Source organism: Roseateles flavus, assembly GCF_039872765.1.
GTDB lineage: Bacteria > Pseudomonadota > Gammaproteobacteria > Burkholderiales > Burkholderiaceae_C > Roseateles_B > Roseateles_B flavus.
In genome coordinates, this window is the sequence record NZ_JBDPZC010000007.1 from 1 (window position 1) to 56,227 (window position 56,227).

Annotated in this window: 51 protein-coding genes (1 of these 51 cut by a window edge); 28 read left to right on the plus strand and 23 right to left on the minus strand. The window is 61.4% G+C overall.

The window, feature by feature from the left end:
• Positions 1 to 16 precede the first annotated feature (16 nt).
• On the plus strand, positions 17 to 640 hold the full coding sequence (locus ABDJ40_RS15080; protein ID WP_347611501.1) for an acyl-homoserine-lactone synthase: 624 nt from the start codon (positions 17 to 19) through the stop codon (positions 638 to 640).
• A 194-nt stretch (positions 641 to 834) separates the two neighbouring features.
• Positions 835 to 1,359, plus strand: a complete 525-nt coding sequence (locus tag ABDJ40_RS15085) for a sigma-70 family RNA polymerase sigma factor (protein WP_347611099.1) — start codon at positions 835 to 837, stop codon at positions 1,357 to 1,359.
• 305 nt (positions 1,360 to 1,664) lie between these two features.
• Here the strand turns inward: ABDJ40_RS15085 and ABDJ40_RS24765 are convergent, their stop codons facing one another.
• Positions 1,665 to 1,862 carry a PepSY domain-containing protein gene (locus ABDJ40_RS24765; RefSeq protein WP_430765646.1) on the minus strand — a complete coding sequence of 66 codons (198 nt, stop codon included), beginning with the start codon at positions 1,860 to 1,862 and terminating at the stop codon, positions 1,665 to 1,667.
• A gap of 216 nt (positions 1,863 to 2,078) precedes the next feature.
• Between ABDJ40_RS24765 and ABDJ40_RS15090 the strand changes: the two genes are divergently transcribed.
• Together ABDJ40_RS15090 and ABDJ40_RS15095 are read left to right on the plus strand one after the other, a co-directional pair.
• Positions 2,079 to 2,450, plus strand: coding sequence for a hypothetical protein (locus ABDJ40_RS15090; RefSeq protein WP_347611101.1), 372 nt, complete (start codon positions 2,079 to 2,081; stop codon positions 2,448 to 2,450).
• Positions 2,451 to 2,552: 102 nt separating this feature from the next.
• Positions 2,553 to 3,764, plus strand: coding sequence for a DUF1173 family protein (locus tag ABDJ40_RS15095; protein WP_347611103.1), 1,212 nt, complete (start codon positions 2,553 to 2,555; stop codon positions 3,762 to 3,764).
• Positions 3,765 to 3,815: 51 nt separating this feature from the next.
• Here the strand turns inward: ABDJ40_RS15095 and ABDJ40_RS15100 are convergent, their stop codons facing one another.
• The gene (locus ABDJ40_RS15100) at positions 3,816 to 5,117 is read right to left on the minus strand and encodes an FRG domain-containing protein (RefSeq protein ID WP_347611105.1); all 1,302 of its coding nucleotides are present in this window, start codon (positions 5,115 to 5,117) and stop codon (positions 3,816 to 3,818) included.
• Positions 5,118 to 5,357: 240 nt separating this feature from the next.
• Here ABDJ40_RS15100 and ABDJ40_RS15105 point away from each other — a divergent pair, with 240 nt between their 5' ends.
• Positions 5,358 to 6,146 (plus strand): hypothetical protein, encoded by a 789-nt coding sequence (locus ABDJ40_RS15105; RefSeq protein ID WP_347611107.1) that lies wholly within the window; start codon positions 5,358 to 5,360, stop codon positions 6,144 to 6,146.
• Positions 6,147 to 6,229: 83 nt separating this feature from the next.
• Here the strand turns inward: ABDJ40_RS15105 and pdxR are convergent, their stop codons facing one another.
• On the minus strand, positions 6,230 to 7,831 hold the full coding sequence (gene pdxR, locus ABDJ40_RS15110) for a MocR-like pyridoxine biosynthesis transcription factor PdxR (RefSeq protein WP_347611109.1): 1,602 nt from the start codon (positions 7,829 to 7,831) through the stop codon (positions 6,230 to 6,232).
• An 83-nt stretch (positions 7,832 to 7,914) separates the two neighbouring features.
• Here pdxR and ABDJ40_RS15115 point away from each other — a divergent pair, with 83 nt between their 5' ends.
• Together ABDJ40_RS15115 and ABDJ40_RS15120 are read left to right on the plus strand one after the other, a co-directional pair.
• A complete protein-coding gene (locus tag ABDJ40_RS15115) occupies positions 7,915 to 8,721 on the plus strand; it encodes a glutamate racemase (RefSeq protein WP_347611111.1) in 807 nt (268 codons plus the stop codon).
• An 11-nt stretch (positions 8,722 to 8,732) separates the two neighbouring features.
• Complete coding sequence (locus ABDJ40_RS15120; RefSeq protein WP_347611113.1) at positions 8,733 to 9,704, plus strand: Bug family tripartite tricarboxylate transporter substrate binding protein; 972 nt, start codon at positions 8,733 to 8,735, stop codon at positions 9,702 to 9,704.
• Between the two features lie 39 nt (positions 9,705 to 9,743).
• On the opposite strand, the gene ABDJ40_RS15125 is transcribed toward ABDJ40_RS15120, so the two are convergent.
• Together ABDJ40_RS15125 and ABDJ40_RS15130 are read right to left on the minus strand one after the other, a co-directional pair.
• Complete coding sequence (locus ABDJ40_RS15125; RefSeq protein WP_347611115.1) at positions 9,744 to 10,964, minus strand: multidrug effflux MFS transporter; 1,221 nt, start codon at positions 10,962 to 10,964, stop codon at positions 9,744 to 9,746.
• Entirely contained in the window at positions 10,964 to 12,505 is a 1,542-nt protein-coding gene (locus ABDJ40_RS15130; protein ID WP_347611117.1) for an FAD/NAD(P)-binding protein, read from the minus strand. Before ABDJ40_RS15130 ends, ABDJ40_RS15125 begins: the two co-directional genes overlap by 1 nt.
• A gap of 329 nt (positions 12,506 to 12,834) precedes the next feature.
• Between ABDJ40_RS15130 and ABDJ40_RS15135 the strand changes: the two genes are divergently transcribed.
• Together ABDJ40_RS15135 and ABDJ40_RS15140 are read left to right on the plus strand one after the other, a co-directional pair.
• Positions 12,835 to 13,548 (plus strand): autoinducer binding domain-containing protein, encoded by a 714-nt coding sequence (locus ABDJ40_RS15135; protein WP_347611119.1) that lies wholly within the window; start codon positions 12,835 to 12,837, stop codon positions 13,546 to 13,548.
• A 263-nt stretch (positions 13,549 to 13,811) separates the two neighbouring features.
• Positions 13,812 to 14,837, plus strand: a complete 1,026-nt coding sequence (locus ABDJ40_RS15140) for a DUF6602 domain-containing protein (RefSeq protein WP_347611121.1) — start codon at positions 13,812 to 13,814, stop codon at positions 14,835 to 14,837.
• A 929-nt stretch (positions 14,838 to 15,766) separates the two neighbouring features.
• Here ABDJ40_RS15140 and ABDJ40_RS15145 read toward each other — a convergent pair.
• Positions 15,767 to 16,978 (minus strand): hypothetical protein, encoded by a 1,212-nt coding sequence (locus ABDJ40_RS15145; RefSeq protein ID WP_347611123.1) that lies wholly within the window; start codon positions 16,976 to 16,978, stop codon positions 15,767 to 15,769.
• A gap of 432 nt (positions 16,979 to 17,410) precedes the next feature.
• On the opposite strand from ABDJ40_RS15145, the gene ABDJ40_RS15150 reads away from it, so the two are divergent.
• From ABDJ40_RS15150 to ABDJ40_RS15165, 4 genes are all read left to right on the plus strand, one after another.
• Positions 17,411 to 18,697 carry a recombination directionality factor gene (locus tag ABDJ40_RS15150; protein WP_347611125.1) on the plus strand — a complete coding sequence of 429 codons (1,287 nt, stop codon included), beginning with the start codon at positions 17,411 to 17,413 and terminating at the stop codon, positions 18,695 to 18,697.
• 1 nt (position 18,698) lies between these two features.
• Positions 18,699 to 19,979, plus strand: a complete 1,281-nt coding sequence (locus ABDJ40_RS15155; RefSeq protein ID WP_347611127.1) for a metallophosphoesterase family protein — start codon at positions 18,699 to 18,701, stop codon at positions 19,977 to 19,979.
• Positions 19,980 to 20,064: 85 nt separating this feature from the next.
• Positions 20,065 to 22,356: a hypothetical protein gene (locus tag ABDJ40_RS15160; RefSeq protein ID WP_347611129.1), complete on the plus strand. Its 2,292-nt coding sequence runs from the start codon at positions 20,065 to 20,067 to the stop codon at positions 22,354 to 22,356.
• 50 nt (positions 22,357 to 22,406) lie between these two features.
• Entirely contained in the window at positions 22,407 to 24,869 is a 2,463-nt protein-coding gene (locus ABDJ40_RS15165) for a DNA repair protein (RefSeq protein ID WP_347611131.1), read from the plus strand.
• Between the two features lie 178 nt (positions 24,870 to 25,047).
• Here the strand turns inward: ABDJ40_RS15165 and ABDJ40_RS15170 are convergent, their stop codons facing one another.
• The 8 genes from ABDJ40_RS15170 to ABDJ40_RS15205 form a co-directional block, all read right to left on the minus strand.
• Positions 25,048 to 25,872: a DUF4238 domain-containing protein gene (locus ABDJ40_RS15170; protein ID WP_347611133.1), complete on the minus strand. Its 825-nt coding sequence runs from the start codon at positions 25,870 to 25,872 to the stop codon at positions 25,048 to 25,050.
• A 366-nt stretch (positions 25,873 to 26,238) separates the two neighbouring features.
• Positions 26,239 to 26,946: a JAB domain-containing protein gene (locus tag ABDJ40_RS15175; protein ID WP_347611135.1), complete on the minus strand. Its 708-nt coding sequence runs from the start codon at positions 26,944 to 26,946 to the stop codon at positions 26,239 to 26,241.
• Positions 26,947 to 27,215: 269 nt separating this feature from the next.
• Positions 27,216 to 27,551: a hypothetical protein gene (locus tag ABDJ40_RS15180; RefSeq protein ID WP_347611137.1), complete on the minus strand. Its 336-nt coding sequence runs from the start codon at positions 27,549 to 27,551 to the stop codon at positions 27,216 to 27,218.
• Complete coding sequence (locus ABDJ40_RS15185; RefSeq protein ID WP_347611139.1) at positions 27,548 to 28,099, minus strand: hypothetical protein; 552 nt, start codon at positions 28,097 to 28,099, stop codon at positions 27,548 to 27,550. Before ABDJ40_RS15185 ends, ABDJ40_RS15180 begins: the two co-directional genes overlap by 4 nt.
• A gap of 111 nt (positions 28,100 to 28,210) precedes the next feature.
• Entirely contained in the window at positions 28,211 to 28,789 is a 579-nt protein-coding gene (locus ABDJ40_RS15190) for a hypothetical protein (protein ID WP_347611141.1), read from the minus strand.
• A 95-nt stretch (positions 28,790 to 28,884) separates the two neighbouring features.
• Complete coding sequence (locus tag ABDJ40_RS15195) at positions 28,885 to 29,352, minus strand: hypothetical protein (protein ID WP_347611143.1); 468 nt, start codon at positions 29,350 to 29,352, stop codon at positions 28,885 to 28,887.
• Between the two features lie 338 nt (positions 29,353 to 29,690).
• On the minus strand, positions 29,691 to 29,888 hold the full coding sequence (locus ABDJ40_RS15200) for a hypothetical protein (RefSeq protein ID WP_347611145.1): 198 nt from the start codon (positions 29,886 to 29,888) through the stop codon (positions 29,691 to 29,693).
• 2 nt (positions 29,889 to 29,890) lie between these two features.
• Positions 29,891 to 30,070, minus strand: a complete 180-nt coding sequence (locus tag ABDJ40_RS15205; RefSeq protein WP_347611147.1) for a hypothetical protein — start codon at positions 30,068 to 30,070, stop codon at positions 29,891 to 29,893.
• 619 nt (positions 30,071 to 30,689) lie between these two features.
• Between ABDJ40_RS15205 and ABDJ40_RS15210 the strand changes: the two genes are divergently transcribed.
• The 3 genes from ABDJ40_RS15210 to ABDJ40_RS15220 are packed head-to-tail and all read left to right on the plus strand — an operon-like array spanning position 30,690 to position 32,902.
• Entirely contained in the window at positions 30,690 to 31,361 is a 672-nt protein-coding gene (locus tag ABDJ40_RS15210; RefSeq protein ID WP_347611149.1) for a hypothetical protein, read from the plus strand.
• Positions 31,354 to 32,067: an RES family NAD+ phosphorylase gene (locus tag ABDJ40_RS15215; RefSeq protein WP_347611151.1), complete on the plus strand. Its 714-nt coding sequence runs from the start codon at positions 31,354 to 31,356 to the stop codon at positions 32,065 to 32,067. The genes ABDJ40_RS15210 and ABDJ40_RS15215 overlap by 8 nt, the downstream gene beginning before the upstream one ends.
• Before the next feature lie 58 nt (positions 32,068 to 32,125).
• On the plus strand, positions 32,126 to 32,902 hold the full coding sequence (locus ABDJ40_RS15220; RefSeq protein WP_347611153.1) for a hypothetical protein: 777 nt from the start codon (positions 32,126 to 32,128) through the stop codon (positions 32,900 to 32,902).
• A gap of 34 nt (positions 32,903 to 32,936) precedes the next feature.
• On the opposite strand, the gene ABDJ40_RS15225 is transcribed toward ABDJ40_RS15220, so the two are convergent.
• Complete coding sequence (locus ABDJ40_RS15225) at positions 32,937 to 33,236, minus strand: hypothetical protein (RefSeq protein ID WP_347611155.1); 300 nt, start codon at positions 33,234 to 33,236, stop codon at positions 32,937 to 32,939.
• A gap of 281 nt (positions 33,237 to 33,517) precedes the next feature.
• On the opposite strand from ABDJ40_RS15225, the gene ABDJ40_RS15230 reads away from it, so the two are divergent.
• Together ABDJ40_RS15230 and ABDJ40_RS15235 are read left to right on the plus strand one after the other, a co-directional pair.
• The gene (locus ABDJ40_RS15230; RefSeq protein WP_347611157.1) at positions 33,518 to 33,919 is read left to right on the plus strand and encodes a Hachiman antiphage defense system protein HamA; all 402 of its coding nucleotides are present in this window, start codon (positions 33,518 to 33,520) and stop codon (positions 33,917 to 33,919) included.
• The gene (locus ABDJ40_RS15235; protein WP_347611165.1) at positions 33,919 to 34,470 is read left to right on the plus strand and encodes a hypothetical protein; all 552 of its coding nucleotides are present in this window, start codon (positions 33,919 to 33,921) and stop codon (positions 34,468 to 34,470) included. Before ABDJ40_RS15230 ends, ABDJ40_RS15235 begins: the two co-directional genes overlap by 1 nt.
• A gap of 149 nt (positions 34,471 to 34,619) precedes the next feature.
• On the opposite strand, the gene ABDJ40_RS15240 is transcribed toward ABDJ40_RS15235, so the two are convergent.
• Together ABDJ40_RS15240 and ABDJ40_RS15245 are read right to left on the minus strand one after the other, a co-directional pair.
• Complete coding sequence (locus tag ABDJ40_RS15240; RefSeq protein WP_347611167.1) at positions 34,620 to 36,275, minus strand: coiled-coil domain-containing protein; 1,656 nt, start codon at positions 36,273 to 36,275, stop codon at positions 34,620 to 34,622.
• On the minus strand, positions 36,272 to 37,261 hold the full coding sequence (locus ABDJ40_RS15245) for a coiled-coil domain-containing protein (RefSeq protein WP_347611169.1): 990 nt from the start codon (positions 37,259 to 37,261) through the stop codon (positions 36,272 to 36,274). Before ABDJ40_RS15245 ends, ABDJ40_RS15240 begins: the two co-directional genes overlap by 4 nt.
• A gap of 602 nt (positions 37,262 to 37,863) precedes the next feature.
• On the opposite strand from ABDJ40_RS15245, the gene ABDJ40_RS15250 reads away from it, so the two are divergent.
• Both ABDJ40_RS15250 and ABDJ40_RS15255 read left to right on the plus strand, forming a co-directional pair.
• On the plus strand, positions 37,864 to 39,741 hold the full coding sequence (locus ABDJ40_RS15250) for a hypothetical protein (protein ID WP_347611171.1): 1,878 nt from the start codon (positions 37,864 to 37,866) through the stop codon (positions 39,739 to 39,741).
• A 4-nt stretch (positions 39,742 to 39,745) separates the two neighbouring features.
• A complete protein-coding gene (locus ABDJ40_RS15255) occupies positions 39,746 to 40,726 on the plus strand; it encodes a chymotrypsin family serine protease (RefSeq protein WP_347611173.1) in 981 nt (326 codons plus the stop codon).
• Positions 40,727 to 40,846: 120 nt separating this feature from the next.
• Here ABDJ40_RS15255 and ABDJ40_RS15260 read toward each other — a convergent pair whose 3' ends face one another.
• The 3 genes from ABDJ40_RS15260 to ABDJ40_RS15270 all read right to left on the minus strand — a co-directional run bounded on the left by ABDJ40_RS15260 (position 40,847) and on the right by ABDJ40_RS15270 (position 42,932).
• Positions 40,847 to 40,975: a hypothetical protein gene (locus ABDJ40_RS15260; protein WP_347611175.1), complete on the minus strand. Its 129-nt coding sequence runs from the start codon at positions 40,973 to 40,975 to the stop codon at positions 40,847 to 40,849.
• A 416-nt stretch (positions 40,976 to 41,391) separates the two neighbouring features.
• The gene (locus ABDJ40_RS15265; RefSeq protein WP_347611177.1) at positions 41,392 to 41,979 is read right to left on the minus strand and encodes a pepsin/retropepsin-like aspartic protease family protein; all 588 of its coding nucleotides are present in this window, start codon (positions 41,977 to 41,979) and stop codon (positions 41,392 to 41,394) included.
• Positions 41,940 to 42,932, minus strand: a complete 993-nt coding sequence (locus tag ABDJ40_RS15270; RefSeq protein WP_347611179.1) for a hypothetical protein — start codon at positions 42,930 to 42,932, stop codon at positions 41,940 to 41,942. The genes ABDJ40_RS15265 and ABDJ40_RS15270 overlap by 40 nt, the downstream gene beginning before the upstream one ends.
• 269 nt (positions 42,933 to 43,201) lie before the next feature.
• Here ABDJ40_RS15270 and ABDJ40_RS15275 point away from each other — a divergent pair, with 269 nt between their 5' ends.
• On the plus strand, positions 43,202 to 43,561 hold the full coding sequence (locus ABDJ40_RS15275) for an H-NS histone family protein (RefSeq protein WP_347611181.1): 360 nt from the start codon (positions 43,202 to 43,204) through the stop codon (positions 43,559 to 43,561).
• A gap of 234 nt (positions 43,562 to 43,795) precedes the next feature.
• A complete protein-coding gene (locus ABDJ40_RS15280) occupies positions 43,796 to 45,991 on the plus strand; it encodes a ParB/RepB/Spo0J family partition protein (RefSeq protein WP_347611183.1) in 2,196 nt (731 codons plus the stop codon).
• Positions 45,992 to 46,278: 287 nt separating this feature from the next.
• Here the strand turns inward: ABDJ40_RS15280 and ABDJ40_RS15285 are convergent, their stop codons facing one another.
• Positions 46,279 to 47,487, minus strand: coding sequence for an integrase domain-containing protein (locus ABDJ40_RS15285; RefSeq protein WP_347611185.1), 1,209 nt, complete (start codon positions 47,485 to 47,487; stop codon positions 46,279 to 46,281).
• A gap of 1,074 nt (positions 47,488 to 48,561) precedes the next feature.
• Here ABDJ40_RS15285 and ABDJ40_RS15290 point away from each other — a divergent pair.
• Positions 48,562 to 49,698, plus strand: a complete 1,137-nt coding sequence (locus ABDJ40_RS15290) for a PRTRC system protein D (protein ID WP_430765647.1) — start codon at positions 48,562 to 48,564, stop codon at positions 49,696 to 49,698.
• Between the two features lie 8 nt (positions 49,699 to 49,706).
• Positions 49,707 to 50,000, plus strand: coding sequence for a hypothetical protein (locus ABDJ40_RS15295; protein WP_347611187.1), 294 nt, complete (start codon positions 49,707 to 49,709; stop codon positions 49,998 to 50,000).
• Positions 50,001 to 50,167: 167 nt separating this feature from the next.
• Here ABDJ40_RS15295 and ABDJ40_RS15300 read toward each other — a convergent pair whose 3' ends face one another.
• Complete coding sequence (locus ABDJ40_RS15300) at positions 50,168 to 51,214, minus strand: hypothetical protein (RefSeq protein ID WP_347611189.1); 1,047 nt, start codon at positions 51,212 to 51,214, stop codon at positions 50,168 to 50,170.
• A gap of 218 nt (positions 51,215 to 51,432) precedes the next feature.
• Between ABDJ40_RS15300 and ABDJ40_RS15305 the strand changes: the two genes are divergently transcribed.
• Both ABDJ40_RS15305 and ABDJ40_RS15310 read left to right on the plus strand, forming a co-directional pair.
• The gene (locus tag ABDJ40_RS15305) at positions 51,433 to 52,830 is read left to right on the plus strand and encodes a hypothetical protein (RefSeq protein WP_347611191.1); all 1,398 of its coding nucleotides are present in this window, start codon (positions 51,433 to 51,435) and stop codon (positions 52,828 to 52,830) included.
• A gap of 592 nt (positions 52,831 to 53,422) precedes the next feature.
• The gene (locus ABDJ40_RS15310; RefSeq protein ID WP_347611193.1) at positions 53,423 to 54,283 is read left to right on the plus strand and encodes a DUF2306 domain-containing protein; all 861 of its coding nucleotides are present in this window, start codon (positions 53,423 to 53,425) and stop codon (positions 54,281 to 54,283) included.
• A 739-nt stretch (positions 54,284 to 55,022) separates the two neighbouring features.
• Here ABDJ40_RS15310 and ABDJ40_RS15315 read toward each other — a convergent pair.
• Positions 55,023 to 55,247, minus strand: coding sequence for a cold-shock protein (locus ABDJ40_RS15315; protein ID WP_183104138.1), 225 nt, complete (start codon positions 55,245 to 55,247; stop codon positions 55,023 to 55,025).
• 235 nt (positions 55,248 to 55,482) lie between these two features.
• Here ABDJ40_RS15315 and clpS point away from each other — a divergent pair, with 235 nt between their 5' ends.
• Together clpS and clpA are read left to right on the plus strand one after the other, a co-directional pair.
• The gene (clpS, locus tag ABDJ40_RS15320; protein WP_347611196.1) at positions 55,483 to 55,851 is read left to right on the plus strand and encodes an ATP-dependent Clp protease adapter ClpS; all 369 of its coding nucleotides are present in this window, start codon (positions 55,483 to 55,485) and stop codon (positions 55,849 to 55,851) included.
• A protein-coding gene (clpA, locus tag ABDJ40_RS15325) for an ATP-dependent Clp protease ATP-binding subunit ClpA (RefSeq protein WP_347611198.1) crosses the window boundary here: on the plus strand, positions 55,848 to 56,227 show its beginning. Its footprint extends 1,954 nt past the window's final position; the window shows 380 of its 2,334 coding nt (coding positions 1–380); its start codon is at positions 55,848 to 55,850; its stop codon lies off the right edge, out of view. The genes clpS and clpA overlap by 4 nt, the downstream gene beginning before the upstream one ends.

A 56,227-nucleotide genomic window follows, 5' to 3' on the forward strand; every position in this document is an offset into this window, starting at 1 on the left:
ATGGGGCCGCTGGGCTATGTCCCGCCCGCCGAATTCGAAGCCAATTACCATCGCCAACGCGCTGGTCAGGCCGCGACCGTCTGACTTAAACCAACTGGCCTCCGCGGAAGCCGGGGCGTTTCAGGCCAGATTCCGCTACCAGGTGTTTGTCGAGATGCTGGGTTGGGATCTCCCATGTCGCGATGGCATGGAGCTGGATCAGTTTGACCGAGAGGACACGGTCTACCTGGTGGCCTTCAAAGATTCGCGGGTCGTGGGGACGGCGAGATTGCTCCCGACGCTTCGTCCGTACTTGCTGGGAGAGGTCTTCCCGGCGTTGATGGGCCCACATCCACTACCACGGGATCCTGCAGTGTGGGAGTTGTCCCGCTTCACTGCGGTCGACTTGGACGGTGGACTGGCCGGGGTCGATGCCACCCGTCAGTTCTCTTCAGCCATTGCGGTGGAGCTGCTCCGCGCGGCATTGCACCTCGCCTCCAAGCACCGTGTCGAACGTCTCATCACCGTTTCCCCGCTAGGGGTCGAGCGCCTGCTGCGCCGGGCCGGATTCTTGGCGCACCGCGCTGCACCACCCCAGATCATCGATGGCTTCCCGCTCTTCGCCTGCTGGATCGAGGTCCCGATGCAGCGCAACGACTGAAGGAGCGCAACGCGAAGGCGGAGTGCACGGCGAAGTCGGGCGGCAGGGCGTCAAGGCAAGGCGGCTTCGCTATGCCCGGCGTCCCGGCCTGCAGAGTCTGGGCATTTCGTGCGCATGGATGCTGGGTACAACACATCGAAGAGGCCATGGGCCAATGCGACGGCCATGGGTTCCGAGGGAGAGGAGGGGCAGTCTTGAAGACGGCAGAACCATCGGGAAATGAGCTCGACACGGTGTTCATCGCGCGGCGCAACGAGTTGCGTGGCGTTGCATTTCGGTTGGTGGAATCCGCTGAGCTGGTGGAAGACGTCCTCCAGGATGCTTACCTAAAGCTGATCAGGCGAGGACCTCGGCGTGAGGTCAAGAACCCCTTCGGCTATTGCTGTCAGGTGGTGCGCAATACCGCTTTGGACCACAGCCGGCGCAGAGCCACGGAGCTTCGCTGCATCGTGCCATCGCCCGACGGGGAACTGCCGGACACCCAGGGGGCGCTGCCCGCATCTGCAGGGCTGGATCAGCGTCGGGCCATCGCGCGGGCCGACTCGCTGTTGGCCACGGTGCCCGAGCGTGCCCGCTGGGCGTTTGAGCGGCATCGTTTGTACGGCCTGTCGCAGCGGGAGATCGCGGTCGAGTTGGGCGTCTCGGCGACACTGGTCAATTTCATGGTGAAGGACGTCATGGTGGTGCTGTCGGGCGTCCGGGACGCGCTGGGGGATTGATGCTGGAGGGGGTCTTAAGGGGCTGTTGCTTGGTTCATCGCCCTCAGGCGGTTCCTTATGGTCCGTCGGCGGAGCTGTCAGCGTTTCCAGTAGTCCTCGGCTGATCAGAGGTCGAGCGATGCTGTTCCCAGCGGCAGGCACGCGATCTGCATGAAAGCCGGCTTCTCATTTGCGCACCTCCTCGCTGAGCTGCTGGACAGCCCCGATGACCGCGTCGGGCCATTCCTTCTGGATGTGGGCTGAGTCGCATGACGCAGGCCGGGACTTGGCTTCGACGATGAAGTCGCCCCTGCAACGGCATGGGCTCAATGACCCGGCCCGGCACGCGTCCGACGTCTGCGCATGAGCAAGCCAGTGACAAGCAGGAAGGCGGGAAGCAGTCCTGACAAAAGCGCCAATGCCTGTCCGGGCATGCCCAACAGTTTCCCTCCGTGTAAGGCTTCCAAAATCCCCAGCGCCCTTTGAACGCCTTCGCGCTCACCATCATGCCGCTCCTTGAGCACGTGAGCGGAATGGGCATCGACGAACGCTTCGATGACCGTGTTGTGCTGCTAGACGCTGACCGATGCCAGCGACCACAACTAGCCACACAATCTCGGCTCGGCACTTCCCTAGCCAAGCTATTCAGGGAGAGGCCCACCTGACCTGAAAAGTGGCTCACCCGATGAGACGCCAAGTTCATACACTGCGTCGCATGATCAATAACTTGTAAGGTGAACATGTTCAAGAATCCCGACTGGTACGCACGCAACGCAACGATTCCGTTGTATCGCCTGAAGAAGCGCACGCCGCCCGTGGTCTGGGTGGGGTTGTTCCTTGTCGCGTGCTTTGCTCTGCCGTTTGCTGGCGCAATCCAGATCGTTCACCCAGGCACCTTCGCCACGGTTCAAAAGGGATTCGAGATTGCGCAGAAGTCACCGGTGGACGGCCTTCTGTTCACCTGGATCTTCCTGGTGTACGGCAGCCTCCTCATGTTCTTTGCCAATGGAGCGTTTGTCTTCCTAAGGGCGGCGGCGGGCTACGACGTTCGGCGCAATGCCAGCCTGGTGCAATGGATCCTGAACAAGCTGAATAGCGTCAGGCGGAAGTAGGCGTGGGACTCGCGGCTGGTGGTGAATCCGACGAGATAGGGCGGCATTTTCGGGTAGCTCCATGTATCGTGCGGGCCGACGATGCTCCATTTAGGGCTCCACATGGACGTACAGCGTTTTCGTCTGGCTGGGACCAGCTACGACGCACTAGACCCTGAGTGGCAAGGCGCCCTGGCCGGGGCGCACACGGAGGGTGCGCGTCCCCGGTGTCTGTGCGTTGAGGGGGGCATCGAAATGTACGTCGCACGCCACCATCAGCGCTTCGTCGTCAAACGGATGCCGGGCACAGGCTTTCAGCATCAACCCCAATGCCCATCCTATGAGCCCGAGGCTCAGAAGTCAGGCCTCGGCGAGCTGATGGGAGAGGCGATCATCGAAACGGACTCTGGTTCCACCGAGCTGTTCGTGGATTTTCCCTGGCTGCGGATGGCAGGCCGTCGCACGGCACCTGCTGAAGCAGCTGATCCTGGCGAGGTGCAGGTGCCCCGCCAGCGAATGAGCCTGCGTGCGCTGACCCACTTCCTCTTCGAACGCGCAGGCTTCAATCGATGGTCGCCGGCGATGGCGGGCAAGCGCAATCAGGGCGTGATTTGTAGGTACTTGCTGGATGCGGCCGCAGAGCTTTGGGTGAAGGGGCAGCCACTCGCCCAGCGGCTCTATGTGCCCGAGCCATTCAGCGAGGCCGCCAAGGCTTCGGTAGCTGAGCGACGCCGCGCCAAGCTGGCCATCCTGCAGCCTCGAGACGGCCAGGCCCCTTTGGCCATCGTGATCGGTGAGTTCAAAACGTGCGAGCGAACAGCCTTCGGTCGCAGGCTGTGGATTCGGCACATGCCGGATGCACCGCTGCTGATCGCTGACAAGAGCTGGGAGCGCGCACTGCGAGTCTTTGCCGCCAGCTTCCAGATGCTCGATGCCCATGCACACCTGCGGCCCCGCCTGGTACTGAGCGCGTTGATTCGAGCCAAGCGCGAGCATGTCTACGAGGTTGACGTGGTGAACCTGATGCTGACCACCGAGCAGTGGATTCCCATTGATGGGGCGCACGAGATCGAGTTGATACACCGGTTGGTGGAGCAGCAACGGCGCTTCATCAAGCTCTTACGCTACGACGCCAAGAGGGCTGGGGGCTTCCCCAATGCCTTGCTGCTCGACGTTGGTGCGGAGGCTGCACCCTTGCATGTCATCAGCGCGTTCGTTGATGAAAAGGAGCGCAAGGCCAAGCTGCAGGCTATTGCTCGGCAGCCCGATGTCTGGACCTGGTGGACGGATCAACCGATGCCGCCATTGCCCGATATGGCGAGGGGGGCTCGTTGATCGACCGTAGCAGGAGACACCGAACGGTACTTTCCAACGACTACCGAACTACTACTCGGCTTTGAATGCGAACTTCTGTGCGATGTACTTTGCGGAGTTCTCGATGTAGGGAAACACAGTGCTGTCGTTGATGTTCAGCTGATCCAACTGAGAAAGCACGGCACCCTTGTTCTTTACTGCAATCCGCTTTACGGAAATCTCCGGCGTTCCGCCTTCGTCAAGTGTTGCGTCGTGACCGAATAGAAGAAATGCTCCTGACTGGAAAGCGATGCGGCTGTTTGTGTGCTTTCCCTTGACGCAGATGACCGCGCGGAGGTCTCGCGGCACCAAGCGACCTTCGAAGAACGGCTTCTCTTCTTTGATGAAGTGCAGCAGTCGCTTCACCGGAGTTTGGCGATTGAACTTGCGAACGTCGTTGCTGCTGTAGTCCATCGATTCCTTGGACTCCTGAGACAGGCGAGTCAGGTTGGCGATGCAGCTGGCCGTGTCCGAGTCGAAGTACCGAATCTGATTGCGCTCCATGGAAAAGACAATCACCTCGCCATCCTCACTCAAGTTGCTCTTGCAAGCGAAGTACAGCGCGATGAGTGGGTTCGAAGTGATGTCTAGCAGGCGCGTGGGCAGCGAGTAGTGCTGCATGCGTACTAGGCGGTCCAGCGTGTACACATCGCCTGGAAAGTCCATCGAGTTTGAGACGAGCAACTCACGGTACATCCGGTCTTCAGCGTCGCGGTAGATGAAGTTGCCGTCCTTGTCCTTTCGGAAAATGGATGGCTCAAGCCGGTACTTGGTCCGGTTCGAATGTCCGCGATAGAACACCTCACGGCCGTCATGATCCATGCGTAGGACGTGCTCCACGAACGCCCCGACGCTGTCCGCTTGGAACTCAGGGGGTGAGATGGGGGGAAGCTGTTCCTTCTCCACCTTGCGAGTTTCCGTGGCACCCGGGATGATCCCTGTCCGGGCTAGGACTTCGAATAGGTCTTCATCCTTGATCGCCCAATGGGTGCGATTGAGCTCCCAGCTGCGAATGTCCAGGGCCGCTTGAAGACCGCTGATGCGGTCGAAGGGGACCGGCGGAATGCCCAAGTCCAGCTCGGGTTCGACGTACAGCTGCCGTCCGTCATTGCGCACCTTGACACTTTTTAGCCGCCCTACGCGCATGGCCTCGCTTGTCCCCTCGTAGGCGAACAGGCACGGCAACTCCTTTAGTGCCTCAATCTGCGGCGCTTTAAGCTCCCGGAAACTCGTGGCGATCTCGTCGCTTGTGTACTCGAGAAACCGACTGCGGTCGTACTCATAGCCTGGGCGATCCCAAGCCCCACTGATCGAGGTTACAAGGAAGCTGAACATGCGAAGGGGCAGAGAAGAACTGAGCTAGCGAGGCAATGTAGCAGACCGATTGCATTGGTTTTCGCCAAGGCGGATCAGACTTGATGCCTTTACAATTGAGGCCAAGGCTTTCGCGGAAGCCTGCGACCCCCTTCGCAAAGTTTTCACCGCCTGCCAGTCTTACGCACGAATTTCTCCAAGCCACATAGTGGCTCGCTGGGTGTTGGGGGTCCGCCTGCGGCCACTGCTTAGGAGCATGCCGTGTCGAAACCAACTCTCAACCAGGCTTTTCTGGATCAACTGCGCTTGTCTGCAAAAGACAAGGCGCGCCAAGACCCTTCTCTCAGCTACATGCAGTGGCTGGATGAGCTATGCAGTGAACTGGGGTTCACCTACAACTCGCTGAGGGACCGAATCAAGGAGCTCGAGGCTCAGGCTCTCGCCGAGTCTTTGGCGGCCGAGGACACCATGTGGGTGCAGCGGCTCGCGCTGCCTCGCGTCTGGGGCTCTCTGCCTCCCGCTACGCGTCAGAAGTTCCCCTTGCCCCTTGAAGGGGACAGAGACGTTCCTTGGCCGAATAGCCTGGTCACGTGTTCCCTGTTCACCGTGACAGAGATCGGTCCACGCCAGGCCAAGAGTGGGCCCGTGTTTAGCCTTGATGATGAGTCCATGGCCTACCAGGGGGACGAGCTGCGCGTTAGCTGTGATCAGACGTTGCTGATGGCGTTCATCATGGCATCGCGTGGAATGCGGTGTGGCGCGCTGGTCTCATGCTCGCTGGAATCGCTCGAGGCCCGCATGGGCTGCCGACTGACGGAGCTTGGCATGCCGATCGAAGTCCGCGAGATAGAACGCACGTTGTGGAGGCTCTGCCACTGCCGGCTGGAGTTTGCCGCTCGCCGCTTCGACGGACCCATCCTGGCCTATGTGAACGCGACAAAGGCGCCTGCCCAATTCGAGTACGCGTTCAATCCAGACTTCGCCAACTTTTACTTCCCGATCCTGGCCATCCTCGGCTCACTTTTCGGCGAAGACGATGCGAGTAGTTGAGTGGTCCTGCCAGGACTGATGTCGCAGGCGTGATGGGGTGCTTGGGCCGATCACGCTCCGCACAGCATCGGACCACGAAGGCTCTATTCGAAGGGCCGCAATGAGTGTTTGGATGCCGTCGAAGTCAGAACAATGCCCAACTGACGTGCGGACCATTTCGCCTGCGCATTGGTCAATGCGGTGTATCCCAAGACCAAGCCGGGCTGCGGTGCGGATCCTGTTCCCCGCCAGAAGGAGCGAAGGCCTTGGAGTTCCATTCCGGACTCCCTGGCCAGCGCGATCATTGCGTCTTCGCGTGCGTTAGGAGCGAGTCGTAGAACGAAGTGGAATCCGGCGTGCAGTCCCTGAAAGTCCTCATCACGAAAGCCGCTTGCCTTCAGCTCCCGAATGATGAGGTCTCGACGTGTTTTGTAAGCGACTCGGGCGGTTTTCAGCTGGCGCAGGAGAGCGCCGGTGCGCATGAACTCGGTCAGCACCAGCTGATCCAGGACGGAGTTGGAGCGGCCTGTCGCTGCCCGCACTGCCATCAAGCTCGGCATAAGCCTGGCCGGGGCGACGATGTAGCCCACGCGCAGTCCAGGGAAAAGCGTTTTGTTGAAGCTGCCGCAGAAGATGACCCGATCCGAGCGGTCCTGGCTCTTCAGCGCGGAGAACGGCGCACGCTCGTAGCTGAAGTCGCTGTCGTAGTCGTCTTCGAGAATCCAGCTGCTGGTGGAGTCGGCCCATGCCAGCAACGCTTTGCGTCGAGCCGGTGACATCAGCACGCCGGTCGGAGCCTGGTGTGCCGGAGTGACGTAGGCCATGGCAACGTTGGCCTGTTGAAGCACGCTGACATCCATGCCGTCCTGATCGACGGGAATGCCGACCGTCCGGCGGCCGCGCAATCGGAAGATCGCTTCTGCACCCGAGTAGCCCGGATCTTCGAGGGCCACGGCGTCCCCATCGCCAATGGCGACCTGGGCGCACAGGTCCACGGCATGACGGATGCCTGTGACCACCATGATCTCCTGCGGTGCGCAGCGAAGCCCCCGGCTGAGTGCGAGATGGTCGCAGATCGCTTCGCGTAGGTCGGCCAGTCCGCGAGGATCGGCGTCACCGAGATTCGCTGGTCCAAGCGCGCGCGAAGCCTTCGCAATGCAAGCTTGCCATGCGCGGGTACCGAAGGTCTGAACGTCGGGCAGGCGAGCAATGAAGGGCTGCCCGGCACCGACCGGCGCGCTCGCTGGCATGGCCTCGCCGTCCTGGCCCGTCGCCGTCGCTGGCGGGGATCGTCCGCCCCTGTTGCGCCCAGGCGAGATGTCGTTGGAGGTCTCTTGGACGTCGGCTTGAAGAAAACGCTCGGGCGGTGCCAAGCCCACATGCGTCCCGCGGCCAACGACAGCGGACACGTAGCCCTCGCGGCTCAACTGTTCAAAGGCCAGTTCCACGACCCCCCGTGACACGCCCCAGCGCTCAGCCAACGACCGTGTCGACGGCACGGCATCGCCAGGTTTCAGGAGCTGATTGTCGATGGCGGTGGCCAACTGCCGGTAGATCCATTGCTGCTTGCTTTCACCGTCGAGGGCGGGGAGGGAAGCCAGATCTGCAGCGAAGCGGGAACCTGAACGTAGTGACATAACGCCATTGTGGCGCGCATCAAATCGCACGGCCGGAAAACGAGTTGCTGCCGCCAGAAAGTGGCCCAACGGAACTGCGACCAAGTGGCCCTTTGACGGGCAGGGGGGCGTTCCTAGACTCTGGGTACCGCTGATTCCTAGAGAGGCATGCTGTGCATGAAGAAGTCGTTCCTGGTCCGTTGCATTCCCCCATCGCCGTGTTTGATGCAGGCATTGGCAGCTACGGCATTGTTCAGTTGATACACCGTCACTACCCCGACCAAGACCTGCTGTACTTCGCCGATCGGGCGAGTTTTCCCTATGGGGGAAAGACCAAGGAAGCGCTGGCCCAGTCGATTCGCGACGCGATTGCGCGACTGGCGGAGATGGGCGCGCATGCCGTGGTCTTGGCATCGAACGCGCCTTCCGTGATGGTGCTGGACGAGCTGGGACCTCAGCAACCTGTTCCAGTTCTCGGCATCTACCCACCTGTCGCAGATGCGTTGGCGCGGTCGCAATCGGGTCAGATTGCCGTGCTCGGTGTTGAGTCCCTCATCCAGAGCGCTGAGATCCGTGCCTATGTGGCCAGGCAGGCCGGAGGCCTCGATGTAGGCCTGGTCAATGCATCTCCGCTCGTGCAACTGGTGGAGGAGGGGACTTTTCTCTCCAACCCGGGGGCGACGCTGGAGGCCGTCCAACACTTCATCCAGGAGCTGCGCCAGGATCGGCCTGGCCTCGACGTGTGCACGCTGTCGTCAACGCACCTGCCTTGGCTTGCCCCCTTCTTTGCCTTGGCTGCCCCGGACGTGGATTTCCTGGATCCGGCTGAGTCTTTGATCCCTCGATTGCGTCCTTACGTTGCCAGCGGTACGGGGCAGATCCGCTGCATTGCGACTGAATCGCCATCCATGCCCGTCAGCGGCTTGCAGCGGATGCTGACCTTGCTGGGCGTGGATCTCAAACCAAAACTTGTCATTTGAAGGAAGCTATCATGCGTCTTAGCAATCTCCTCTGGGCCGTGGCCATGGTCGTTCCCATGTCCAATGCGGCATGGGCACAAGCTTGGCCCACGCGCCCCATCAACTGGATCGTGCCATTTCCTCCCGGTGGCACCACCGACGTGGTGGCCCGCATCGTAGCCGACCGCCTGGGGCGCGAGCTCGGACAGCCCGTCACGGTGGACAACAAGGCGGGCGCAGGAGGCAGCATCGGAACCATGCAACTGATGCGCGCTACAGCGGATGGATACACCATTGGCATGGCGACGGTCAGCACGCACGCGGTCAATCCGGCCTGCAACCCCAAGCTGGGCTACGACCCGCTCACGGATTTTGTGCCGGTCTCCAATCTGGCGCGCACGGCCAATGTGCTCACCGTCAACAATGCGTTTCCGGCCAAGACCTATGCCGAGTTCATCTCGCTGGTCAAAGCCGGGCCTGGCAAGTACAGCTACGCGAGCACGGGCCATTGCGGCGGGATGCACATGATGGGAGAGATGTTCAAGGTGTTCACCCGTACCGCCATCGTCCACATCCCCTACCGAGGTGCGGGGCCGGCGCTGAACGACTTGCTGGGGGGCCAAGTCCAGATCATGTTCGACAACCTGCCATCGTCCATCGGCCACATCAAGGCCGGCTCCATCCGTGCTCTGGCTGTCGCTTCAGAACAGCGCATACCGGGCATGAGTGGCGTCCCCACCTTCAAGGAGTTGAGGCTTCCAGAAGTGAATGAGCCCGCTTGGTATGGGGTGGTTGTGCCTGCACGTACGCCGGCCGCGGTGGTGCAGCGCCTTAGCGAGGCCTTGCGCAAGGTGCTGCTTGTCCCGGAGGTTCGCACCAAGCTGCAGGACAGTGGAGCAGAACCCGTTGGGAACTCACCGGAGGCGTTCGCTGTCGAGATCAGTGCCGAGCTCGAAAAGATGCGGCGTGTTGTCAAGCAGCAGCAGATTCGCTTCGATCAATGACGCGCATGTGTAGGGGACGTCGGCTCGGTTCGCGTCAGCTCATGCGCGATCGAGCGTCGGAGACCCTGGCGCTTGCAGCCGACGCCAAGCCCATGCCGTCAGCAGGCTCGCGGTGAGGGTGATGGATGCCATCGGTGAAGAGGTACCATCTGCGAGCTGAGCAAGAATCCAGCTGCACGCTGCCGTGATTCCCATCTGGACGAAGAAGAACAGGCCCGAGGCTGCACCTGCGACATGTGGGTACGGTTGAAGCACCGCGAACTGGCATGCCGGAATGATCATCCCAACCGTGAGCATCAACACGGCCATCGGGACGAGCAGCGCGAACGCGGAGGCCGGCGAACAGATCGCCCAGAACTTCATGGTGATGGCGCAAGCGACGTTTAGGCGTATCGCCCACCCTATGAGGGCGTCGGCGCCCAGTGCCCCGGCTCGTCGACGGAAGATCGTGGTGCCGAGCAGGTACCCGAGAACGGTGGTGCCATAGGCGATGGCAAATTCGATGGGAGACCAGTTCATGCCTCGCTGGAAGATGTTGGACGAGTCCATCACGAAGGGGAAGTAGGTGCAGTAGGCGAGGCTGATGGTTAAGGCGTATCGCAAGAATTCGCGTGTGCATAGTAGTTTCCGATAGAGCCGGGCCAGGTCCCTGAGACCCAAAGGCCTGCTGCCTGCGGGGAGAGTCTCGGGAATCCATGCATCGAGAGCCAGCAGCAGGGCCGCGGATGACACGGTCAGCAGAACGAAGGTCCAGCGCCACCCCATGCCGACCTCGACAATCCCGCCTATGAGTGGGGCAATGACTGGGGACAAGGCCATGCCCGTTGAGAGGGTGCTGAGCACCCCCGTCTGGAGATGTGGTGGATACCTGTCCCTCACGATGACGCGTCCCACCACCGTTCCACAGCAGCCCCCGAGGGCCTGAAGGAATCGGCCAGTGATAAGGCCTGTTGCAGTGCTGGCGACGGTGCATACGACGGACGCCGCGAAGTAGAGTCCGATCCCCCCAATGAGCACGGTGCGTCGGCCGAATCGATCCGCCAGGGGGCCACAAACCAGCATCGAGATCGCATAGCCCACCATGTAGACCGTCATGGTCAGCTGCAGCTCGTAGCTCGATGCGCCGAGTTCCCTTGCAATGGCCGGAAGGGAAGGGAGGTAGATGTCAATCGTGGCCCTTGGGAGGCAGACCACGCCCAGCAGAAAAAGCGTCCAGGTCCAGGCAACTTGGCGCGACGTTGAGCTTGGTGAAGAGCTCATCACGGCTGCTCGCTGACGTAGTCTGCAGAGGCGGCCGAAGACCGCTGGAGATCATCGCGAATCTGCTCTGCTATGCACTGTGCACGCTTCGCAATCATCTCCAGCGAAGGGACGAAGAAGTAGGTGCCGCAAGTCAGATGGCCAATGACCCGGAGGCGGGGATCCGGTACCCCCTGGGCATTGACTAACGAACTCGTTGCGAAATCGACCTGAAGGCCGCCGCGCCAGTCGGCCTGCGCATGGCCGTCCCGAAGCAGGCCTCGCAGCAATGCGGAGTCCTGATCAGAAGAAATCTGCCTGGTTGCACCTGTCGCATTGATCACCGTCTGGTAGTGGTCTCGCGTCTCGGAATCGAGGTGATCGCAGGCGATGAGGCCTTGCGCGGGGACGACCGTGAAACTCGCTCCTCCCTTCAAGATGCGCAGTTGTCGGCTGTCCATCATGTCCAGGAGGAGCTTCGCGTTGACCCAGGGCATGGGAGCTCGCCGGCACATCCAATCGCCGTGGAAGCGCTGGAGCACAAGATGCTGGGCGACTGGGGAGAGCGAATGCCACGCTTGCTCGATCACTTCGTTGGTCGAGGCCAAGACCAGCTGCCATGGAACGACCTGGTTCTCTGCCGTCAGCTGTGAGCGCAGGCGCGACTGAGCATCAGGATGTCGCGCGAAGAGGTGCTTCCAGCAGGCACCTTCTGATCGCAGTTCCGCGCGCAGCAGCCGGAGAAGCTCGCGCAGCGAAGCTTTGCCAGGTCCTTTTGCCGCCAACGTCATCACTGCGCATCGTGTCGCCTCCTGCAGGGTGTGCTGGCGGACCTGTAGTCCTCGAACGCAGGGAAGCCGTCCGCTGCGAGAGCGCATGTCGATGCGGCCTTCATAGCCGGCCTTCTTTAGCGCTACGGCTACGTCCACTGCCGTCAATCCCGTTCCGATGATGCAGACATTTGAGGACTTCAGCAGGGCGGGCAGCTTGGGCTGCAAGGGGTAGGGGTTGTGGATGTACCCTTGAGCACTGCTTAGACCGTAGGCATCGAAGGACCCTGCGCTGCCCATTGCGAGGAGGACATGGTCCGCCGTGATGGAGCCCTCCGATGACTGGACGTGAAAGCGGGCGCCTTTCTCGATAGCGACGACTTCCTCGTGGACCACCTGGACTTCTAGGCCCTTCTTGAGGGCACTCTTGCGGACCTCAACCGCAAAGTCTTCCAGGAACATGCCGAACACGGGACGGGGCACGTAGGCCGAACCCAGGTCGCTCGCCACCCAAGGGCGGAGGTCTTCAGCATTCATGGCCTTCCAGCGGAGCCAGTACGCAAAGGCCCCCGCTTCATGTGCCGACGCGGACATGGTCTGTGCCCCTCGATTCAGCAGCACGGCTGCGCAGTCTCCTTGGTACGCTAGCCCCGGTCCGAGACGGGGCCTCGGTTCGAAGATGCGGACGCGAACCCGAGCTGCGGTGGCGCAATCCACTGCCGTGACGAGATGGTGAAGAAAGGCGACGCATGCGGCTCCGCCGCCGATGACTGCGATGTCAGTCTTGCGCATGGCGAACGTTCTCCTCTTGCTCAAGGGGCCCGTCTTGATGCGTTGAATCGGGTGCTGAGGACGCGGGCTCTTGGAGCCGCATCGTATGCAGGCAAGGAGTTGCGTTGTACTACCCGAAATAGTAGTGAGCTGCCTTTGGTGAGGTCGCGACGCAGGTGATGCGGGATTGCTGCGAATGACGCCTTGCGTCAACGGCTTCTTCGTAACAAAGATTTGCTCTGCCATCGACGACCGATGCGCTTGACGCTATAAGGGCAAGGCTCAAACGGGCGGCCACTCCTGGGGAGTGGCAGATCAGAGATTGACGACCCAGAGGTGGTGGGATCAGCATGCAGAAGTGGGCGCAAGACCTGCTCATGGCGCTTGAAAGAGCCAGAGGAACTCAAGGTGTGTATGACGCAATCCAAGCGGCCTCGGCGCGGCTTGGATTCGAATGGTGTGCGTTCGGCGTCCGCTTCCATCGATTCCCGTCCCAGATCCCTGTGTCCCTGCTGAACAACTACCCCTCGTCGTGGCGTCTGCGCTATGACCAGGCGGACTACCTCAGCATCGACCCCACGATCGCACGAGCCGACCGCTCACAGCTTCCGTTCTTGTGGAGCGACACCTTGTTTTCGAGCGCCGTGGGCTTGTGGCAAGAGGCTCAGGACATGGGGCTGCGTGTCGGATGGGCCCAGTCACGCTTTGATGCTCAAGGGATCGGCAGCCTGCTCACCCTGGCTCGCTCTGCTGAGCCGCTGTCAGACGCGGAATTGCGCGGGAAGGCGCTCGCGCTGAATTGGTTGGTATCGGTCGCCCATGAATCGCTGACGAAGGCATTGGCGCCCGCATCTTTCTGGGAACCGAAGGCTTCGCTCACACAGCGCGAGATTGAGGTGCTGAAGTGGGCTGCTGCAGGAAAAACGACGGAGGACACGGCGACGATTCTGGCCATCAGCGTCGATACCGCTAAGTTTCACATCAAGAATGCGATTGCCAAGTTGGGAGCCCCGAACAAGATCGCAGCAGTAGTCCGTGCAATGGCGCTGGGCCTGCTGAACTGAACTACGAACGACATTGGCTGTGTGTGCTCATTTGCGGCAGTGCACATCGAATTTGCAACACGGTCATGGCGCGGCGGTTGTCAGCGCCCCGTGGAGGCAGTCATCCGACCGTTCGCGGTCAGGAGCGGGACATGGTTCAGTGCTCCTCGAAGCGGACATTGACATGGGCCAATGTGCGCATGTCTTGTTTCATGGATCGTTGGTTGATAGCAATTCCATATATGCTTCCCATTTGCTTTCTATATCTCTGACTTATGAATAGGGTGTCCGCGACCAAGGTGACCAAGGCGCGTCGTGCCGAGGCTCCGAAGCTTGGCGAAATCAACATCGTCGGTCTTTTCGAGGCCGAGGCGGCAGCACTGTTGCAGGCGGCCGACCGCGGTCAAATCCTGCACAAGACCCACAACATCAGAGACTCCGGTGCTCTGCTTGAATCGACTTTTCGCCAAATCATTGGCAGGCGCCTTCCTCCGCAAGCGCAGATGGCGCACGGCTACCTGTACGACCTTGAGTCCACTTGCACCCCGCAGGTGGACGCAATGGTTCTAAGTGCAGCGGACAACTATCCCATGATGAATGCGGAGGGAGAGGCAATCTATGCGCCGTTTACCAGCTGTAGGGCCTACGTCGAGATCAAGTCTTCCACCGGCGACGTGACCAAGCAGCTTGGTCAAGCTGCGAAGATTTCCACGCGCATTGCAGAGATGGGTGCTGCGCTGGGGGAGCTTCGTGCAGAGACCGCAATGCCTGAAGGAGTGGGCTCGGTTTTGCTGTACGCGAATTCCAGAGACGCGAAGGCGGGTCCGTTCGCTACGTGGTTTAGCAAGAACTCGCAGAAACCCACGTTGGTGGTCTTTCTGGACAAAGCTGTGGTCATCTCGCGCCGGCCATTGTTAAATTCATTCTTCGATTGGGGCGCCGACGAAATTCAGCCCGCTGAGACTCTGAACCTTGCCCATCCCTTCGTTGGGAGTGAGGCCTGGCTCTACAAGCCGGAAGCGACGACTGTTCCAGAAGCTCGCGGCCGGGTGCTCCTGTGGCTGTACTACTGGCTGCTGTACTGCGCAACCCGGCACGAGGTGGAACGCGCAAAAGCAGCCAAGGAGCAGGTCGAACTCTTGGATTCCACTTTGGCTGCCGGTGACGCGATGCTGCCGGTGCGGGGGAGCAAGCATCAGTTGCCGCCGGTCGCCGCATTCATCGCTGCCGCGAACAGACGCTTCCCTTTGTTGGCAGTCAAAAGGCTGGCAGACTTCAATGATCTGATTCCAAGCTTTGAGAGTTGCTAGCTCGCCAGTGTCTGACTCGAGTCAGAGCGCGAGGTGGAGTTCGCGGCGCAACAGGAGTTCTTTGGAAGACAAGGCGGCCATCGTCAAGCACCTGCAGGCCGCAAGGTGAATGTCATGGTAGCTGACGACTGGATGAGCGATGTACGGGCCTCGGCGCAAGGCGCAAGAGGTGTTGCGATGGGCTCGGGAAAGCCCGTCAAACTCTGGAGCCAGAAAGCAAAGTTGTGCCGGCGCCTTGAGTCGACGTGGATACTGATAGCTCGGTTCAGGGTTGGGTCTGCGCCTGCTATACCAATAAGCCAATTGAAGGCAGAACGCAGAGAGTGGCAGGGGCGAGGACCTCATTGGCGTCACTCCAGCAAAGACCGCTTTGCAAGGAGTTAGGGTCCTTTGCAGTGTATGAAGCGCCCAGGTACGCGCAAGGTCTGTTCTTGCAAGACGCAAATTTCGCCTTCGGTTCGCCCTACGTCACCATTTGCCGAGCTCTTCGAGGGCATACGGGCATGCCATAGGATGTCCGCGAGAGCGCCGCGTAACGCCTGGCCTGTCCCAGGTTAGTCAGCGCGGCCACTGCTTCGCCCGCTCCAATCAAGGGCATCTGACGGGTGACTTTAACGGGCTTGCGTTGCGCAAATAGCTGAGTGCAGATCGCAGCCCATGGCCTCGAAGCAGCCCGCATCCAGCCAATGCAATAGGTTGAAGACTTCGCACAGGGCATATTCACGCTTAGGGACACTCGGGCCATTCGTGTTAGCTATTTGGGGGCGAAGCTCCATTCTTCATCGCTGACCCCTGTGAGATAGGGCTTTCATAACATCACACGACTCTACCGGGGCTTGGCGATTGATGGAGCTAAGTGCATAGCAAGTTTTAAAAGTAGCAAGAATGATTTTGGTGAAGGTGTTTGTATAAAGGCGCCCCTTTATTCTCTACGATGGAATAGGGTCTGTTGCTGTAATCCAATCTGGCGGAATTTCCATGGCTCTGCCAGGCATGTCTCTCTCTTCCATAAATATCTTCAAGTGCTTTTTGTGCTGCTTAATTGCCCATGCCAAGCTCTGGAACTCAAAGGCAATTCGCAGGAATGACTGTGTTGATACTCTGAAGCCCCCATTTAAAATATTTCCTGCGGCTGAAATTTGAGCGTACCAATGTTCATCCTGTAAGAATGTGATATGCAGCCCATTATTTTTAAACCTTCTCTTTATCACTTGCAAATCAAAAATAACTACAATGCTCAAATCTCCGTTGATGAAGCGGTAGAGGTGATCGGGGCTCAGTGAAAGATGGAAAGGGGTATAGGGGTGCCAATTCATTGCTCTTTTGTAGTCGTTTAGGTTGAGCATATGAATGTATTTCCCAGGTATTTGATCAAAAATTCCCTGCTTGAATTTTGTTATGGCTAGATAGTGAATCCCACTCTCTGGTGAGGCATGGCTTGTGCCTTCTTGATAGGATCTATCTATGCAATTATTGATGGCTTGCAAGTGATGTTTTTCCTTCCCTATGTGTTCATGCCTTACTACAGGGCCGGCACCTCGGAAATTTTCAGCTTCATCTTTTGTGAAAAAGCTGTTTATTTCTCGTATGTTTCTAATTTGCTTTTCACCTCTTTTGTCAAGCTTCCCCGATTTTTTCACCTCAATGGGATAAGGATCGCTGCGACCTAGCAGGCATACATCACCATGTCTTAACGTATTTGTGAGGTCGCAAAGTACAGCGGGAACATTCTTTTGAGCTGCTGCCTTTAGTAGTCGTATCTCCATTTTTGTGCCTTCTTTCCCGGAAATAAATCCGGAGGTTTCCTTTTCGTGATAGCTGTCATCGTAAAGAAGGTGCTTGATTGCATACTTGTCGCAGAAATGGAAGGCAATGCTATCGCCATACATTTTCCAAATATAGATGATGTATTTGTAGGTTTCTATTTTATTATCTGATTTCTTGATGAGGTCTGTTATTTTTTTGGAGCGTTCTCTGGTGGGTCTGCCATTTGCTTTTTCAAGGCGCAGGCTTTGAATTGCCTCTTTTGTGCGGGTAATTGCTTTCTCGCCATCTTTGATTTTTCTCAAAAGCAATAATTGAAAATCTACGATTGCTGCTGCCGGCAAATTTTTCTGCGTCCTGATGACGTGAAGCATCATCGTGAATTGGTCAAGACTTTTCTTGTATCTATTAACCATTGTCAGCCTCCAGAAAAAATCCGTTGAGTGTGCTTTGAACTTGCCTTAGAGGCTAGCACCCGTGCGGCTGGCGGCAGCACGAGCATCTCAAAGGATGTGGCGTTGTCGCTTGTATTCGGCGGAGGCGCTCAGGGTCAAGCGCTGCTGGTATTGCAAATTCGACTGGCAGCTTCCAGTAGCAGGCCTTCGTCGCCCATTTGGCGCTCGCGTGTTGCTGAAGCGCTTGTTCCGTCGCAATTGAAAGCGCTGCTCACGAGGACCTGAAGTACGCAGCAGTGGCTGAAGGCGGGGGCGGGTGCCTAGGCACACGCCAGTGCCCCACCTCTTGATTGCCTTGCACTGGCTGAGATCCTGAACTGTCGGCGCGACCGACGTTCATTCAGGAGTTCAGCCATGGCAAATGCAATCGTGACAGTTCAAGGTGGGACGGGGTCGCTGCCGACCCTGCTTGGCAGCGGACCGGTCCGCATCCCTACGGGCGGAAAAATTCGGCCCGGCATCATGGTCCTGACCAAGAAGGCCGCCGCGCTGGACCAGGCCAAGGCCATTTACCAGCAGGGCGTGGCCGATGGCCAGTCCTTCGAGCAGATCGAGCGGGCCTTGCGTGAAGCGATGCCGCAGTTGCAGGCGCCGCTGGTCCCACGCAACGTGCCCTGGTTCACCGTGCGCGCCGGAGATTTTCCCAACCCCGAGGTGGCCCGGCAGATTCTGAGCACCTACGGCGAGGACCGCGGCAAGGGCCACCGCCTGTACCGCTTTCCGGTGGTGTTCCCGGCCGACCAGTGGCAAAGCGTTATGCCGCACGAGCTGGCGGCTTGGGGGGCGCACGAGAAGCGCTTTTGGTCGCAGTACTCTGTCGACAGCACGGTGCGGCACTGCATGCAGCATGCCCCCGTGCCCATGGACCCCACGGGGCGCCGCAGCATCCGACTCTTTGGCGGTCGCAAGACCGTCTTGCGGGAGGACAACGGGGGAATTTGCAATCCGGAATCCTGTCCCGAGTACCAGGCCCGCCAGTGCAACCTGACTGGGCGCTTCCTGTTCTTCATTCCGGGGATTCGGACGATCAACGCGCTGGAGTTGCCGACCACGAGCTTCTATGCCATGAGCAACGCTATCCAGCGCTTCCAGGCCATCGGCCATATGCGTGGCGGTCGAATCTCAGGCTTTCTCGGCGGTGGGCGCGAGACCTTCTACCTGACCAAGGTCCTCAAGGAGGTGCCCTTCATCGATGAGGCTGGCCGCGCGGTCCGGGTTCCGCAGTGGATCATCGAACTGGAAGCGCCCATCGACGTGACGGCGCTGCTGCGCGATGACGAAGAGGCTGACACAGCCATCATGCAGGCCCGAGCTGCCGGCCAAGTACTGGAGGGTGCGTCAGTGGGGCACTCCATGGATGCCGGCCACGCAGAGCTGGCCGCAGGCACTGAAACCGTGACCGAGCTACCCCTGCGCCCCGGCCACCCGACGCTGGAGCAGTTGCTGAGACGCGCCGGAGCGATGGGGCTGGAACCCGGACGCTTCCAACGCTACGCCGACTGGCGTTGGGGGCGAGGATGGAAGATCAATCCTCATGGCCGTGGCCGTGCCTGGGACGAGTTGGAGCGCTACGCCAACGATCCAGTGGGCTACAGCGACAAGATCGACCAGGCCTTGGGTTCCATCGCAGGCGAGGTGTGACATGCGCATCGCCCACTTCTCTGACCTCCACTACGGGACGGCCATGCTGGACGAGGCGGATCGGTGCTTTGGTGCCGCTATCGACCGCGCTATTGCCGAGCGGGTGGCGGTTGCGGTGATCTCTGGGGATGCCACGGATCACGCGCTGAGCCTCCACGAGCCCGCCACCTTGCACCTGCTGTCCCAGGTGCGCCGGCTGGCAGACCATTGCCCGGTCTTGATGCTGCAGGGGACGTTTTCCCATGAACCGCCGGGGGGGCTGGCCGTGTTCCCGCTGGTGGGGGCGTGCCACCCCGTGCACGTCGCGACCTGCATCCAGCAGGTGGCACTCGTGCGTGATGCCTGGGGTGTGAGGCGTTGGCAGGCTTCGCAGGGCTGGTGCTTTGAGGCAGTGCCCGCGGATGTGGAGCTGGTGGTTTCCTGCGTGCCCACCATCAACAAGGCGGCCGTGGCCGCTGCCGTCGGGGCGGTCGATGCCTCGCAAGCTGTAGGCGAGCAACTGGCGCTGCTGTTCGCCGGGTTCGCACCGATCAACCGGGAGGCGAGGGCGCGGGGGATTCCGACAGCCGCGGTTTCCCATGGCACGGTGTTCGGCAGCCTGTCGGAGCACGGCGTGCCGATGGCCGGGTTCGATCATGAGTTCAACACAGGGGCGCTCTTCAGCGCAGAAGCTCAGGCCGTGATGCTGGGGCACATCCACCGCCACCAGTCTTGGGAAAGGGACGGTACCTGCGGACTGCAATGCATTGCTTACGCTGGGTCCATCGGACGCTTCCACTACGGTGAGGATGGCGACAAGGGCTTCCTGCTCTGGGATGTCGTTGCCGGTGCCGCTCGGTGCGAGCTGGTGCCGACGCCAGCGCGCCGGACCGTGGACATCGAGTTCGAAGGCAGGCCCGACCTGGAGACCTTGCGCGAAGCGGTCGAGCGCCATGCCTTGGAAGGGGCCCATGTGCGCGTGCGATGGGTGGTCGCGGACGAAGACCGGCATTGTGTGGACCGGGCCGCGATCATGCGTCTGCTGGCGGGCGCAGCTCAGGTGAAGCTGGAGGGGCGGATCATGCCTGTCGTGCGTACCCGGGCACCGGGCATCAGCCAGCTGGGGAGCTTGGCGGACAAGGTGCGGCGCTGGGCGGATCTCAGTGGCGTGGTCCCCGAGTGTGTCTTGGGCTGTCTCGCTGCATTGCAGCAGGGAACCCCGGCGGCGATCGCTGAAGGGCTCCTGCAGGACGGTTCGAACGTCATCGCGAGCGACGATACGTGCCAGGACTTGCCCAGCTAGGCCCACCCGTAGTACACCCTGCATCGATCAGAGGTGGTGTCGCGGGACATCGCCTGGAGGGGCAGTTGAAGTTCCAGGAGGTGCCATGGGCAAAGCCGCAGCAGATATCGATGTCATCGCCGCACCTGCTGCGTCCCTGTCGACGGGGACGCGCCCGCGGTTTCGGACGGGCACCCGGCTGTTGTTCATGCTGTACGTCTGCCGAGTGCCGCTGCTGGCTGGCTTGATCGTCTTGGCCGCGGGCGCGCTTGCCGACCAGGTCCAGGAGGTGGTGCGGGTCTACGTGCTCAACGCCGACGACCCCGAAGGCGGCAATGGCGTGTGGCTCAAGCTTGGCGCTATCTATGCCGGACTGTTCCTGCTCAGCTGGACGCAGTTGTTCTGGTCGCGGTACGCCTTGGTCAACCGCTATCCATCGCCCCTGGCCAACAACGCAGTGCTGCGGGCTGCGTTGCGGCTGCTTCCGTCCTTCTTGGCCTTGCTGCCATGGGTGGGCGGCGCGGTGGCGATGGCGAAGGCGGGAAGCGGTCTCTCCGGTAGCCCGCAGGCCTTGGCTCAGTTCATGAGCTGGGTGCTCGTCATGCTGGGACTGGGTGCTGTTTTCACCTACTACTCGAAGCGCCGACGGGCGACGATCCGGCATCAAGCGGCGAACGCTTCGTTGACCGCCAAACCGAACGGGGCTCGGATCGGCAGGGTGGTGTTTGCACAGGGCGACTGGTTGACGGTGTCTCTGGGCCTGGGGTTCGTCCTCTTCGTCGCTGCCGCCGTGGCCCCCCAGCAGCTGGGCGGCTGGCTCGGCGCCATCGCGGTGTTGCTCGCTGCCTGCGTGGCCCTGGTTCCGGCCTTGACCTGGCTGACGGCCTCACCATGGGTGCCGCGCTGGCACTGGCTGACGCTGCTGTTCCTCGTGGCCGCGCTCTGGAGCTGGCTGGACCTGAACGACAACCATGAGTTGCGCCAACTGGCGCGGGTCGAGAAGGGGGTGAAGTCGCCTGGCTACGGCGGCGCCTTCCGGGAGTGGTTGTCGACCCGAGTGCAGCCGGGGAACGTCGATCCATACCCCGTCGTGTTCGTCGCGGCGGAGGGCGGTGGTATTCGGGCGGCGTACTTCACGGCGCAGGTACTCGCGGCCATCCAGGACCGATGCCCGGCGTTCGCTCGCCACCTGTTCGTGGTCTCGGGCGTCTCTGGCGGGAGCGTCGGGGCGGCGACCTTCGCCGGTCTCTTGGACGCGTCAGCGGAAGCGGACGCGAAAGACGACCTGGGATGCGCTGGCGAGATCGGGGACCGTGGCCACTATGCCGATCGAGCGGAAGCAGTGCTCAAGGCCGACTACCTGGGGCCGCTGGTGGCGACCTTGCTGTTTCCTGATGCGCTGCAACGGCTGCTGCCGTTCTCCGTGCCGGCATGGGACCGCGCACGGACTTTGGAGGAAACGGTGGAACGAAGCTTCAAGGCCGAGCTCAAGAGCGACTTCATGGAGCGGGGCCTGTACACGTACTGGCGGCCCGAAAGAAATGTGCCCATCCTCATGTTCAACGCCACGAGCGTGGAGACGGGGCATCGCACGGTCGCTTCGCCGGTCTATCCGATCGAGGAGCGTTTCCATCGCCTGACCACCTTCTTCGACTTCGCCCCCTTCACGGAGTACCGTATCAGCACGATGGCCGTGACCAGCGCGCGCTTCCCCCTGGTGACGCCTGCTGCGGCCTTGACCAACGGCGACAGCAAGCAGCGCTTCGTCGATGGCGGCTACTTCGAGAACTCCGGCGCCGCAACCCTGTCGGAGGCGGTGGACGTGGCGATGCAGATGGCCGCCCTCTACAAGATCGCGATCCGACCCGTGGTCATCCGCATTGGCAACTCGCCCAGCATGCTGGCGGCGACGGAAAACAAGAAGGCCACCCAAGAGGCCCAGGAGGAGCAGAAACCGTCGATGGGGCTTGGTGAGCTGCTGTCCCCGGTTCGCACGATGGCGAACACGCGCACGGCCCGCGGCGTGCTGGCTGCTGAGGCCTTGAAGACCAACATCACCACGATGCAAGACAACGGGGTGCTGTCGGACTATGTGGAGTTCCAGATCGGGGTGGACGCGATCCCCATCCCACTGGGGTGGCAACTGGCATCCACCACGCGCAACGCGCTGGTGGCTCAGCTCAAGCGTCCCGCCGACTGCGGGACACGGTCAGGCATCGTGAACGGCTGCAGTGTGCAGGACGTCGTGGACATCATTCGTTCCGCACAGCGCCGCTTGCGGCATCGTCTCCCCAGGCGTCAGCATCGGCCCCGGCCGCTGCCCAGGCCGTGCGCTAGAGACCGTTGCCGCTCATTTCCACTACGACATCGATGCAATGGGGCTTCGGGCAGGACTTGAATGCTCGGTGAGGCGAGAGATGCTGATGGCTCTGATCAACGGAGCCTGCGATGTTTCCCCTTTCACTGCGCCTTTCGGGCTTTCGCGGCATTCGCGACGGCCTGGGTCTCGATGTACTTACCCTGGACCTGGAGAGGCTGGCGGGAGATGCCCAGCTCGTCGCGCTGGCCGGAGCCAACGGCCGCGGCAAGAGCACGGTGCTGGACAACCTGCATCCCTTCCTGACGCTGCCCTCGCGTGCAGCGCAAGCTGGGCCGGGTGGCTTCTCCTTCTACGATCACGTGGTGCTGCCGGAGAACGAGAAGGACCTGGTCTGGTCGCACGACGGGCGGCGGTTCCGCTCGCAGGTGGTGATCCGCTGCAATGGACGGCGGACGACGGATGCCTTTCTCTTCGAGGCTGATCCGCAAGGGTGTTGGAAGCCGGTCAGATTGCCCGATGGGACCGTGTCGGACGGCAAGACCAGCACCTACAACCGCTGCGTCGAGCACCTCCTGGGTAGCCCGGAGACCTTCTTCACATCGGTGTTCAGCGCCCAGTGCAAGCGCCAGCTGAGCGCCTATCCGAACAGTGAGATCAAGCGCCTGCTGGCCGACCTGCTGGGGCAGGAGCGCCTTCGCGAGGAAGGCCAGAAGGCGGCCCAGGTGGTGGATCAGCTGAAGGTCGGGCTGGTCGCCATGCGCCAGCAGCGAGGGTCGCAGGATGAGCTACTTGAGCGCCTGCGCGGCGAGCATGGCCGCCTGAACTGCGCCAGTGCGCAGGTGGACATTCTGGCGCAGGCCAAGGTAGACGCCCAGCGCGCCCAGGATTCAGCACGGGCACACCTCGCGCAGCTGCAGGCCGCCAGCGAGCAAGCCCAGGGGGGCGATGCGCAGCGCGCGCAGTTGGACGGTGAGCGCGTCGCGCTGATTCGAACGGGCAGGGAGGTGATCGAAGGCATCAAGGCCCAGATTGCTGGGCAGCAACAGAGACTGGAGCGTCTGACCCAGCGAGTGGATCTGCGCAAGGCGCAGTGGGCCACGCGCTCCCAGACGCTGGCGGCAAGCCGTCGGCAATGTGAAGGCGTGCTAGAGGACGAGGTCGCGGTCAGGCACGCGCAACGCCGGTTGGAGGCGGCCAAGGCCGTGGCGGGCCTGCGGGCGGAGCGATCCCTGCAGGTCCGACTTCGAGTCCAAGAGCTCCATCTGTGCACGAGTGCCCTGGAGTCGAGCCAGCAACGCTTGGCGGCTATTGAACGCGAGGCCGGTCAGGCGGCCTTGAGGGCCGAAGACCTGGCGCGCCGATTTGGACTCACGCGTGAGGTGCCCTGCGCGGAGATGGACCTGCAGGGGCGGTGCCAATTGCTGGGTGATGCGCGGGACGCTGAGGTGCTGATGCCCAGCGCCCAGGGCACCATTCGCAAGCTGGCCAAGGACAAGAAGGAAGTTCAAGCTCAGATAGACGATCAGCAGGAACAGTGCAAGCGCCTTGCCGGCGCTCCACAGGTGCTGATGCTCGCGGAGCGCCGAGCGGTGGCCAGCGGTGATCGTGCGATCAGGTATGGCCGGCTGGCGGCCCGTATGGGGGAGATGTCGCAGGCGCTGGACAGGCTTGCGGACATCGACCGCGAGCTGGCGGGATTGGCGGGGCAGGGCGTCCAGCAAGACGAGACGGAAGACGAGCGAGTGGAGCGTCTCGACATCGAGGCTACCGTGCAGGTTCTCGATGCTCAGCAGGGCCAGCAGGCGCAGCACTATCGCGCGGGGCTGAATCGCCTGTTGGACGCCTTGGCCGCGTTGCCAGCGCCTTTCGACGCTCAGGTCCTGGCGGATGCGCGGCGGCAGCTGGATGCCGCGCAGTTCGCTGTCGCGCAGGCCGAGCACGTGTACCTGCGGGCAGTGAGGGATGATGAGGCCAAGCTGGCGCTCGAGGGCCAGATCGTGGAACGTCAGCGAGACCAGGATGCCCTGGGCGACCGCATTGCCGGGGTCGCAGAGCAACTGGGGAACTGGAATCTGCTGGTGAAGTGCTTGGGCAGCGACGGACTGATCGCCCTGGCGATTGACGATGCGGGCCCGGCCTTGTCGGGACTCGCCAATGACCTGCTGTTGGCCAGTTGCGGCCCGAGGTTCACGGTCTCGCTGCTCACCCAGGTCGAAACCCGTCGCGGTGATCAGCGGGAGGGGTTTGCCATTCAGGTGCACGACGGGGATACGGGTGTGAGCAAGCCCGTGGAGCAGATGAGTGGCGGCGAGCGGGTCTGGATCAACGAGTGCCTTGTCCGCGCCGTGGCCTTGTACCTGGCGCAGAACGATGGCCGTTGCTACGGCACGCTCTTCTGTGACGAAGCAGACGGGGCCTTGGACCCCCAGCGCAAGAGGAGCTTCATCGCAATGAAACGCGAGGTATTGCGGCTGGGTGGATATGCCCGGGAGTTCTTCGTTTCGCAAACTCCTGAACTGACGGCGATGGCTGATGCAGTGATCGATCTGGACGCGATGGTCTGTTGTCGCCCTGATATTGCCCACGCGTGAGGTTCCCGCGCAGGGTGGAATTCACTCGTGCCTCTGCGCGATGGTCCACGCGTTGGGTATTCACGGCCCACTCTGGCATTGCCCTGGCGGCCATCGCCTTTTCGGAGTTGCGAGCTCCTCTCACGTCTACCTCATTTGTTTTAAGCGTGGATTTTGCTGTGAAGGTGATAGAAGTCCGTCAAGCATCATCGGATGGAGGGAGCTTTTTCTGGGCGCTGCCAAGCCATTTGTTGATTAGTCCCATGTGTCGCTTGTCAGTCGTGAAAACGAACTCTTGAGCGTGTTGAACCAACCTGGTGTTCGTTGCCTTCGTCATCCAAGCGAGGTTCATTGTGCTGAAACGATTCACGTACGTACCACTGGCACTGACGAAGAAGTAACTTGGAGAGATTGGTACAACTAAACCAAACTCTTCCCCGAAGAAGTCGCCGAAGTATGCGAATGGGACGTCAGATGTCAAGGCATCCAGTTTTCCTGGAGGAACTTTGAAAAGCGACCATTCGGCGGCCAGCATCTTTTGATTGTTTTTGGGGCAGCCAATTGTCAGGATCATGAGCTTTAACCCCTCGTCCATGAGCTCGATATCGGTTAAAGAGTGCAAGGGTTGACGCTCTATAAAACTTTTCTTCCCCATCGTCCGGAAGTGCTCAACCATGGGAGGAATTCTGAATAGTCCAGCCAGAAGAAGTTTTGCCCATATTGCTCGTTGCTCTTCCGATAGACTCGCTATGCCTCGTGCTAGCAGCTGCTTGTGTACAGGTGCTGCGATATCGTCTATGTGTTGACCAAAGATTTCTTTTTCGACGAAGACATCAGGTCCTCCCTCAGCTCCCTTTATTGAATAAAGGTGCTCGCTGAAGGCGACACGCTTTGGCGACAATCGATCGTATCTCGCATCTCCATTTGGGAGTCGCTTGAAAACACCTAACTTGCCGTCATCGCCTGCCCATGGTTCAAGCAGGAATCGAGGAACGAAGTGATGGTTGACGTGGGTTTTCTTCATGAGCCATTCTGTATGGGACGCTGAGAGCATTGGCTCAAAAATCCCAATCAGTACTAGGGAAATTTCCACCGAGGCAAGCAGTATTGCCGTCCGAACAGCGGACTGGAAGGGGGGCACGCAGGCGCGCTTTGAGGAAGTCAAAAAAAACCGCCTCGGGATCCGAGGCGGCGAAAAAGCGGGCGCATGGGAAGACGCCCGCAGGGAGGTTCGATCGCGATGATCAACGAACGCTTCATTGTCTCCATCGAGATATCCACCTGTTGCCAAGGTTGCTGAGTGGATACCCTCATTTTCCGCGAATCGCCTCTCTTTGCGATGGCATTACGCTGGAGGCAGGATCAGGTGCGTATCGCGCGCCGGAGGTTTTTAGAGCAAGCCATGCTCCGCGAAGGAGTACCTGCTTTGGCCCGCCACGATGAAGTGGTCTATCACCTTAACACCGATGGTCTGCAGCGCCGCCTTGAGCTGCTCCGTGAAACGTCGATCTGAAGCGCTGGGCACTGTCGTTCCGCCTGGGTGGTTGTGGGCGAAGGCCAGGGCATACGCCTGATGGGCCAGCGCGCCTTTGAGGACTTCACGGGGGTAGACCATGATCTCGGCAATCGTCCCCCGAAACAGCTGTTCCGCGTGGATCAACCTCAGTTGCGCATCCAGGTACAGCACGAGGAACACCTCGTAGTCCAGCGCTGCGCAATGCAGCTGCAGCCATTCGCCCAACGCGTCTCGACTGTTCACGAGCGGTCGACCCTGCATGTGGGCGAGTAGCTTGCGGCAGAGCAGTTCACGCGCGACGAGTAGGCGCCGGGAAGCCGCCGCCTCGACCTCGGGCGAGGTAATCCCTGGCAGGCCTGCTGCGAGTCCTTGGGGTATGCCTGGAGAAGGGGCGGCGCCACCTTCGACAGCGAGACGGGTTGGGGGTGGCCCAAGGAGCTCTGCCAGCAGTTGCGCGTTGCTGAGGTCCGACGGCGATTTCAGTTCAGGGGATGGCCCGGCTGCCGGTGCGGCCGCCGGGCGCTTGCTTCGGCGTGAGGTCCGGGCAAGGGCTGGCCGGAAGCCAATGCGGATGTAGCTCATGGTGTTCTCCACGTGGCGGAACACCCTTCCTCTCAAGGGACAGGTGTCCCAAGAAGAGGGTGTCAGCAGCCACAAGGGCTGCCGACGGAAGTGGGCAGGTGACGACTGCGACGCCGGATGGCCGGGAGCGACTCCATGAAGGAGTGAGCGAGAGGCTGAATTTTGCATTCCGGAGGCTGACCGTGCTGCTCAGGAAAGGGTGCTCAACCCATTTCGATCAGCTGGAAAGCCGTTTGTGGCTGGCTTCTTCCATTGCGGGTCCAACTGCTTCAGCGGGGCCGCGCCTGGCCGACGTCGACGGTCACGTGTTCCATGCAGCGGTTTCCCACGTTGAGGCACTGATCGAGGTAGATCTGCTCGAGCAAGCTCTGCGGAACCCGGATGTTCAGCTGCTCCAGCGTGTCGCCAATCGTGCGGATGTCCTGCCAGTCCTTTTCAGGTTCGCTCAGGCTGTTGTAGACGAAGACTTCGTCTGAGCATGCAGGCGAGGCCTCCGCGGCCTGGTGAATGACGTGCAGAAACAGCTCGCGCAACGGGCGGTCATAGCCCGCGACCACGAGGACGGGCTGGCCTTCACGGCTGGTCCAGGTGAGGTGCCGGCTCATGGCTGGGTCTCGCTGCGTGTTGCGTCCAGCGCGGGCATCCGCAAAGTCTGGGGCGCAGGAGTTCTGGCCTCTTGCGGATCTGTCGGCAGCCTGGCTTGCTGCGACACGCGAGCCGAGGACCGCTGCAGCAGGAGCAACAACTCCTGTCGGGCCATGGATTGGCGTGCCTGCAGGGCCTGCTGCAGCCGGGGCGCCTCGGAGAGTTCAACGAGACCGTGCAGCTCGTCGTCACCGCAGGCCTCCCAGACTTCCACATGGAAGCGTTCTGGCTCGACATGCAGCCATGCGCAGGCGGCAGCGAACCTTCCCTCCGAGATGTCCCGGACTTGCCAGGGGCGACCCTGACGAAAGTAGCTATCGAGATCGCGCAAGGGCAGCATGACGCTCGCACCGAACTGGTTCAGCGCCGAGAGCGCGCTCAGGGCCTGCGAAATGGTGACAAGCAGCGGGGCATCGAAGCTGAGGTCCAGCCTGTCGGGCCGGTACAGCGTGGCAGTACCGATGCAGGTGAGCTCGACGCGGACCGATATGGACGTTTGATCGGACATGATGATGGTCTCCAATGGGGGCGCCGGCGATCGACGATGCCGGCTCTGGAGCCCTGTCGCCCGTAAGGGCGGCAGGGCTCGTGGCTCAGGCGGTCAAGTCCTCGGTGCGATTCACGCGACTTGCCGCAGTGCGGTGAAGAGCTGTTGGATCAAGGCCGGCTCACCCTTCTCCAAAGCCTGGCACGCGCGTGCAACGTGGGGTTGCACGACCGCGGGCGTCAGGTCCACGGCCTCGATATGCAGCAGCACCGTGCCCAGGCGGGAACGGACCGTGAGCACCCCGCGATCCCGGGTCCACAGCGCATCGCTTTGGTCCGTCGGTTGCGCCTGGTGCCCTTCGCTCGCCAGTTGCAGGGCCATCACGAAGGTGTCGGCGGTGGCCACATCTTCGAGATCGCCATAGTCACGGCTGTAGAAGCGGACCTCGTAGCGCCCGGGCGGCAGCTGTGGCCATTCGTCTGGCGAGGGCAGGGCCGGCGCGGCCTGCTGGCTCGCATCGATCGGCCGGACGACCTGGTCGTCGAGCAGTCGATCGAGCTTCAGCAACAGCGCGTCTGCATGTGCGCGGTCTTCGAGCGTCAGGCCCGTGCGCATGTTCAGGATCTCCTTCATCATCAGACGAAGTTCCTGAGCGATGGCACGTTCAGCGCGCTGCTCGATGGAGCGCAATGCGTCAGAGGTGGTGCTCATATCGGGGCTCCTTTGTGTGAGCAGAAAGCAAAGTTGGGGGGCGAAGCCACGCGGAACTGGATCAAGGGGAGCCAGGTCACACGGGCTTGAGCGACTCAGGTGGAAGCCGATGTGGCCTTCTCCGGGCTTGCGGGGACGATGGCCAGGACATCCGACGGCGGCTTGCGGCTACGACGCGCGGGCGTCGCGCTGGCTTGTGCGGCGGGCACTGCTGCGAGTGCGGCGACCGGCAGTGCTTCGACCGCGATGTCGCCGGTCGTGCTTGCCACACGGCGCAACTGTTGCCACGGCAGCACGAAGAGTGAGTGCAGCAACCAGCGCACGAAGGCGCCGATCCGCTCGTTGCGCTCCTGCCTTGCGTGCGCACGTCGCAAGGACTCTTTGCACGAGAGATAGAGCGCCAGGTGGGCGCTTTTCATCTCGGCATCGCGCTCCAACTGGGCGAGGACTTCCTGGGCGAGGGTGGGATCCTCCCGCACGCGTTGGTAGAACTCGACCCAGGCTTTCTCTTCCTCGGCAATGACGCTGGGGCGCCGGGGGCGAGGACGCTTCTCTGGGGACATGGTGGGCTCCTGGTTGTTGACAGGGGGGCACCCGTTCCCAGGGGGAGACGAATGAGGCTCCCCGGGCTTGCATGTCTGCACGACGTGGCTACGCTGGAGGCCTCTCCTTTCAGGAAGGACCAGCATGTTGCGCGCAGGTGATTCACTCAGGTTCACACCCGCCGAAATCGAGGAGTTCCGATCGCTCGGAATCGATTTCGACGGTGTGCGAACACAGACCGACGTCGAGACGGCGCTGGTCCAATGGACGGGCGTGCTCGACGAAGAGCGGCCTGATCTGCTGGAGAAGATCGCGTTGGAACTGGCCAGGGCCAAGGAGGTGTCACCACCTCCACGACTCAGCGTCGTTGGCCCCGTGTGCGGTTGTCCTGAGCGATCTTGATCCAGCGGTCGGCGATCGTGTCCAAGTAGACGAGATCGTCGGCCTCGATGTCGCCCGACTTGCGAAGACGGGCAATGACTTCCTTGACCAGTTGAGGGTCTTCCTTGGCGAGTTGGATCGCCAGGGCTGCGATGCGCGAGCGGTAGCCGAGCATGCTCAGCCCTCCGCGTTGCGCAGGGTCTCGGCGTCCGCGGTCGCGCCCGAAGACGGGGACAGCGGACGCAGCAGCGCGGCCAGAGGCCGCGACTGCGCCAGGGAAGGGCGGGGCTGGCCCGATCCTCCCAGCAGCACGCAGGTGCGTGCGCTCAGCGATCTGCAGGTGATCGATGCGTACATGGTGTTCTCCTTTGAAGAAAGAGGAACACCTCGCCCCCATGGGAACAGTGTTCCCATGGGGGGGCTTCGCCCGTGAGGGCAAAGAGGCTCAGTGGCAACGCACAGGGGCGTGCCGCAAAGGCCCTGCATGCCGGGTGGCAGCTGGGCGGACTCAGGACTGAAAGGCTCCAGATCGGACGAACCGACGAGGGTAGGGCGGCGGCTGGCTCAAAGGCCGAAGCACGCCACCTGGGGGACGAGGAGGCGGGTAACGACCGCGACGCCAGCTGGGCTGGACTTCGTGCCCCCAATGAAGGGTGGCGACGAAGGCTGTGCAGACACGATGTCCGCGAGAGCCATCCCAGTATGGGCAGGCGTCTCAGCTTCCTCAAGCGTGCTCACTGCCGAAAGGCAGGAAGCCAGCCGCAATGCGCCGTGATCGGGGGATGTGTGGCTGGAGTTGGCTCTTTGTCTGCTGAGGATGTGGGGCTGTATCGGCTCTGACGATCCTGCGGATGCAGGGGCGCGCCTATAGGAGCGCCGGCCCCCTCGCTCAAGGCTGCTGCAGGTCCTGTGCCGTGTAATTACATGAAGTATTAAAAAATAGGATAATCTTGGTAATCTTCCTATGGAGCACGCCATGACCGCCATCCGTGACACTGCAGCTTTCGCTACCTTGGTGGGCACCCCAAGCGAGGTGCGCAGCCGGCTCGACAAGGTCAAAGCCGAGCAGGTGATCGTGCTGCCCGTAGCACGGGCGGACGCCGAGCATGCAGGCGTGCTGGCCCAGACGCTCGTCAGCGTCATGTCGTTCATCAACGAGGCGCTGCGCGAACAGAACGAGCAGACCCTGAAGGATTTGGTCAACGCCGTGGTGCCCAAGGCACCTCCCGAGCCGACCTTGCTTCGCGAAGCGGCGATGCTCGCACGTTCGCGCAAGGCCGTGTTGGCAAGTGCGGACTGGCTGACCGCTGCAAAGCTGGCCGAACTGGCTGGATTGAGCGCAAGCAATCCGAGCACGCAGCCCAACAAGTGGAAGCGCCAGCGTCAGATCTTTGCGATCCATCACAACGGCGTCGATTACTTTCCCGGCTATGGCCTGGACCCGGAAACCGACTGGAGGCCACGTAAAGCCCTGAAGTCCGTCCTGGAGGTCTTTGGCGACGAGAAGGATGGCTGGGGGTTGGCCTACTGGTTCCTCTCGGCCAACAGCTTCCTGGGTGGCCGACGCCCGCAGGATGTGCTGGCGACCCAGCCGGAGCAGGTCGTTGCTGCTGCCAGCGACGAGATGGAGGGCGTTGTGCATGCCTAAGCCGCGCAAAACCGCCTCGGCCGCCGTTCAGGCATCTCCCGCGGACGGCGGCGGCACCACAACTCCGGCGCCACCGGCGACGCTGCATATCACTGCGTGGACACTGCCCGCCAAACAGGTGCTGCACCGTGTGCATCAGGACCAGTACCGAGCCGACCAGTTCAATCCGGGGCTGAAGGGCAACGCGCGTTTCAGTCCGATCCACGATGCCAAGGGCGATCACATCCCGACCCTCTATGCCGCGGTCACCTTTGATGCGGCCGCCATGGAGTCCGTGTTTCATGATGTCTCGCATGCACCCGGCTTCAAGCACTACGACAAGCGCAAGCTCGAAGGGCAAATGCACTCCGAGCTTCAGGTCGAGCGCGAGCTGAACCTCGCCGACCTCAGCAGCGTGCCGTTGCGCAAGCTGGGTGTGCAGCGCAAGCAGCTCATTGACACCGAAAAGGACCAGTACCCGGCGACGCAACGCTGGGCCGAGGCTATCCATGCCCAGCATCCGGACATCCAGGGCTTGTCCTGGATCTCGCGCCAGGACGATTCGGCTCGCGCGGTGATGCTGTTCGGTGACAGGATCCCCCAGGGTGCGCTGCAGCAGGTTGGCGATTCGCGCAGCCTGCTGACGGACGAGCAGAGCTATGGGCGGCTACTGACCCTGGCTGATCGGATTGGCGTGGACATCGTGCCGGGCAAGGGGATGCCCTAGTTCAAACCTGGGAATCAGGCGGGTCTTCTCCCGCAAGACACTCTCTCAGCAAGATGACATGGCGCGATACGAACGAACCCAGCCCGGCAATCCACACCAGTTGACCATCCGGCAGCACCTGCTGCCCAGTCGGACCATCTCGCGTTTCTGTGGGCGCGACGGCCTGGTGCATATGCGCTTGTCCGAGCGGGCCGTCGAGCTTCGGCTCAGACCGGACAACCATCTCTTTTGCACGATGAGGTCGTGGGATCAGCGAGCCGAGTCTGGCTTTGGCAAAGCGATTGAGGACGGCTACCAGGTCATCGCCGATCGCCTCGTCAGCCGATCACTGACGAGCCTCGCTGCGGACATGCACGGTGCGATCACGGAGATGTACCTGCTTTGGCGGTACCGATGCCTTCGCGCCCGCGACCCGCTGCCAGACCTAGCTATCAACGGTGTGACAGGAAATCCTGATCTCGATCTGGACGCTCAGGAGCAACTGGAAAAAAGCCGGGTGATGTTCATCAAGCCCGATGGCACGCTGCCAGGACGGGTAGTGGCGGGCATGATGCTGCAGAGCGCCATTGACAGTGACTGGGAGAGCGGTGCCCATGCCATGCGCTGGGGCGTCTTCTCCAGTGGCGAGCTGGAATTCCTGGTTCCGGACGCTTTCATCGACCAGCCGATCCTGCCGGTGGCGCCCGGCATCTGTCTCGCCGCTGGCGCCAGCGACGCGGAACTGACCTTGGAAGAAGTGGCTCGGGTAAATCGCGAAGCCGTTCGGGCTGCCAGCAAGTACTGGTTCGTCCATGACGTCGTCCGTTGCCCGGTGATGCGGGCAACTGCGCCCTGAGTGGCTTCCCCGAGGTGCAGACGGCGTGAAGCGCTCAGTTCAGATGCTGATGCAGCAGCCGCTGGAACTCGGGGCGCAGCGTGCCGGAGGCATCGATCGACAGGACGTCAGGCGGGCCACCGGGCCAACACAGCTGTCCCTGCACACCATCGAATGTCAGCACGGCACGATCAAACACCCGCTTTTCGGACAGTTTTCCGTCTAGTAGCTGTAGGACCGTGACCATATTGCCTTCGATCCAGAGCCACTGCCGAGCACCGTCGACGAGCGCCTGTAGCTGCACCAGTTCAATCTCCACAAGACAGCCATGGGCGGCATTGAACAGCTGGAGCACGGTGTACCGGACGGGCATGGAAAAGGGGGGGCGGTGCGCGGGAATGCTTGATTGTCACCGCGCCGGGTGCTTGCCGCTCCTATGGGGACATCCAGTAGATGCCATGGCCGGACCTTCGCGGTGCTGCCCAGACCTGAAAACGTAGCGCTACACGACTCAGCTGTGGGCGACCAGATCAGCCTAGCGAGTAGCTCGGCGTTCCCGAACATGCTCACGCCATAGGGGGCAAGTTCGGGAGGCGCACCTGGCCCTCCGAGGCCCCTGCAGCCAGCAGGCTCATCTTGGACCCGAAGAATGGCGGCCTGAACATCCTCAAGGCAGAGGTCAAGAGCCGCTCTGGCATGACGACGGCCGTCATCAATGAAGCCAGAGCAGCGCTTTGTGCCAACAGCGGGCTCCCGTCGCCGCATGCGCTCGCGTTCGTCGCCGACCGTTCGAACGAGGCCGGCGACACGGTGCTCAGCAATGCATTGGACAAGGCCCTGCTCATGGACGGTATTCGCGCCTCCCAGGTCTCGCACATGCTGTTCACGTTCTCCGGCAACGACCCGTTGAAGTTACTGAAAGCCAACCTGCAGTCCTATGCCGGGCCGGTCCCGCAGCACTATGTCGGCCTTCGTGTCGAAGGACACCAGGACTTCATCAAGGCGGTTTTCGCGGCTATCGGCACGGGAGGCAAGTAATGGCTGCGACGCTTGAGGAACTGAGAGCCAACATCGACGCGGCCATTGTGCCTGGATACCGGGCTCGACTCCTCGCCCGCGGCCAGGCGCGCGCAATGATCTGGCGCGATGGCGCTCTGCCGCAGGACGCACCGAACTTCGGCGTCGAGCTATCGGACGACCTGCTGGCCTATGGCTACTCGCTGTTGCAGCATGGCCTGCGCTACATCGACATGGGCGGCGATGGGGAGACGGCCCGCAAGGCCTTCGAGGTGGCCGCCGAAGCGCTCGAAGCCGTTGTTGCGCGAGGGGCGGCCAGCGCGGAGCGCGACTTCCATCGCCTCGTCGCTGCGGCGGCCTATCACTTGGGGCGCTTTTCGGCGCGAGCCTATTCGTTGCTGTATCAGGGGTTGGACGCCCAGTTCCACGGGTTTGATCGTCGCGACCTCAATCGGCGATCTCGGCAAGTTCAATTTGGAGTATCTGGGGCCTGGTCACGTGGACCGCGGCTCAGCGCAGCGGCCTTGACAGGAGATAGCGGTGGAGGAAGAACTGATTCAGAATCAACCTGAGAAATCTTCATCGGCACGACATCAACCTGACGTGTGTCGTCTCCGGTGAGCCTGTCAAGGCACCCAATGGCGGAATGCCGAAGCGCTACAGCTCCAGCGCTTTCGTGGTCGATGTCTGACAAGGGGCGTTCACTTGGCGGGACGGGACACTAGCTCGGACGAGCTTTGCCGAGTGCCACGACGGCCTCGTCAAGCTTGGCGGACAAGCCAGTCAGCGTGCTCAGGCCAACCTCTCCAGCCTGCAACTTCTCCCCAAGCTCAACGAGGTTCTTCTCGACGGATTCTCGTGCCACCTGCAAGGCTTTCAAGCGTGTTCTCATAGACGCAATGTTCCCGCGCAGCTCCAAGATGGCCTTGTCGTCTACCAGCAAATCGCCATCCGCTTGCTGAAGATCGGCTTGCGCTTTGACCAACGCGGATCGAGCCACTGCGACCGCCTTGTTTGCCTCGTAGCGGCGTTTGTCGTAGTCCTTCTTAGCCGCTTGGTCAGGGCAGACATCGTATGGCTTGTCACCGCAGTGCAGCTCGACGGATTGAAGCATTGCTTGAGCTTCGTCGACAGCAGTTCGCTTGGACGTCAGAGCCGCCTGAGCGGATGATCGCGCCTGACGGTGTTGGTCGCGTTGAGAAGTCCGGGATTGCAGGGACGACGTGTTGCTGGAGATCTCAGAGTTCGTCGAGTTGATAGATGCTTGCACCTTCCCCTTCTCGGCCACTGTCGCCTCTACAGCACTCTTTAGCTTCGCGACCGCAGCCACTTCCGAGCTAAAGACTTCACGAATTCGTGTGACTGCTGCCAGCTCATTGGAGATGGCCTTTTCCAGCTCGTCGCGGCGCGCCTTTGCCTTGCCGTTCAAATCCTGGCTGTAGGAGTCGATAGCAGTGCTTGCTGTAGTGACAGCGGATCGAAAAGTGCGCAGTTCAAGAAGGGTGAACAGTGACTTCTCCGTTCTCTCCTTCACTCGGGTGGCAGGTTCAGCAAAGAATGGTCGGAGGATGGTTTCGAAGCTGGATGTTCCGGTTCCTGCCGGCGCACCAGAGGTCGCGTTGAACGCACTCTGCAGGACGATCCAGTCGTCCAAGAAGGCAAAGTTCCAGGCGAGGTCGTCCTTATTGGCTATGCGGCTTGCAAGGTCGGCAACTTCGGCAGGCTTGCTATGCGTGCATATTCGAAGATCCCACACCATCGGGGCGAATTCCCGCAACTCGGGCCAAGGCTTTGCCAAGGACAGTGACTTCTCAGCGCCTTCGACCTTGGCGATAATCCGTTTCGACGCGGCACTCGCTGACTGCCATTGCGATACTGCCCCCCCGACCGCCCCGTAGGATCGCGCGTCCTCAGTGAGTGCCAAGACCCTGACTGTCTCTGCAGAGATCTGGACATCCAACGGATCGTTGAGAACCACCGGTGCCGCTGTATCGAGCAGACGGCTGTACGGAAGTGAAGATTGAGATGGTGGAGCGAACGTCGAAGCCTGGGTCGCCATTTCCTTCGTAGGCAGGCTGACTTCTGGGCCCTTTCCGAAATGCGTTGTGAGTGCAGTGACGTTGGCATTGACCGCAGTCGTGCAGGCATTGGGGTCAGGGTTGACCACACGGACGATGCTGCCACCAGGGCCCGACTTGAACGTCCAGTACACAGAGCATTTGTCCACCTCACCGGGTTTGGGGCTGCAGGTGCAATTGATCTCGCAGAGGTCCAGTCCTCCATGTGGGATGCCTCCGGGCGCCAGCGGCGTCAGATGGGGCTGCGCCGTTGCAACGGCATTCCAGAGGCAGCAAGCGATGAGCACCATCCGGTTCATGGAGTTGCTCCCAGCTGGGTGATCACATCTTGGACCTGATTTTGATCACTCGAGTTCTCCGAGGCAAAGATGTCTGCGCGCAGCCGCTGTTTTTCCTCCTGCGCAAAGCGAGCCTTGGCTTTCCAAAGCTCTTGAGCCTGCTTCAACTCACTCTCGGCGGTCTGAAGCATCGTCTTTGCGCTATCCAGTCCGCTCTCGAAGGTGGCGAGCGTGTTCCTTGTCGAGTTGAGATCATTGAATGCCGTCACGACCGCGTTCTGGGCGCTGGTCAGCCTTGCTTGAAGTTGAGTCAACTCATTGCGCAGACGCTGTTGGTTCTGCACGTACGCGTTCTTGTATTGGACGTGATCGGCGCTGTCGCATTCGTTCCAGGAAACATGGGAAATCGGGCAGTTGTACGGGACACTGATTGCCTCTGTGACCTGCTGAATGCTGTTGCGGATGTTGGCTGCGGCAGTTTGGGCGGCCGAGAGACGCTCCTCGGCCTCGGCGACGTCCATCTCCGCGGCGTCCCGCAGTGTCTGTTGCCGTTGGACATCTGCTGTCGCCTTGTCCCGGGCATATATGGCCTTGACGACGGCTTCCTGAAGCTGCTGGACTTCTACGTCAAGCTGCTCCAGGCGTTCCACTGCGGCTCGGAGGTCAATGGCTTCGACCGTAAGGACGTTTCTGATTTCGTTCGCGGCGACTCTGACCTCGCTCACGCGGGCCGTCATGGCAACCGTAGCGGCATTGCGTTTGGTCTCTAGCTGGTCTAACGTCCCTGAGACGAACGGGATGTATGAGTTCTCCACGTCGAGCGCCTGGAAGGCGAGCGTCTCGCTCAATATCGCCACCGGATACGTCTCAGCAAGCTTCCACATCACCTTGGCCAGATCGGAGAGCATATCCCTCTGACTTTTGAGGGCGGTCTCCACCGTCGCAAAATACGCAATAGCGCTCCGCGCGTCAGATACTTCGGAGACGCAGGCGAGCAGATCAGACATTCGAAGCCTGATCGCCCCTCGCGTTGCGTCAAAGCCGGTTGTGGGCACGACGCCCGAGTCGGGAAGCCGAGCGTCGAAAGTTGGAGTAGGTAGTTCTCTGATGCGCCTCCTCGCTTGATCCAGCGCCTCCTGGAACTCCGTTGGCGACTGAGGGGAGGGCGGTGGGGCTTTCCCAAGCGCTACGTTGCCGGTGGCTTCTTGGCTCCACGCCAGCCAATCCAAGCTTGTGGAGGCGGTGTCATAGAAGTCATACAAGCTGGCCAAGAGCTTGGCCCAGGTGAATAAGCTGGTTGCCATGTCATGTTCTCTCTACCGCCGACTCGCCTGCCTAGAGGTCCCCTATGAACCCCCTGGCCCTCGGCGCCGCGGCATACCACGCCTGCTCCGAGCAGGTCGACCGGCACAACGCGGCTTGAGAATAGGCGCAATTGACTCGGCGCAATTAAACAGAGCATTGGTCAATTTCGCAATACGTTTTGTAACGCCAAACCGCGTCAATCAGCGCATACCTCAGCCACGTGGAAAGCGGCATCACACGTTTGTGGTATTACCAGATGTAACGCTTGACGCTACTATTCCCTGACACCGAAATGGAGGGGACTATGCGGCGAGATATCAAGCGTTCAGGTGGCCTGGCTCTTTTGGCTCTCGTGGCGTTGATGGGACTGAGTGCCTGTACGACCACGCTGACGGCCTCGAAGGTCGGCAATTTCGACAAGGTCGTCAAGGGGCAGGTCTATTACCTGCCGCGAGCCGAGTTTCAGGTCAACCTCTCCCGGGAGTTGAAATCCTGCAACGTGGTCTATCAGGATGACGCGCAGGCTGCCCTGGCTTGGCTGGGCGCCCAGCTTCAGTCGGCGAGAGGGGCCGACACCCCGGAAGATGCGCTCAAGATCATGGACGCGATCGTGGCAGACCCAGTATTGAGTCGAGGCGATGTGCAGCCGGGGATCAATGCCGTGCTGGGTTCCAACTGGCTGCAGCGCGTGGTGGTGACTGCCGCAGCGCAACCGCCAAAGCCCGGTTCCAAGCAAAAGGGAAAAGCTGCCAAGGACACGCGCGAAGTCAGCGACGACGGCTTGAACAAGCTCAGCGCGGCGATTCGGCAATTGAATCTGCGACCCGAGCTCAAACTCGAAGTCGATGTGACGGCGCAAGTCGTTCCGAGCTTTGCGCCCGATGCCAGCCATGCCTATTCGCTGGACTACGCGCCGATGGCAGAGGGCTTGAAGGCCACCGACTATACGGTGGAGACGTATCCGGGTGGCACTCTCAAGTCGGTCAATGTCACGATCGACGACCAGACCGGCCCGGCCATCCTCAGCGCGATCGGTGGCATCACGAAGCTGACAGCGGCGGCAAGCGGCTTCCCCCTTCCCACGGCCAATGCTGCCAAGGCCGTGCCATTCCAGTCGTTCGGCGACTGGCAGGACGCCCAGGCCGAGCGCGCCGTTGCATGCAAGGCCGACATTCGATGGAAGCTCTATCAGAGGGATGGACTGGAAGCCCAGTCCGAGGCCGGTGCCGAGACCTCTCTTGCGCTGCAAAAGGACGTCGACAAGCTCAATGACGAGCAGGTCAAGGCCATCGCGGCGCTGGAGAAGGCGCAGGCCGCGTTGAAGGAGTTGGACGAGAACGACCCGAAGCGTCCCGAGGCCAAAGCGCAGGTCACCAAGGCCGAGAGCGATTCCAAGCTCGCAGCAAAGCAGGTGCTGGACGCCAAAGCCAAGCTCACGGGTGCTCAGCAGGCGGCGGCGAAGGTTGTCACGCGCCTGGCGTCCGTGCGCAAGGCGCTCACCGTGATGAGCTCAACGACGTTCCGGCCAACGCCGGCCGTGTTGAGCCAGGATCTGCCTGGGGCCGTCGAGGCACTTCAGGCTTGGCTGGCACCCGATCCTTGCAAGGGTGACAAGCAATGCGTGCATCCTGACCGGTCGCGTCTGGCCGCAGCCATGTCCGCACAGGTTGCGCTGTATGCCCCGTCGCTGCCTGGCGATCGCAGCAACGACGTGGGCGAGGTGGGGGTCTTTTATCGGCAGCCCTTCAAGAGTACCTTGTTGGTCTGCAAGGCGCAGGTCTGCACCTCTGGAGGGGCTATCGTGGCGACGCCAGACGTCGTGCTGGTCTCGTCCCTTGTCGACGTACCGCAGTTGGGAGCCTTGGCGGTATTACCGCTGAAAAACGGTCCATTCCAGAACAACACGATCACAGCGTCGTTCGCAGAAAGCGGCGCCCTCACCAAACTGGCCTACAAGTCCAACGCGGCGGCGGCGAAGGCTGCCGAGGTGTTCGAGTCTTCGGCGGACGCGCTCATGAAGTTCCGTGAGGCCAAGCGCAATCAGGAAACGAGCAAGCTGGAGGCCAGCGCGTCCGAGCTGGCGGCCAAGAAGAAGCTCATAGACGCCCAGCTGGCACTGGAAAAGGCGCAGGCGGATCTGGACAAGTTCCGGGAAGGCAAGTCCACTTCGGCGACGGAGTAGGGCAGTGGCCAGCTCCTCTGGAGGTGATCGCTCTGCGCGTCCGGTCGGCCGGGCAGAGCTGCTGCCTGGCGTTTCTGATCCCCGTCTTTTGGCGGCTTATGCGGCTGCGCAGCCCTGGCTCAGGCGCAGCTACGTCACCGGGCTTGGTATTGGCTACGCCCGCAAAGGAGGACGACCAACGCGGGAGCTTGCGTTGTCGGTCCATGTGAGCAAGCGCCTCCCCGATGGCGAGCTGAGCGCGCGCCAGCGCTTTCCTCGCACCTTGCTGGGGGTTCGGGTCGATGTGGTCCAAGCCAACCTGCGGCCTCACCTGTCGCAGGAGGAGGTGCAGGCACGTCGCCGCACGGCGGCCATCCCGCTGCGGCCGGGCGTGCTTCTCAAGACGGAGGGGGGCGACCTGGGAACCGTTGCATTGATGGTGCGTGGCCGCACCTCCGGGGAGAACTACGTTTTGGGGGCAGGTCACGTCATGCTTCAAAGTGGCACCACGGTCTTTCAGCCGAACAGCTCAGCTGCGAAGCGGCTGACCATCTCGGTGGAGCAGGTCGAGCGATCGCTGGGGGATGCAGGCATCGCTTCCTATACCGGCAGGGCCGCAGAGAATCGGCCCTATGGGACGGACCTTGTCATCGGGCGTGTGAGGGACGTTCGGCTCGACGACCGGCTCACGATGTCGGGCGCATTCAGTGGCTTGACGGTGGGCAAGGTCGACTGGGTTGGGCAAAAGCCGATTACCTATGCCGATGGCTTGACGCTCAACGTTCCTGGATTTCAACTGCGACCCGTCACCGAAGGGGACTCGCTTACCCAGCCAGGGGATTCTGGCGCGCTCTGGTTTGATCGGTTTGGCGCTGCGGTGGGTATCAACGTCGGGGGTAAGGACGACACCGCGGTCGCGATTGAAGGGGACGAAGCCGACTCGACCCCTTGGGCGTTTGCCTGCCACCTAGTCAAAATGATGGATCAACTGGACGTCGAGCTGTAGGTCCGCGTGCATCGAAGTCCTTGTGCCGGCACAGCATCGAGACCTGGACTGAGGCATGCGAGGCATGTGGCAAGTCCTGGGCCATGAATGCGGCTGGTCGCATCTTCGAGCCAGGGGCGGTCAATTCAGGTGCTGATGGTACAGCCCCTCGATCACTAGCTGTGCATTGCTGTCGCCGAGCAGGGTCTCAATGTCGATGGCTTCCCGGACCGGCGCGGTTAGCGCGCTGGCGGTGTCAGGTGATGGCATGTTGTTCTCCAGGGAATAAGGGAACACACACCTCCCCAGGGAAGCGGTGTTCCCGGGGGAATGAGCGAGCGCGCGACGCGCTCGGGCCAAGGCAGGTAACGCCTGCGGCGCCCCGACAAAGCCGGGGGAGCTCCCGAAGGAAGCGGTGGACGCTCCATGGTGCGAGCACGACAGCGTGTCGGCAAGTCCTGCGATGCCGTTCGTTGCGCAAATGGCAGACGCTAAGGCGGCTTTCGCATGGCGTCTGGTGAGTGCGCGGCTCCGCGCGCGGGGCTCTTGAAGACACGAGCCGGTCGGCGAACTTGGGTGGTCGGAAGCCCATTGCCTTCTAGGCTGGCTCTCGCATGAGATAGGCATTTGGGGCGACATCCGGATTGCTCCGACTTTTCGAACGCCTCTGGTTTTACGTTCTTTCGTCAGCCTTCGTTGGGCAGCTCGAAGTAGCTCTCCCCGGTGGCATCCAGTACGAGCCGGCCCAGTCTCAGAAACTCCATGCCGAGTATGGCCTCATACGCTCGAGTGCCATCGCACAGCGGCACTCCTGAGACCTGCGCCGCCAGCGGACGCCGCATGCCCGGGAGCTGGAGGTTCACGAGGTAGTTGCCATGGGTGCGCTCGCCGTGCATAGATTTGGTTGGTGCTGAGTCCTGACCGAGACTCGTTGCGCCAAGGCGCTGAAGGAGTTGCTCATCAACATAGCCAATGTCTGCCCCGGTATCGAGCAGTGCTCGGATCGGCTGCGCCAGAGTTGGGGTGGCAATGCCTCCGACAGGGAATTCCGGTATTCCAGCGATGGTCAACGAGATGACTGGCGACACATAGGAATTGGGAATTTGCTCATAGCCTGGTCGGCGAGCAAGCGTGATGGGTATGCGAAGCATGGGGTGTTTGAAATGAAAAGAGGGCGTGGTGCGTACCTGAGCGAAGTGCAGACCACGGCGGACGAAGGTTTGTTGGCTATCGCTCAGGTGGTCCTCAGCACCTGCTTGCGGAACTGCGGCCATAGCGTGAGCTTGTGCGTGATGTAGGTGACGAACTTGCCCGGAGCCTGCTTGTCGGGGACCGTGTTCGGCACAGCGTCGGCCGCCTTCCAGAGTCCGAACATGATGATCTCGCTGCCCACGGGGAATCCGGCGAGCCAAGCGCTGTCTTCGTGCGCGACGCTGACTTCGAAGGTCTCGACCAGGTTGGGCGTATCCGTCTTGCGATACATCGACAAGCAGTTGAGGAAACTGTTCTTGTGGGATGTTCCCGCCTTGGGCGTATGTAGAGCCCTAACAACCCCGACGATAGCGATGGGGTGTGCGTTCGCAGCCAGCGTGCGAATCGACTCCCAGGCGTCGTCGAAGTGCTTGCGTTCGAAGTAGAAGTTCTTCCAGGGGATGCGCTTGGTGCCCAGTCGCAGGACGAGGTGTCCGGCCAGATCTTCATCGGACTCGCAGACCGAACGCAGGGCCAGCAGATCGGCAGTGGTGCGCAGATAGCGGTCGAGCTTCTTTTCAGAGGTCTCGATGTCGGTGGCCACCTTGCCGCCACCTGAGGCCAAGCGAATGCCTGGGGCGCCTGCAGGTTGTCCGGGCTGGCTGCGGCGGCGCAGGCCGTTGTGAAGAGCCAGCAGCCGCAGTTCACGCTTCCCGTCCTCCAGGGCGCTGAGGAAGTCCGGATCGGAGTCGGCGGCGATGATCTTCAGCTTGCCTTCAGCGTCGTACCGGCAGCCAGTGGCGTGGGTCGCATGGCTCCTGAGACCGATATAGGGTTGAACTTCGACGGGCTCAATGCGGTTCGCGCGATTCTGCAGGTGACGCGGCACGAAGCGCACCTCGCACTGACAGCCTGGGTCGTCGCACACCAGCGTTGGCAATGCGGTGCTCGCATCCTCCATCTGCTGAAGACCTTCGACGGTGTAAAGCACTCCTTGCCGATCCATGGCGGATCGCATCTTGACGCCTTTTCCCATGCTTGTGATGACTCCGATCTGAGGCGGCCCTCTGGCTGGGGCCATTGACGATGAGCTTAGCTCAACAATCCACTGGCTGGACCTGTACGGGGTTGCGTCGCAACGGCTGGTGGCCGGCATCCTGACGAGCGATCGGCGTCTGGCGACGGATGTGGCGAAGCGGGCAGGGCGTTCGGGAATGGGCACGCCTGCTATAGACTCGCTCCCGGACACTCTCGAGTGGAGTTGCGGCATTGCGCCTCGACTCGCTCTTCCATGCAAAGGCTGATATGGCTCGCAAACGCACGGCTCAGGAAATCGACGCGGAAATCGCGAGGCTCCAGAAGGAGCGTGAGCATGCTCTTTCGGCCGAGCGGGCTGGAGTCGTGGCACGCATGAAGGAGGCCATTGCCTACTATCAGATCACGGCGCAGGACTTGGGGCTGGGCACTGGTGTGCGAAAGCGATTGAGCGCAGCGCCCAAGCCCAAGCGGGCAGGACGCGGTGTGGGGCTCAAGGCCAAGCCCGCAGCCAGTCGCGTCAAATACAAGGACGATGCCGGACACACGTGGTCAGGCTTTGGCCCCAGACCGAAATGGCTTGTCGAGGCACTGGCCAACGGAAAGTCCGAAGAAGATCTGCGCGCTTGAATCGGTGCGGGTACCTCCTGCTGGTGCGCTGGCCTCGCAACGGTGCGTCCTGGCCTAGTCAGTTGACGCGTCTCTAGGCGAAGCGGCAAGCCTCAGGGACCTCTATACGGCACTCGCCGGGTCCTTCACGATGCGCATGATCCGGCGGTGCCCTTGCGCTGCGGCCACTCAATGAGAACCTGAACACACGGACTGGCGTGATGCCGTCCGCGTTCAGCTCATCAAGGAGTGCCCATGAAATTCTCCAAAGCGGAGTTCGAGGCCGTCATCAAGGCGTCGACGCGCACCTTCATTCCCTACAGTCAACTCGTCCTCTCGGGCGACTATCAAGCCAGGCCGCACACCCCCATTCGGGGCGCAAAGCCCCGCATGAGCATCCCGGAACTGGCAGCCTCCATCAAAGGTTGTGGCCTGCTGCAGAACCTCATCTGCGTGAAGGGGACCCGCAACCTGCACGAGGTTTGCGCGGGTGGTCGCCGTTTGGAGGCCCTCGGCCTGTTGGTGGCTGCTGGCGATCTTCCCGAAAACTACCCGGTGCCTGTTCTTGTCGTACCCGCCGACCGTGCCCTGGCTGCCAGCCTGGCCGAGAACACGTTTCACGTTCCAATGCATCCGGCCGACGAGTTCATCGCATTCGCCAAGCTCATCGACCAAGGCAAGTCTGTCGAGGACGTTGCGGCGCTCTTCGGTGTGATGCCCCTGGTGGTCAAGCGTCGCATGAAGCTCGCGGCCGTGTCGCCCAAGCTGCTGGTGCAGTACCGACAGGAAGAGATTGACCTCCAGTGCCTCATGGTGCTGGCGTCGGTGGACGATCATGAGCGACAAGAACAGGCCTGGGCGGCCACCGCCACCTGGAATCGGCATCCGGATCACCTGCGCCGCCTCCTCACCCAAGGTGAAATCGAGTCTGATCGAAGCCCGGTCGCCAAGTACGTGACGGTCAAGGCCTACGAGAAAGCCGGGGGGCCAAGTCGACGCGATCTTTTCAGCGACAACGACAAGAAGCTCTACCTGCTCGATCCGGCGCTGCTCGACCAGTTGGCGGTGAGCAAGCTTCAGCGCAAGGCCAAGGAAGTCATGGCCGAGGGTTGGAAATGGGTGGATGTCCGCGCCCGGTTTGTGAACGACGAATACGCCAAGCACGGCGAGTTGCACAAGGGCAGACGCGAGGCCAGCAGCGAGGAAAGCGCAGAACTCGACAGCCTGGAAGCACAGGTCGCGCAGCGCAATGAGCGCATGGATGAGATTTCCGCTGACGAGGACGACGATTCCTCGCTCGCCGACGAGTACTTGCGTTTGGACGCCGAGTGCGGAGAGCTCAAGGCTCGCATCACGGCGCTTCATGTGGCCTTGTCGGTGTGGCCGCCCGAACTGGTGGCCCAGGCCGGTTGCGTGGTCTACGTTGGGAGCGACGCTGCTCCGGCGGTTCGCTACGGTCTGGTCCGCCCTGACGACCGCACGGAAATCGCCTCGCTTGCACGGACCGCCAGGGCCTACGCCCACGCGCATGAGGATGCCGCAGGCGAAGGGGCGACCGCGCTGGTGTCTCTGCCTTCTCCCAAGACCAGGCCGGTGCATTCCGAGAGGCTGATGCGCAACCTGACCGCACATCGCGTGGCAGCCATCCAGGCGGAGCTGCTCAAGCGCCCCGATGTGGCGGTCGCGACTGTGACCGCTCAGCTGGCGACCAAGCTGCTCTTGGATGGTTTTCTTCGGCTGCATAGCTGCGGTGATCCACTCACCCTGACGGTGATGGACACCCACGCGGCGCTGCCGGATGAAGCCGACGACATCAGAGACTGCGAGGCTTGGCAGGTGGTGGATGTTCAGCGGCAGAAATGGCTGGCCTTGGTGCCGCGAGAAGTGGATGCGGTCCTGCCCTGGGTGCTTCAGCTGGACTCGGCCTCTCTATCGGAGCTGTTCTCCTGCTTGGTCGCACTCAGTGTCACGGGTGTCTATGGGACCGAGTCCACGCAACAGCGCACCGATGGGATTGCGCTGGCGATGGGGGTGGACTTCAGCAAATGGTGGAGGCCTACCGCGACGGCTTACTTCAATCATGTTTCCAAGGCGCGCATCGCCGAGGTCGTTGTCGAAGCTGTGGGTGTCGAGGCCGCAGCGTCGCTTCAAACACTCAAGAAGGATGCCGCTGCAAGCCGGGCCGAGCAAGTCGTAGCGGCCACCGGGTGGTTGCCCTCGGTTCTTCGCCTACGCGATCCGGCGCCAGCGGTGCCTGCTGATGGAACCGAAGCCGACGAAAGGGATGCCAAGGACGTCGATCCTGGCGACGAACAAGCTGGTAGTGGCGACGAGGACGAGGACACGAGTGGGGCGGCCGGCATGCTGGTGAAGGAGGTATCCGGCGAGCATATGGACGACGACGATGCCCCCGTGCCAGGTCCGGAAGCGGGCTTGATGCATACGGCGTGAACCGCACCACGTCAATGGCCCGGCGCCCATGCAGGTAGCCGGGCCATCGGCGTTCTACCCATTGAATGTCTTGTTGACGTTGAGCTGCGATACGGTCGCTGCGGCGTGAGGCAAGCTCAGATCAGTGGCCTGCGCTCGGGACATCCATCGCCTGCTCACAGTTGCCTCTTGCTGGACGCACGGGACAGTGCAGTGAATGCAAGTGGCCCGGTGGACTCCTCCGCCAGCAACTGAGCGTGCCGTGTCGCTGATCGAGGCGCTTGCCGGCCCGGGCGAAGGCGTCTCCGTCAGGTGCCCCCGCTGGCATCGGGATGCTCACCTGGAGGGCTCCCATCCCCAGCATCCGCGCTGTCACGCGGACCACGCGGTCGCAGAGGCGGCGAACCGAGGTAGGCGCCGGAGGCTCGGATGCGATGGTGCCCGGCCAATTCCGCAGCCGATTTCCGCGCCACCTGATCCAGCCCGGGTGACCCCGACCCGCAGCCACCCCGGATGGGAGGCAGTTCACCCCCGGACTTGCCGATGTAGTGGTCGATCATCGCTTCGTGGCGAAGGCCGTGAGCAGTGGCCCCCAGGCCACCCTCGGTGATCTTGAAGCGCGCCATCACGTAGTCGAAGCGCCGCAGATTGCGCTGGAGACTGTGGCGTGGGTCACCCAAGTGCGCATCGCTCCCCTGAGCCACGGCCTGGGCGAACTCAAGTGCCGCAACCCGCTGGGGCGTGTTGACGGGCACGTAGCGCGGTCTCCCTCCCTTGGCTCCTTCCTTGATCAGTACGTACAGGTCTGCCTCTCGGCGATCCGGAGGGAATCCTGTCGCCTCGAAAGGAACGACGTTCCGATGGGGGCGGAACATCACCGACTCTTTGCGCCGCAGGCCCATCACACGGATCAGCCGCAGCGAAGCGCCGACGAAGCGGTCATAGCGGCAGACCTCGCCGATCAAGGTGTCGATGTCGATCCCAGCGGCCGTCCAGCTCTTGTCCCGCTGGGCGTACTCGTGGCGCTGGTATTCCTCCGGGGCCAGCCCGTAGTGCGCGGGCTTGCGGATGAAGCCCGGCTTGCCAAGCCAAAGCGCCAGTCCTCGCAGGAAGCTCAGGTAAGTTTGGATCGTCGCTGGGGCGAGTTGCTCCCTTTGCCAGATTGCAACCATCGCCCGGATGTGTCGGTCCCCCAGGTTGCGTGGATCGGGCACCGTCCTGAATCCGGCCTTGAGCTTCAGGTCGCGGAAGAACCGATGCAGGAAGTCGGCCCGCTCCTGGCGCGTCTTGTGGGAGACGGTTTTCTCCAGCGCGGTGTGCTGGGCGTTGTGGTACCGGATCAAGAGGTCCAGCACTTGAAGCGGGCCGACCTCGCCAGGGCGGTGGTGGTCGATCACCGGGCTGGATGGGTGGAGGCCTGCGTGCTGCGTGCGCGGGGGCTGGTGACGGGCGTTCCGCCTGGGGGGGATGGCGCCGGGCTTGCTGCGAGCAGTGGGGCGTTGGTTGGGGATCGACATGACGTTGCTCCGAGGTTGAAGCCTTGCGCTGTCCCGGCAGCACACAGGAAGGATGAGGAGGAATCCATGGATCGACGCGAGCGCGGACTCCCATGCGCGGGCGAAGCGTGGCCGGGTACTTCGGCAAGGCGTGCGGCCACGGCCATGCGATGCCTACCCAGGGTTTGCCGCCAGCGTGCAGATGCGCACCGTGCAGCTCGGTCGGTCTTAAAAATGAACACGTTGATCCGTCCCGCATTCGCATTTCTGCGTTCGTCGGGGGTTGGGATGAGGTCCGGTCTCGAAGGGCTCGGGCAACATCGGCGCCAAGGTCATGCCTTGCGCGCAGCTGGGGGATCAGTCCTCGATACGTAGCGCCATCCACCTGCATGGGTCCGCCCCTGACCGAATGTCCAGGGCAGTGCCAGGTTCACGAGCTGAGGCACACGGGGAGCCCGTCGGGGCAAACACAACCGTGTGCTGCGCAGTGCGCGCGCTCGAAAGGATGGCGGGAACAGGGGCGCGGCATCGGGTGCCGGCCGCTTGAACTGCTCGAATGCAGGGCTCGCTTTCTGGAAGCGTCTGGCAGAGGGTTGCCAGCCGTGCGCTGCAATGCTCTACGGGTTGAACAGCTTCGGGCATGAGCTCTCGGGATCATGCCGAGCCTTGGCTCAGGGGCCAGGGCTTGAAGAGGCGGGTAACGTCCGCTACGCTTTTCGCTCCGCGATGGAGCAGGCCAGGAGGCCTCGGGAGTCTGTAGTTGACACCGGGCAGGCGAGGGCGGTCAACGGCAGTCCACCCCTTGGTAGCCGCGGCGGCGGGACTTGCGGGTGGCACTTGAAATCGCAACTCCAGGGGCGTTTATCTTGCAAAAGGGCGCTGGAGCCAGGCTGCGAGAGGGCTTGACTTGCTTTTGCTTGGCCTCTGGTTTCGACCGGCAGCGTTTCGACGTGCTGCCGAGGTCCATGCCACTGCACCTGCTGCGACTGAGGTCTTGACCCACCGTGTTCCGGTGAGACCGTGGAGGGACACGGAAGGCGCTCAGATCTGGACACTTGCGAAATCGATCCGTGGTCGGGTTCGGGATGGAGTCGAATGCGACTGCAGGTCGAGCTGATCGCGAGAACTCTAGGTTCACTGGCGAATTCCGTGTGGAAGGCCAGCATCGCCGTAGCGATGCTGGCCATTGAGCCCATCACACAGGAGTTTCCAATGAGCTTTGTCGTTCGAGCGGTGGATGTCGGTTCCGGCAACACCAAGTACATCAGCAGCATCGTCAGCGGCGAGATACGGTGCGCAAGCTTTCCTTCCATCGCCTACCCGAGCATGCGTGAGCCGTCGAGTCTGCCCGGATTCGAGCGGCGAAAGACGGTGGCCGTTCCCATCAACGGGTTGTTCTACGAGGTCGGCCCGGATGTCGAGCTGGCTGCGGACACGTTCCGGGCGACACAACTGCATGACCGCTACAGCGAGAGCCCCGAGTACCTCGCCCTGGCGCGCGGTGCGCTGGCGATGATGAAGGTGCCGGCGATCGACCTGCTGGTGGTGGGCCTGCCAGTTGCGAGTCTCGCGACAAGGAAGGCGGCCCTCGAAAAGGCCATGGCTGGCGAGCACGACATTGGCGGTGGCAAGACGGTGGTCGTTCGGAAGGCGCTGGCGATTGCACAGCCCCAAGGCGCGCTGGTCGACTTTGCAGTTCAGCACCAGAAGCTGGCCACCATCGAGCGGGAGCAGAGCCTCATTATCGATCCTGGATCCCGCACGTTTGATTGGCTGGTCGCGCGCGGCATGCGCTGGGTTCAAAACAAGAGCCACTCCGTCAATCGAGGTGTGTCCGACATGCTGCAGGCGATCGCAGCGGAGATCAGCGCAGACATTGGTACGCCCTACAACGACATTGATGCGATCGACTGGGCGCTGCGAACGGGCAAGAACCCGGTGATTTTTCAGAAGGCCTACGACATTTCGAGGGCCATGCCGATGGCGCATTCCATCGCGCAGCAGGCGGTGGCGGCCATGATGCGGTGGGTGACAGCGAGCTACAGCTTCCAGAACATCATCCTGGTTGGTGGCGGTGCCTACCTCTTCAAGAAGGCGGTGAAGGAGGCGTTCCCGAAACATAGGATCCTGGAGGTGAAGGAGCCCATGTACGCCAATGTCAGGGGATTCCAGGTCGCTGGGATGAACCATGCAGCCAAACTGCAGGAGACCGGTTCTCCCGCGCTGCAGTGAGGTGCCCGATGGACGATACCAAGGTGGCCATGCCTGAAACGATCCGTCTGCTACTGGAGTTGGATCGGGCAGATGATCCGTTGCTCTACGACGATCTCATCCGGTTCAAAAAGGGGACGAAGCGGGTGACCCGGCTTCGCTTGCTCGCTCATGATGGAGCTGCCGATCGTATTCACGTTGGCGCAGGGCACATGCAGTCGCAGTCGATTCAATCCCCTGTGACTGGCGCACAGCGTGCTCCTTCGTCTGTCTTTGCGCCCGGCGCAGCAGACGTGTTCCTCGAACCCATCACGGATGGCTGATCGTCCTAGTCGTCGGCTGGATTGAGTGATGGCGGGCATCCGATTGGCGCATTGCACGGTTGCAAGCTTGCCGGAGCGGCGACTGAATCGCCGCCGCGCAGTCATCGCGACCCGGTATCGAGAAGTTGCCGATTGGCAAGGGTCGGCAGTATCAGCGCCTTTAAGGCTTACACAACCTTGCGGATGAGCGGCTCAGGGTTGGGCCGAAGTTCGAACTGCCACATACGTAGAACCTGACCTCTGTAGGACTCATCAAAGGCTGGGGCCATTTGGGCTGGGGTGAGTTGAGGTGTTAGGCGAACGATACGCTCATCAGCTGTGGTGAGCCATTCGAAGTGTCTGGAGACCATGCCGGCGGTTGATCCGATCAATTCAAACTCCTGCTCTTCATTGCGCTCAGGCGGTTGGGCAATCAGGTCAATGTAGTCCACCCTGTCCCTGTCCATCGTGGCTACTGGATCGACTGGATCCCATCTGGAATGGAAGATTAGATAGAAAGCCACCTGCTTCTCGAGGTCACTGAGTATTTCCTGGCCTTCGCAGAAAAAGTTGATTGCACCGATGAGGAAGTTGGCAACGCCATTTTGATCGATAGTGCTTGGGTAATCCGGCATGGCATGGAGTCGGCAAATGAGCGGAGGGACAACACCAATCATGCGGTCGCCGAAGTCTCCAGCAATACTCATTTTCAGGGCATCCGGGAATCGTAGGTTTATCGTTCCGTTGGCGGTTTCAAAGTCCTCCACTTTGTTGACGGTCCATTGATTGACTGCTCGCCAGTAAACGGCAATGGTCAGAGAATGCCCCTTCAGGTGGGCGTACCGCTTGAGGCGCGCGAGGTAGTTCTTGCTGAAACTCACCGGTGCACGGGCCGGGTCTGCGCAAGTGTGCTTCACCTCAACGAAGTACCGCTCGCCACTCTTGAGCGCTACGAAGTAATCAGGGGCTTGAACCTCTGCACCGGCATAGAGCGGGGCTGCTGCGTCCTCTTGCTGGATAAGTTCTGCGTGGCCTAACGAAGCCACCACATATTCAAACATTCTCTCGGCTCTTCGCCCGATCAACATTCGCATGTCTTTGAGGCCAAGTTTGGTGGCGGCGTCGAAAGAGAACTGCTCGCCAATGCGGTCCAGCGGAAGATTGAGCTCGTGCCCAATCTCCGCTGCAAAATCTATGGCGCCAAGCCTCGTTGGCTGTCTCGATACGCGTTTCACTGCTGTCCGCTTTGCTGCTTGCTTGGAGATGCAATCTAGCACGGGATAGACACACGCGTGCGCTTGGCATCCCGCGACAGCGTTGGGCTGTTTTCGGGCTAGCAATCGCCCTCTGGAGGCGGTTAGAGTAGATCTCAGTTTTTGATCGGCCCTGCCTTGGATTCGCTGTACGACCTTCAGCCGATGCCTGACCAGCCCTCGTTTTTCGGGAGAACGACTTGAAGGAATTGCCCGAGAGCCTCTTCAGGATCTATGCACTTTCGCTGCCGCGCGGTCACGGTTTTGGCTCGCGTCCACCGCGAAATGCCTGGACGACTCAGGACAGCATCACATGCGGAATACTCCTTTGTGATGACGTTGACGCTAGCCATGGAATCATGGTGATGAGGCGACGTGTCGATGACGTCTGGACCGTCACATCGGACGAGTGGGGCTTTGCGAATGAAGCCGCGGCGAAGGCGCGTATCGCTGAGTTGCTGCTCGAAGGCGCGCCTCCCGAGCCACTGCCGGCAGGTGCGCGCAGACGGCCTGCACTCCACGATCTTCAGCAGCGATCCTCCAGCGAGATTTTTGACCTGCTGCGCTCTCCCACCCATCATCCAGCTGCATGGATGCTGAATCAGCTCTACTTGGCGCTGCCCAACCCAGACGCCAACTGGGTTGGCGACTGCCAAACCGGCAACTTCCATACACGGCTGTGGGAGGCGCAACTGCTTGCCTGTTTTCGCGAGCAAGGCCTACTCGTTACTCAACCAGTCGAGTCCCCTGACTTTCGTATTGAGAACCGCCGCGGCGACGTAGCTTGGGTCGAGGCAGTGACCGCCAATCCGAGCGTCGCCTACAACCATGTCAACTCAACTCAAAGCAAGCCACCGGACGCCCGCGAAGAGTTACTCTTTGGACCCGCCGCATTGCGGTTCGCCAAAACGCTCAGAAGTAAGCTTCAGCGTCGCTATCACGATCTGCCGCACGTAGCCGACCAGCCGTTCATGATTGCAATTGCTGATTTCCAGGCGCCAGGCTCGATGCTGTGGAGCAGGGAAGGCTTGATTGGCTACCTGTACGGCGAAGGCGTGGAAGTCATCGAAGTCGATGGCCGAAAGCAGGCTAGATCGTTCCCAGTAACGCACCTGCAAGGGCCATCGGCTTTCCCTGCGGGTCTGTTTGCCAACGACCTTCAATGTGAACTTTCAGCCGTGATCTTCTCGAACGCATGCTCGCTCGCCAAATTCAATCGCGTTGCAATTACCAGATTTGGGGTGCCAGATGGCTTGCGCTACATGCGTATTGGTGAGTGTTTTGATCGGACCCCGGGAGCCTTGAAAGCTATTCCGTTCTGTCTTGACATATCGAGCGAGGAATACTTGCGTTTGTGGCCGAATGGGAGTGAGCCGTGGTCGGCTGAGTTGGAGGTCTTCCACAACCCCTTTGCGCGGAACCCTGTACCCTTCGAATTGCTGCCGGAGGCCACACATTGGTTCGACAGAGAAGGCGAGATCGTCTGCTCAAGCATTTACGAGCACTCCATCCTGTGGTCTAAGACAATGATCCTGAATGCAAAGGACAGAGTTCCTACGCTGGTCGACTTTATCTCCGAGTCGGAGCCCGAGCCGTAAGGTGTCTGGATGCACGGGTTTGCACCTTGCAGTTTTCCTGCAGCGGTTTGGCTTGACTACTGGACAAGTGGTGCCCTACTTGCTCCAGTGCTTCGGTCGTGGGGTACTGCCGGGTAGAACCACTTGGCACGATTTATCTAAGAGTGAAGCGCACTGCCTGGTTGTGCCAGGTCGAGTTGCTGAGCGCCACTGGTTTCGCTGGCACCACTGACAGTAGTGAAGACCTTGCAATTGTCACGAGTCCATTCAGCAAAGGCTTTGGGTAGCGAATGAATACTCGACTAGGGACATCGGGAGAAACGTTGTTTTTCCGTTGCATCTCACCTCGCGGAGCGGCTGATTCGATCGCACGATGTACTTGTTCTCCCGTGCTTCGGCACCGAAAACAAGGGGAACTCAACGCTGGCCTTGGCGGTTCGGGATCTGCGGCCTCGCGCTTCATCGCCCAGCAGTCCCGAGCATCCCAGCGATTGATCGCTTCGTCGCAGCTGGCATGACTCCCGCATATGCGCCGCGAACAATCGTGCGCAGCTCGAGGCGCTGGTGACCGCGCGGGCCGCCGCGTGGCTTGGGGTCGCCTGGGAGTTCATGCATGGACAGCTCCATCGCCACCGGGACAAGACCCGGCACCATGTCCCCCGTCGCTGCATCGCGCAGCACTGCCGGCCGCGCCGCGGGGGCCCTGCGCCTCGCCGCGCGTGGGTGGTTCGCCGTGGCCGCGATCGGTCTTTCCCTGTTCGCGGTCTACGTCACTCTGTTCTACGGCGGCGCCGTGCTGCGCGGCGATCCGGCCGGCTGGAACAAGGTGCTGCCCAAGGGCTATGTCGCTGGCGAGCCGCTGGGCAATGCCGTGCTGGCTGTGCATCTGGCATTGGCCGTGTTCGTCACGCTGGGCGGCGCTCTGCAGCTGGTGCCTCAGATCCGCTCGGCGGTTCCCAGGGTCCATCGGTGGATCGGCCGCATCTACCTGATCGGCGTCGCGGTGACGAGCCTCGGTGGCACCTGGTTGGTATGGGCGCGCGGTACCGTCGGAGACCTCACCCAGCACGTCGCGATCACGATCAATGCCGTGTTCATCATCGTATGCGGCCTGCTCGCCTGGCGCCATGCGATCGGACGGCGGTTCGATGTCCACCGTCGGTGGGCGCTGCGCCTGTTCCTGGTGGCCAACGGTGTCTGGTTCTTTCGCATCGGCCTGATGCTGTGGCTGCTGGTCTGGCAACGGCCAGTCGGCTTCGACCCCAAGACTTTCGCTGGTCCTTACCTCAGCTTCCTGTCGTTCGCGCAGTATCTGCTGCCCTTGGCCATGCTGGAGCTCTACTTCTTCGCCCAGCGTCCTACGCGCGGAGCGGCGCTGCGCTTTGGTGTCGCGGCCTTGCTCGCACTGCTGACCCTGGCAACTGCGGCTGGCGTCTTCGGTGCCTTCCTGGGCATGTGGCTACCAAGGATCTAGTGGTCGCGAGATGTAGTTGAAATGCAGAGCTGCATCCGTTCGCGGGCAGCTCTGAAGGCCACCCTGCAGACATGGATATACCTCTGCGGATTTCGGCTGCATCACTTGACCAAAGCAAGATCATGCTAAATTTGGTTCGGGCCTACGCGTAGCAGTCCGTGGTCGCGCCCCCGCCGTTTCACGACATCCCAGGAGGATGGAGTCTGAATTGGAGGAGGGTCGCACCGCTCTAGGATGCAGATGTCAGTGTTTCTGCGGGGTTCAGCTTGATGTCCATGTTGTGATTGACCACATGTGATGGCTGCGGCGCTCGCGCCGCATGTCACATCAAGGCACCTTCGGGTGCCTTTTTCATTGGGGGTGCGCACGAGGCCCTGGCCTGTGGCGGGGTGTTGGCGAGGGCCGTCCCTGATGCGGGCAGGGGCGCGCTGCCGGTGTCGCGTGGGGCGGCGGACAAGCACCGATAGCGCGCTCCTGGAGCCAGGGCGCGCTGTGGTGGCTTGAGGGCCGGTCTAAGAACTCGACCAACGAGGCTCGCCAAGGAGCTCACCAGCGAGCTCACCAACGAATATCACCAACGAATATCACCAACGAACAGGCCAACGAGCCAGCCAGTTAAATCGGCCGACGAACCCGCCTCAGAGGCGGCAGGGTGCCGTGCTGCGACGCTGGCGGCTCGGTGTGTCGGGCCTGCCGCCCGGCGCGAGCCGGGCGTGGCGCAGGCGTCGGGTCGAGTGAATCAGCCTGCTGCCGCCTCTCCGCCGATCGGCGTGATGTTCTGGGCCAGCTGACCCTTGGGGCCGGCGACCAGCTCGAAGCTGACCTTGCTGCCCTGCTTGAGGGTACGGAAACCCTCCATCTGGATCGCCGAGAAATGGGCGAACACGTCTTCGCCGCCTTGTTCCGGTTCAATGAAGCCAAAGCCCTTGGCATCGTTGAACCACTTTACGGTTCCTTGTTGCATTTTCCTTCTCCATCCCGGTGTCTATCGCACCGAGGCGGATTCTCAAAGCTCTGTCGCCTGCGTGTCAATTCGGGGCCTCCCCCGAGGTGCTGAGGGTCTGAAACGGAGGCGGCCGTGGCATTTGGCGCGAATATGGGGCGCAGGGCCCCGCACATCACTTTTTCAAGCCGGGGTCCTTGAATCATGATCAAGCCAGCGCCATGTGTGGCCATATGGCTCTCTATAGAATCGGTCCATGCCAGATCTTCCCAACCAGCCCCCTATGCCGCCGGGCCAGCCGCCCGGCGCGGTGCCGGGCCGTGACGATGCGGACGGGACCGTCATCCTCGAACGAGTTCCTCAGAAAACCGAGCCGCCGCGCCTCTACCAGGTGCTGCTGCTCAACGACGATTTCACCCCCATGGAGTTTGTCGTGATGGTGTTGCAGGAGTTCTTCCGCCATGACCTGGATACGGCCACCCAGATCATGCTCAAGATCCATCACGAAGGCCGCGGCGTCTGCGGTGTCTTCACCAAGGACGTAGCTGCGACCAAGGTCGAACTGGTGCTGGCCGCCTCCCGGCGTGCCGGCCATCCCTTGCAGTGCATTATGGAGGCCGCATGATTGCCCAAGAACTTGAAGTCAGCCTGCACATGGCCTTCGTCGAGGCGCGCCAGCAGCGCCACGAATTCATCACCGTTGAGCACTTGCTGCAGGCGCTGCTGGACAACCCGTCCGCCGCGGAAGTGCTGCGTGCGTGCTCTGCCAACATCGACGATCTGCGCAAGAGTCTCTCGCAGTTCATCAAGGACAACACGCCCACGGTCGGTGGCACCGAAGAGGTGGACACCCAGCCCACGCTGGGCTTCCAGCGCGTGATCCAGCGCGCCATCATGCATGTGCAGTCCACGGGCAGCGGCAAGAAGGAGGTGACCGGTGCCAACGTGCTGGTCGCCATCTTCGGCGAGAAGGATTCGCACGCCGTCTACTACCTGCACCA

Bases quoted from the DNA above. Each gene is read 5' to 3' on its own strand.
- ABDJ40_RS15080 (WP_347611501.1), top strand. From the start codon at position 17: ATGTCCCGCCCGCCGAATTCGAAGCCAATTACCATCGCCAACGCGCTG.
- ABDJ40_RS15090 (WP_347611101.1), top strand. From the start codon at position 2,079: ATGTTCAAGAATCCCGACTGGTACGCACGCAACGCAACGATTCCGTTG.
- ABDJ40_RS15095 (WP_347611103.1), top strand. From the start codon at position 2,553: ATGGACGTACAGCGTTTTCGTCTGGCTGGGACCAGCTACGACGCACTA.
- ABDJ40_RS15100 (WP_347611105.1), bottom strand. From the start codon at position 5,117: ATGTTCAGCTTCCTTGTAACCTCGATCAGTGGGGCTTGGGATCGCCCA.
- ABDJ40_RS15120 (WP_347611113.1), top strand. From the start codon at position 8,733: ATGCGTCTTAGCAATCTCCTCTGGGCCGTGGCCATGGTCGTTCCCATG.
- ABDJ40_RS15125 (WP_347611115.1), bottom strand. From the start codon at position 10,964: ATGAGCTCTTCACCAAGCTCAACGTCGCGCCAAGTTGCCTGGACCTGG.
- ABDJ40_RS15130 (WP_347611117.1), bottom strand. From the start codon at position 12,505: ATGCGCAAGACTGACATCGCAGTCATCGGCGGCGGAGCCGCATGCGTC.
- ABDJ40_RS15135 (WP_347611119.1), top strand. From the start codon at position 12,835: ATGCAGAAGTGGGCGCAAGACCTGCTCATGGCGCTTGAAAGAGCCAGA.
- ABDJ40_RS15145 (WP_347611123.1), bottom strand. From the start codon at position 16,978: ATGATGCTTCACGTCATCAGGACGCAGAAAAATTTGCCGGCAGCAGCA.
- ABDJ40_RS15150 (WP_347611125.1), top strand. From the start codon at position 17,411: ATGGCAAATGCAATCGTGACAGTTCAAGGTGGGACGGGGTCGCTGCCG.
- ABDJ40_RS15155 (WP_347611127.1), top strand. From the start codon at position 18,699: ATGCGCATCGCCCACTTCTCTGACCTCCACTACGGGACGGCCATGCTG.
- ABDJ40_RS15160 (WP_347611129.1), top strand. From the start codon at position 20,065: ATGGGCAAAGCCGCAGCAGATATCGATGTCATCGCCGCACCTGCTGCG.
- ABDJ40_RS15165 (WP_347611131.1), top strand. From the start codon at position 22,407: ATGTTTCCCCTTTCACTGCGCCTTTCGGGCTTTCGCGGCATTCGCGAC.
- ABDJ40_RS15170 (WP_347611133.1), bottom strand. From the start codon at position 25,872: ATGAAGAAAACCCACGTCAACCATCACTTCGTTCCTCGATTCCTGCTT.
- ABDJ40_RS15175 (WP_347611135.1), bottom strand. From the start codon at position 26,946: ATGAGCTACATCCGCATTGGCTTCCGGCCAGCCCTTGCCCGGACCTCA.
- ABDJ40_RS15180 (WP_347611137.1), bottom strand. From the start codon at position 27,551: ATGAGCCGGCACCTCACCTGGACCAGCCGTGAAGGCCAGCCCGTCCTC.
- ABDJ40_RS15185 (WP_347611139.1), bottom strand. From the start codon at position 28,099: ATGTCCGATCAAACGTCCATATCGGTCCGCGTCGAGCTCACCTGCATC.
- ABDJ40_RS15190 (WP_347611141.1), bottom strand. From the start codon at position 28,789: ATGAGCACCACCTCTGACGCATTGCGCTCCATCGAGCAGCGCGCTGAA.
- ABDJ40_RS15195 (WP_347611143.1), bottom strand. From the start codon at position 29,352: ATGTCCCCAGAGAAGCGTCCTCGCCCCCGGCGCCCCAGCGTCATTGCC.
- ABDJ40_RS15200 (WP_347611145.1), bottom strand. From the start codon at position 29,888: ATGCTCGGCTACCGCTCGCGCATCGCAGCCCTGGCGATCCAACTCGCC.
- ABDJ40_RS15205 (WP_347611147.1), bottom strand. From the start codon at position 30,070: ATGTACGCATCGATCACCTGCAGATCGCTGAGCGCACGCACCTGCGTG.
- ABDJ40_RS15210 (WP_347611149.1), top strand. From the start codon at position 30,690: ATGACCGCCATCCGTGACACTGCAGCTTTCGCTACCTTGGTGGGCACC.
- ABDJ40_RS15215 (WP_347611151.1), top strand. From the start codon at position 31,354: ATGCCTAAGCCGCGCAAAACCGCCTCGGCCGCCGTTCAGGCATCTCCC.
- ABDJ40_RS15220 (WP_347611153.1), top strand. From the start codon at position 32,126: ATGGCGCGATACGAACGAACCCAGCCCGGCAATCCACACCAGTTGACC.
- ABDJ40_RS15235 (WP_347611165.1), top strand. From the start codon at position 33,919: ATGGCTGCGACGCTTGAGGAACTGAGAGCCAACATCGACGCGGCCATT.
- ABDJ40_RS15240 (WP_347611167.1), bottom strand. From the start codon at position 36,275: ATGAACCGGATGGTGCTCATCGCTTGCTGCCTCTGGAATGCCGTTGCA.
- ABDJ40_RS15245 (WP_347611169.1), bottom strand. From the start codon at position 37,261: ATGTCTGATCTGCTCGCCTGCGTCTCCGAAGTATCTGACGCGCGGAGC.
- ABDJ40_RS15250 (WP_347611171.1), top strand. From the start codon at position 37,864: ATGCGGCGAGATATCAAGCGTTCAGGTGGCCTGGCTCTTTTGGCTCTC.
- ABDJ40_RS15260 (WP_347611175.1), bottom strand. From the start codon at position 40,975: ATGCCATCACCTGACACCGCCAGCGCGCTAACCGCGCCGGTCCGGGAA.
- ABDJ40_RS15265 (WP_347611177.1), bottom strand. From the start codon at position 41,979: ATGGCCGCAGTTCCGCAAGCAGGTGCTGAGGACCACCTGAGCGATAGC.
- ABDJ40_RS15270 (WP_347611179.1), bottom strand. From the start codon at position 42,932: ATGGGAAAAGGCGTCAAGATGCGATCCGCCATGGATCGGCAAGGAGTG.
- ABDJ40_RS15275 (WP_347611181.1), top strand. From the start codon at position 43,202: ATGGCTCGCAAACGCACGGCTCAGGAAATCGACGCGGAAATCGCGAGG.
- ABDJ40_RS15280 (WP_347611183.1), top strand. From the start codon at position 43,796: ATGAAATTCTCCAAAGCGGAGTTCGAGGCCGTCATCAAGGCGTCGACG.
- ABDJ40_RS15285 (WP_347611185.1), bottom strand. From the start codon at position 47,487: ATGTCGATCCCCAACCAACGCCCCACTGCTCGCAGCAAGCCCGGCGCC.
- ABDJ40_RS15290 (WP_430765647.1), top strand. From the start codon at position 48,562: ATGCGACTGCAGGTCGAGCTGATCGCGAGAACTCTAGGTTCACTGGCG.
- ABDJ40_RS15295 (WP_347611187.1), top strand. From the start codon at position 49,707: ATGGACGATACCAAGGTGGCCATGCCTGAAACGATCCGTCTGCTACTG.
- ABDJ40_RS15310 (WP_347611193.1), top strand. From the start codon at position 53,423: ATGGACAGCTCCATCGCCACCGGGACAAGACCCGGCACCATGTCCCCC.
- ABDJ40_RS15315 (WP_183104138.1), bottom strand. From the start codon at position 55,247: ATGCAACAAGGAACCGTAAAGTGGTTCAACGATGCCAAGGGCTTTGGC.
- clpS (WP_347611196.1), top strand. From the start codon at position 55,483: ATGCCAGATCTTCCCAACCAGCCCCCTATGCCGCCGGGCCAGCCGCCC.